This window comes from Streptomyces sp. Y7 (genome assembly GCF_043195415.1).
GTDB lineage: Bacteria > Actinomycetota > Actinomycetes > Streptomycetales > Streptomycetaceae > Streptomyces.
On the sequence record NZ_JBIDDQ010000032.1, the window covers coordinates 56,564 to 100,747 of the forward strand.

A 44,184-nucleotide genomic window follows, 5' to 3' on the forward strand; every position below is an offset into this window, starting at 1 on the left:
CCAGCCCCGCGAGGACCTGCTCCGGGACGCGCTGGACAAGGCCGCGGCGAACGGGAAGTTGGTCGCGGCGGCGCTGCCGCTTGCCGGCACCTGAGAAGCGCCTGTTCAGCGGGGGCTGCACGGAGTTCGGCGGCTGCGGGTCACGGGTGGCCGGTCGCGCAGTTCCCCGCGCCCCTTTGGTGCGCTGCCCAGCCGCATCTCTTCCGGTGCCGGGTCGTTTGGACATACGTGCATGCATACGACGTTCCCCGCCATCAGGGCGGCCCCTCGCCCACGCCTATCTACGACGCGCTCTATGCCGAGTACGTCAAGTCCTTCCGTTCGCTGCCGGGTGATCGCAGTGGCGAGGAGGACCTGGGGTTCATCGCCTTCGGGAACATCGAGCGTGGTACGGGGCCGTACGGCGGGCATCGCCCGGGGTCGTTCAGCAGCTCGTACAGCGCCTACAGCGCGGGGGCGCACAGCGCGCGCCACGGCAGCGGTCAGCAGCCGCAGTGGCAGCGGGTCGGGCACATCGGCCAGCAGGGCACGGGGATGCACCACGTCCCGGCCGCGCTGCCGCCGGCGCGCCGAGGCTGAACACATGTGAAGGGCGGCCCCACTGCGGGCCGCCCTTCAGCCATGTCTGCTACTTCTTCCTGCCGCGCTTCTCGCGGACCCGCACCGAGATGTGGATCGGCGTCCCCTCGAAGCCGAACTCCTCACGCAGCCGGCGCTCGATGAAGCGGCGGTAGCCCGCCTCGATGAAGCCGGAGGCGAAGAGCACGAACCGCGGGGGCTTGGTGCCCGCCTGGGTGCCGAACAGGATGCGGGGCTGCTTGCCGCCGCGGATCGGGTGCGGGTGGGCGGCGACCAGCTCACCGAGGAAGGCGTTCAGCCGTCCGGTCGGGACCCGGGTCTCCCAGCCCGCGAGGGCCGTCTCGATCGCCGGGACCAGCTTCTCCATGTGCCGTCCGGTGCGCGCCGAGACGTTCACCCGGGGCGCCCAGACGACCTGGCCGAGCTCGGTCTCGATCTCCCGCTCCAGGTAGTAGCGGCGCTCCTCGTCGAGGGTGTCCCACTTGTTGTAGGCGATGACGATCGCCCGGCCCGCCTCGACGGCCATGGTGACGATGCGCTGGTCCTGGACCGAGATGGACTCGGAGCCGTCGATCAGGATCACCGCGACCTCGGCCTTCTCGACGGCGGCCGCGGTGCGCAGCGAGGCGTAGTAGTCGGCGCCCTGCTGGAGGTGGACGCGCTTGCGGATGCCCGCCGTGTCGACGAACTTCCAGGTGACACCGCCGAGTTCGATGAGCTCGTCGACCGGGTCGCGGGTGGTGCCGGCCAGCTCGTTGACGACGACGCGCTCCTCGCCGGCCACCTTGTTCAGCAGCGAGGACTTGCCGACGTTCGGGCGGCCGATCAGGGCGATGCGGCGCGGGCCGCCGACCCCGGTGCCGAAGGTCTGCGCGGGCGCCTCCGGCAGCGCCTCCAGGACGGCGTCCAGCATGTCGCCGGTGCCGCGGCCGTGCAGCGCCGAGACCGGGTGCGGCTCGCCGAGGCCGAGGGACCACAGGTATGAGGCGTCCGCCTCGCCGCTGGGGCCGTCGACCTTGTTGGCACACAGCACGACGGGCTTGCCGGCCTTGCGCAGCAGTCGTACGACCGCCTCGTCGGTGTCGGTGGCGCCCACCTTGGCGTCGACGACGAACACGACGGCGTCGGCGGCCTCGATCGCGAACTCGGCCTGCGCGGCCACGGAGGCGTCGATGCCGAAGACGTCCTGCTCCCAGCCGCCGGTGTCGACGACCTTGAAGCGGCGGCCCGCCCACTCGGCCTCGTAGGTCACACGGTCGCGGGTGACGCCCGGCTTGTCCTCGACGACGGCCTCACGGCGCCCGATGATGCGGTTGACGAGCGTCGACTTGCCGACGTTCGGCCGTCCGACGACGGCGAGGACGGGCAGCGGGCCGTGGCCGGCCGCCTCGATGGCGCCCTCGACGTCCTCGAGGTCGAAGCCCTCTTCCGCGGCGAGCTCCATGAACTCCGCGTACTCGGCGTCGCCAAGCTCTCCGTGGTCGTGCTCCTCGCCCGAGCCCTCGGAGTGGATGTGGTCGTTCATGAAAGTCCGTACCTCGTCGTTCATCGTGGTGATCGGTGGAACGTCCGGTTTTCTCCCGGCTGATCCACTACTCAGTGTCGCCTAGCGGCCGGTCAGCCGCCTGGCGTTTTCCAGGTGCTCGGTGAGCTGCTTCTGGATGCGCTCGGTCGCCTCGTCCAGCGCCCTGCGGGTGCGCCGCCCGCTGCCGTCCCCCGCGTCGAACGGCTCACCGAAGACGACGTCGACCCGGTGCCGCAGCGGAGGCAGCCCCTTGACCAACCGTCCGCGCTTCTCGGAACTTCCCAGCACCGCGACCGGGACGATCGGAGCGCCGCCGCGCACGGCGAAATAGGCGAGCCCGGCGCGCAGCGAGGCGAAGTCGCCCTCGCCCCGGGTGCCCTCGGGAAATATGCCGAGGACGCCGCCGTTCGACAGGACGTCGAGGGCCTGCGTGATGGCCGTCCGGTCGGCGGAGTGCCGGTCCACCTTCAGCTGGCCGATGCCGGTCAGGAACGGGTCGAGCGGGCCGACGAACGCTTCCTTCTTGATCAGGAAGTGCACCGGCCGGGGCGCCACGCCCATGACCATCGGGCCGTCGATGTTGTGGCTGTGGTTCACCGCGAAGATCACCGGCCCGGTCGCGGGCACCTTCCAGGCTCCCAGGACGCGTGGCCGCCACAGCCCGAACATCAGGCCGACGCCGATGCGCCGGCCGATGTCGGCACCCCGCTCTGACGGAAGGCTCACTTCGCGGCTCGCTTCTCCTCGACGAGCGTGACGACGCACTCGATGACCTGCTGCAGCGTGAGCGCGGTGGTGTCCACCTCGACCGCGTCGCCCGCCTTGGCGAGCGGCGAGGTCTTGCGGCTGGAGTCGGCCGCGTCACGCTTGATCAGAGCCTCACGGGTGGCGTTGACGTCGGCGCCCTTGAGCTCACCGCTGCGGCGGGCGGCACGGGCCTCCGCGGAGGCGGTGAGGAAGATCTTCAGGTCGGCGTCGGGCAGCACGGTCGTACCGATGTCGCGGCCCTCGACGACGATGCCGTACTCGGCGGAGGTCGCCAGCGAGCGCTGGAGCTCGGTGATCCGGGCCCGGACCTCGGGCACCGCGCTGACCGCGCTGACCTTGGAGGTGACCTCCTGCGTGCGGATCGGGCCGGCCACGTCGGTGCCGTCGACGTTGATCGTCGGGTTGTCCGGGTCGGTGCCGGAGATGATCTCGGGCTTGCCGGCGACGGCCGCGATCGCGGTCGGGTCCTCGATGTCGATGCCGTTGGTCACCATCCACCAGGTGATCGCCCGGTACTGGGCGCCGGTGTCGAGGTAGCTCAGCCCGAGCTGCGCGGCGACGGCCTTCGACGTGCTCGACTTGCCCGTGCCGGAGGGGCCGTCGATGGCGACAATCACGGGCTTGGCGGCACCGTTTTCCACGGGGGGACACCTTCCTGGTGCGGTGTGGCGGGAGTGTGGGGACGCGAAGGCGCCCCGCACAAGGTTACTGGGTTCCCGTCACTCGTCCGGCCGCGCGCTGTTCGGCGGCCTACTGCCGGATCGCCCAGCCCCGCTCCCGCAGGGCGGCACTCAGCACCGGCGCGGCCTTGGGCTCCACCATGAGCTGGACGAGACCGGCCTGCTGCCCGGTCGCGTGCTCGATCCGCACGTCCTCGATGTTGACCCCGGCCCGGCCGGCGTCGGCGAAGATCCGCGCCAGCTGGCCCGGCTGGTCGTCGATGAGCACGGCGACGACCTCGTAGACCCGGGGAGCGGCCCCGTGCTTGCCCGGCACCCGCACCTGTCCGGCGTTCCCGCGGCGCAGCACGTCCTCGATCCCGGCCGTGCCCTCGGTCCGCTTGTCCTCGTCGGACGACTGCAGCGCCCGCAGCGCCCGTACCGTCTCCTCCAGGTCGGCGGCGACGTCGGTGAGCAGGTCGGCGACCGGTCCCGGGTTGGCGGAGAGGATGTCGATCCACATCCGCGGGTCGGAGGCCGCGATCCGGGTCACGTCGCGGATGCCCTGGCCGCACAGCCGTACGGCCGCCTCCTCGGCGCTCTGCAGGCGCGCGGCGACCATGCTGGACATCAGATGGGGCATGTGGGACACCAGGGCGACCGCGCGGTCGTGGGCGTCGGCGTCCATGACCACCGGAACGGCACGGCAGTGCGAGACCAGTTCCAGGGCGAGGTTCAGCACCTCGGTGTCGGTGTCGCGGGTCGGCGTCAGCACCCAGGGACGGCCCTCGAAGAGGTCGCCGGTCGCCGCCAGCGGGCCGGACTTCTCGCGGCCGGACATGGGGTGCGTGCCGATGTACGACGACAGGTCGAGCCCGAGCGCCTCCAGCTCACGGCGCGGTCCGCCCTTGACGCTGGCCACGTCGAGGTAGCCGCGGGCCACGCCCCGGCTCATGGCGTCGGCGAGCACCCCGGCCACGTGCGCGGGCGGGGCGGCGACGATCGCCAGGTCGACGGGCCCGTCGGGGGCCGCGTCGGTGCCGGCGCCGAGTGCGGCGGCGGTGCGGGCCTGCTCGTGGTCGTGGTCGGCGAGGTGCACGACGACACCGCGGGCGGCGAGCGCGAGCGCGGCGGACGTACCGATGAGGCCGGTGCCGATGACGAGTGCGGTTCTCACTGGGCGATGTCCTTGCGCAGGGCGGCCGCGGCACCGAGGTAGACGTGCGCGATGTCGGTGCGGTGCCGGTCGGACTCGATGTGCGCGAGGACGCGTACGACCCGGGGCATGGCGCCCTCGATGTCCAGTTCCTGGGCGCAGATGAGGGGCACGTCGGCGAAGCCGGCGCCGAGCTTGCGGGCGGCGGCCGCCGGGAAGTCGCTGTGCAGGTCGGGCGTGGCGGTGAACCAGATGCTGATCAGGTCGTCCGCGGTGAGGGCGTTCCGCTCCAGGATCGCGGTGAGCAGGGCCCCGACCTGCTCGTCCATGTGGTCGGCGTCGTCCCGCTCCAGTTGGACGGCCCCCCGGACCGCTCGTACCGCCACGGCGCTGCTCCTTGCTGAGTCACGGATCGGCTCTTCGGGAGTCCAGCCTAGTCAGCCCGTGTGCGGCTCACGTTTCCCGCCCGCCCGCTGAGATGCCCACCGGACATACGATTCGCGCATTTTCCGCACTCCGTCCTGAATTGCTTCTTCTTCGGCACCTTGGGTGCAAAGATGCTGTTGATCCGCTCGCAGTGGCTTCCGGGCCGGCTGCCGCCCTCTGGTTCTTCCGCACCTTCGGAGTGACGACATGACCAACCGTCCGACGCGGCGCACGATCCTCATCGCCACGGGCGCGACCGGCGCGACGGCGCTCGTCGCGGGCTGCGGCGATTCCGGCGGCAACGGCAGCGGCGACTCGACGCCGACCTCCACCACCGTCACTCCGGGCCAGGACGGTCAGGACGGCGACGAACTGGCCAGCACGTCCGACATCCCGGTGGGCGGTGGCACGATCTTCAAGGACGAGAAGGTCGTGGTGACCCAGCCCGAGAAGGGCCAGTTCAAGGCCTTCTCGGCGATCTGCACCCACCAGCAGTGCCTGGTCGGCAGCGTCTCGGACGGAACGATCAACTGCCCGTGCCACGGCAGCAAGTTCAAGATCACCGACGGCGCGGTCGCCAACCCGCCGGCCACGCAGCCGCTGCCGGCGAAGAACATCGTCGTGGAGGGAAATTCGATCCGCCTGGTGTGATCCGCCGCGTACCCTCCCGGCCATGCACCCCGAGAGCCTGGTACGCGACCACACGATCTACGCCTGTGTGATGGGCTCGCGCGCCTTCGGGCTGGCCACGGACGCCAGCGACACCGATCGCCGGGGGGTGTTCCTGGCCCCGACGTCCCTGTTCTGGCGCTTCGAGAAGCCGCCGACGCATGTCGACGGCCCGCTGAAGGAGCAGTTCAGCTGGGAGCTGGAGCGCTTCTGCGAGCTGGCCCTGCGCGCCAATCCGAACATCCTGGAGTGCCTGCACTCCCCGCTCGTGGAGCACGTCGACGGCACGGGCCGCGAGCTGCTCGCCCTGCGCGAGGCGTTCCTGTCCCGCCAGGCGCACGAGACGTTCACGCGCTACGCGCTCGGTCAGCGCAAGAAGCTGGAGGCCGACCTCCGCGCGCACGGCGCCCCCCGCTGGAAGCACGCGATGCACCTGCTGCGGCTGCTGACGAGCGCCCGCGACCTGCTGCGCACCGGGCACCTCACAATCGACGTCGGCGACCGGCGCGAGCAGCTGCTGGAGGTCAAGCGCGGCGAGGTGCCCTGGCCGGAGGTGGAGTCCCGGATGACCCGCCTGGCGGGCGAGGCGGAGGAGGCCACCCGCACGAGCCCGCTCCCGGCCGAACCGGACCGCCGCCGGGTGGAGGACTTCCTCTTCCGGGCCCGCCGCGCCTCAGCCCTCCAGCCGGGTCCGTACGACGAAGGCGTGCAGGGCGTCGTGGACGCCGGGGGCGTCGGGCAGGGCTGAGGCCGCCTGCGCCTCGTCCAGTACGCCGTGCAGCCGCTCCACGTCGGCCGACACGCGCGCGTGGTCGACGTCGGCGTCCCCGTGCTCCCGCTCCGCCTTGGCCGCGATCAGCTCCGGAAGATAGCCGGGTGCCTCGACCTCGCCGATCAGCGTGGGCAGATGCGCCTGCACCTCGGCGCTGCGCATCAGATGCACACCCGTGAGGAGCGCCCGGAAGGTGTAGAGCAGCGGCTTGAGCTCGCCGGTCTTCTCGAACAACCGCCACTGGGTGCCGGCGAATCCACGGTAGTGGTGTGCGTGATGGCTGGTCAGCACCCCGGGCGCGAGGGCGACCAGCTCCCGGTGGGCGTCGGTGGTGTGCACGACCAGCGGTGAGAGCAACTGCTCCAGCACGTAGCCGTTGCGGCGCAGCATCAGCCGTACGAACTTGCGCAGGTCGTGCGTGACCAGGTCCATCTCGACGCCGTCCCGCAGCCACATCCGCGACCGGGTCTCGTCCGGCTCCCGCAGCCCGACGAGATCCTCGGTGGGCAGCAGATGGACGCCGCGCAGGTCGACGTCCGAGTCGCGGGACGGGAAGCCGTACAGGTGCGCGCCGGAGACGGTCGCGAACAGCACCGGGTCGGGCTGTTCGGCGACGACGGGCGCGAGGTCGATGTCCAGGGCGTCGATCATCCGTCAAGCGTCCCAGAGCGCCCCGAGGGTCATCAGGTCCCCCCGGTACTCGATCCGGTCCGCCCACTCCCTCGGCCAGACGTCCGCGCCGAGCCAGGCCCCCGCGAACGCCCCGGCCAGGCAGGCGATCGAGTCCGAGTCCCCGGCGGTGCAGGCGGCCCGCCGCAGGGCGGTCAGCGGTTCGTCGACGAACCACAGGAAGCACAGCAGCCCGGTGGCCATGGCCTCCTCGGCGATCCAGCCCTCGCCGGTCGCCAGGCACGGGTCGGTCTCGGGCGAGACACCGCGCACGGCTTCCTGCAGGCGGTCCAGGGCCCCCAGGCAGTCGTCCCAGCCGCGGGCGATGAAGTGCTCGGGAGTGGGGTCCTGGCTGCGCGTCCACAGATCGCCGAGCCAGCGCTCGTGGTATTGGGTGCGGTTCTCGTAGGCGTACGACCGCAGCAGCCCGACCAGCCCGGTCGGCTCCGCCCCCTGCGCGAGGAGCCGTACGGCGTGCGCGGTCAGGTCGGACGCGGCGAGCGCCGTCGGATGCCCGTGGGTGAGCGCCGACTGCAACTGGGCGGCGCCGGCCCGCTGTTCGTCGCTCAGTCCGGGGACGAGCCCGATCGGCGCGACGCGCATGTTGGCGCCGCAGCCTTTGGAGCCGATCTGGCTGGCGTCCTGCCAGGGCTTGTTCTCGTCCTTCAGCAGATTGCAGGCGACCAGACAGGTCCGGCCGGGCGCGCGGTTGTTCTCCGGTGACTGATACCAGTCCACGAACTCCTCGCGCACCGGCCGCTCCAGCCGCTTCGGCCCGAGAACACCCCGGTCCATCGCCGTCCGCAGCCCCTTCCCCAGCGCCAGCGTCATCTGGGTGTCGTCGGTGACGACGGCCGGCGTCGGCAGGTCCATCTCGCGCCACGGCCCGCACTTGGCGAGGATCGACGGCACGTCGTTGAACTCGGTCGGGAAGCCGAGCGCGTCCCCGAGGGCGAGGCCGAGGAGGGAGCCGGTGGCGGCGCGTTTGCGGACGGTGGTCGTGGTCATGCGGGGCGTCCTTCCGAGGTGGGCCGCAGCAGGGGCGGATGAAGGGTGGTGGCGGTGCCGGCGCGGTACAGCGCGGCCGGTTTGCCGCGGCCGCCGGTGAGCCGGGCGGCGCCGGGGACGGGGGCGACGAAGTCCGGCGTGGCGAGCACCTTGCGGCGGAAGTTGGGCCGGTCGAGGGCGGTGCCCCACACCACCTCGTAGACGTGCTGCAGCTCGCCGAGGGTGAACTCGGGCGGGCAGAAGGCGGTGGCCAGGCTGGAGTACTCCAGCTGCGAGCCGACGCGTTCATGGGCGTCAGCCAGGATCCGGTCGTGGTCGAAGGCGAGCGGCCCGGCCTTGTCGTACGGCACCCAGCGGGCCTGCGCGGCGTCGCTGCCGCCGTGCGGTTCGGGAGGGTGGGGCAGCAGCGCGGTGAAGGCGACGGTGACGACCCTCATCCGTGGGTCCCGGTCGGGTTCGCTGTAGGTCCGCAACTGCTCCAGGTGCAGCCCGGAGACGTCCGACAGGCCGGTCTCCTCGGCGAGTTCACGCCGGGCGGCCGTCTCCGCCGACTCGTCCGGCTGCACGAAGCCGCCGGGCAGTGCCCAGTGTCCCCGGTACGGCTGCTGCCCGCGCTCGACGAGCAGGACGTGCAGGACGCCGTCGAGGATCGTGAGGACGGCGAGGTCGGCGGTGACGGCGAAGGGTTCATGGGCGTACTTGTCGTAGTCCACGTCGTCGTGGTCTGCGGCGTCGTGTTCCATGCGAACCCACCCCCTTAATAGTCACTACGACTATAAAGAGGGTGGGGAGGTCAGGGCAACCCCCTGGCCTAGGTCCGGCCGCGGCCGGGCGCGAACGCCGCCACCGCCGCGCCGACGGCCGCCGCGCCCGCGCTCACCCACAGCGCCGCCCCGGCGCCGTCGATGAACGCCTCCGGCGAGCCGTAGCCGCCGTACGTCGTGAACACGGCCGCGGCGACGGCGACCCCGAAGACACCGCCGAGCTCACGGAGCGCGTTGTTGACGCCGGCCGCGACACCCGCGTCACCCAGCGGGACGGACGAGGTCACCGCGTTGGCCACGCTCGGGAAGACCATGGAGATGCCGACGCCCGCGACGATCAGCGGGAGGACGAGGCTGCCGTACCCGACGCCGGGTTCGAGCTGTCCGGCCAGCAGCGCGAGGCCCGTCGCCTGGAGGACCAGGCCGCCCAGCATGAACGGCCGGTTCCCGAACCGGTCGGCGAGCGCCCCGGCGATCGGCGCGACCAGCAGGGGCGTGGCGTTCCAGACGAGGATCCGCACGCCCGCCTCCAGCGGGGAGTAGCCGAGGCCGAGCTGGAAGAGCTGCGTGATCATGAACAGGGCGCCGAGCAGCGAGGCGAAGAGGAGGAAGCCGGAGGCATTGGCGGTCGAGAAGCCGCGCCGCCGGAAGTGCGACAGGGGCAGCATCGGGTAGCGGGCGCCACGGCGCTCCCAGGCGAGGAAGGCCGCAACGAACGCCGCCCCCACCACCAGCGCGGTCAGCACCTCCGCGCTGCCCCACCCGACCTCGGGCGCCCGCACCGGTGCCCAGGCGAGGCCGGTCAGGCCCACGGCCGCCAGCACCAGTCCGACGAGGTCGAGTTGGGGCCGGGTGCCGTAGCTCTCGCGCAGCCTGGTCGCGGCGAGCGGCAGCATGGCGAGCCCGATGGGCACGTTCAGCCAGAAGATCCACTGCCACGACAGGCCCTCGGTGACGGCGCCGCCCAGCACCGGCCCGGCGGCCACGCCGAGTCCGGTCACCCCGCCCCACAGCCCGATCGCCACGCCCCGCTTCTCGGCCGGGAACGCCTCGCTGATGAGGGTCAGGGTGAGCGGCAGCAGGACGGCCGCCCCCGCGCCCTGCACGACGCGGGCACCGATGAGCTGGCCCGGTCCCTGGGCGAGGGCAGCGGCCGCCGAGGCGAGCGTGAAGACGGCGAGGCCCACGAGGTACATCCGACGCCGCCCGAACCGGTCGCCGAGCGCGGCGCCGGTCAAGGTGAGACAGGCGAAGACGAGGTTGTAGGCGTTGATCGTCCATTCCAGCTGGGACAGGCCGGCCCCGAAGTCCGCCCGCAGCGCGGGCAGCGCGGTGGCGACGACCACGACGTCGAGGGAGCACAGCAGCGCGCCGAGGCCGGCGAGGGCGACGGTCCACCCGCGCCGGGCAGGCTCCCGTCCGGCGGGTGGTGTGCGCAGTTGCGGGGCTTTGAGGGTGTCGGTCATGGCCGTGCCTTCCGTGAGTCGCTCCGGTCACTCACGGAAGGCAGACCGGGCTCACCCCGGAAAGGAATCGCGGCGGCCGAGGAAGGCCAGCAGCCGCACGTCGGCACGCGCGCGTGGCGCCACCTCGACCGGCGCGCCGAAGCGCACGCCCCGGTCCTCCTCCGCGACCACCAGGCGGGCGACGCTCAGCAGCTCCGCCGCGAGGGACACCGGTATGGGCCGGGACCGGCCGCACGCCTGGGCCACGTCCCATCCGTGCACGGCGATCTCGACGGCGCCGACCGCGCCCATCACCCGCACGTCCAGCGGCCGTTCACCGACCAGGACGCGTTCCCCGGTGGGCCCGGCGGCCCAGGCGCCGAGCACCGCGCACGCGCGCGTACGCAGGCCGCAGACCCGGTCGGAGCGCGGGAACAGCCCGATCCGCCCACCCGTGAGCCCCTCGTACAGCGCGTCCAGCGAGTCGTCGAGGTGCGCGAGCAGTTCCCCCAGGTCCCACTCGGCGCAGGGTGTCCCCCGCCCCAGGCTCACGGACCGTATCCCGGCGACGCTGCCCAGCGTGTAGGCGAGCGAACGCTCCAGCAGTTCCCCGGAGTTCACGACAGCTCCCTCGGCAGTTCGAACCGGTCGAGCACCCGCGCATCGATGAAGGCGGTGATGCGGGCCAGGGCGTCCTCGCGCACGGTGAGCACCTGCACGGAGTGCCCCCGGAACACGCCGTCCGCGTCGCGTACGTACATCGCCACGGCCGGCTGTCCGTTCGCGCGCGTGCGCAGCATCCGCAGGGTGCCCTTGTCGTGCACCCGTGCCCGGAGGAACCGCAGTACGTCCTTCTTGCCGCTGAACCACTGCAGGTAGGGCGGCATCTCCAGTTCGACGCCGTCCTGGAGGAGGCCGATCAGGGCGTCCAGGTCGGCGTTCTCGAAGGCGGCCACGTACCGGTCGAGCACCTCACGGTCCGCGGCGCCCTCCGGCTCCGCCAGGAGGTCCTCGTCCGGCGCCACCTCGTCGAGCCGGGCACGCGCGCGCTGGAGGCTGCTCTTCACCGCCGCGGTGGACGTGCCCAGCAGTACGGCCACCTCGGCCGCCCGCCACGCCAGCACGTCCCGCAGGATCAGCACGGCCCGCTGCCGCGCCGGCAGGTTCTGCAGGGCCGCGACCAGCGCCAGGCGCAGGCTCCCCCGCGCGGCCACGACGTTCGCCGGGTCGACGAGCGCGTCAGGCAGCGGCTGGAGCCACGGGACGTCCGTCACAGGGGCCGTCAGCGGCTCCTCAGGCGTCTCTGCGGGCCCGCCGAGCCCCGAGGGCAGCGGACGTCGCGCGCGGCTCTCCAGGGCCGTCAGACACGTGTTGGTGGCGATCCGGTGCAGCCAGGTCCGCAACGACGCCCGGCCCTCGTAGCCGTCGTAGGACCGCCAGGCCCGCAGATACGTCTCCTGCACCAGATCCTCGGCCTCGTCGACCGAGCCCAGCATCCGGTAGCAGTGCGCGAGCAGCTCCCGCCGGTACGGGTCGGTCAGCCGGACGAACTCGTCCCGGTCCGTCGTGGTCGCACTCATCCCCGCTCCCTCCGTCACCAGTACAGACCGGCGCGGGGGCGAAAACGCATCGGCCGGCCCCGGAGCTGTTCCGGGACCGGCCGACACATGGGGCTTCGGATCGGGCTTCCTAGAGGTCGACTTCCTTCATCAGCATCCCGACCTCGGTGTTCGAAAGGCGTCGCAGCCAGCCCGACTTCTGGTCGCCCAGCGTGATCGGCCCGAAGGCGACACGCACCAGCTTGTCGACCGGGAAGCCCGCCTCGGCCAGCATGCGGCGCACGATGTGCTTGCGGCCCTCGTGCAGGGTGACCTCGACCAGGTAGTTCTTGCCGGTCTGCTCGACGACCCGGAAGTGGTCGGCGCGCGCGTAGCCGTCCTCCAGCTGGATGCCGTCCTTGAGCTTCTTGCCCAGGTCGCGCGGGATCGGGCCCACGATGTGCGCGAGGTAGACCTTCTTCACGCCGTACCGGGGGTGGGTCAGCCGGTGCGCCAGCTCACCGTGGTTGGTGAGCAGGATGACGCCCTCGGTCTCGGTGTCGAGCCGCCCGACGTGGAAGAGACGCGTCTCCCGGTTGGTGACGTAGTCACCGAGGCACTGCCGGCCCTCGTTGTCCTCCATCGTCGACACGACGCCGGCGGGCTTGTTCAGCGAGAAGAACTGGTACGACTGCGTCGCGACCGTCAGGCCGTCGACCTTGACCTCGTCCTTCTCCGTGTCGACGCGCTTGCCCTGCTCCAGGACGATCTCGCCGTTGACCTCGACCCGGGCCTGCTCGATCAGCTCCTCGCAGGCACGCCGTGAGCCGTAGCCGGCGCGCGCGAGGACCTTCTGCAGGCGCTCGCCCTCCTGCTCGGCGCCCGGGAAGGTCTTGGGCAGCTTGACGTCCTTCTTGCCGGCGTAGCGCTCGCGGTTGCGCTCCTCGGCGCGCGCGTCGTACTCGCGGGAGGTCGCCGGCGCCGAGCGGCCCCGGCCGGTGCCCTGGGACTGCTTGGGGCCGCCCTTGGCGCCGCCGCGCGCCGAGGCGCCACGCCCCGACTTCGGGCCCTCCTGGGTCGCGCCGGGGCCCACGTCGTAGCGGCGCTCCTCCGGGCGCGGCTTCCTCGGCCGGCCGCCCTGCTGGTCGTCGCGGTTGTTACCGGCGCCGCGGTAGTTACCGCGGCCGCCGCTGCTTCCGCCGCGGCCGCCGCTGTTGCCACCACGGCTCCCGCCGTTGTTTCCGCTGCTGTTCCTGCCGCTGCTGCTTCGCATCAAAGTTCCGTCTGGTCGTCTGCGTCGTCGGTGCCCCGTGGTGCCGGGGCGCCCGGACCGTCATCGGGAGCGTCCGGGTCGAACGACGGCACACCTTCCTGGGTCTCGGCCTCGATCGCCTCCGCCTCCGGGAGGAAGGGCGCGAGCTCCGGGAGCTCGTCCAGACCGCGCAGGCCCATCCGCTCCAGAAAGTAGTTCGTCGTCCTGTACAGGATCGCACCTGTTTCAGGTTCCGCGCCCGCCTCCTCGACCAGCCCTCGCTGGAGGAGGGTGCGCATCACACCGTCGCAGTTGACTCCGCGTACGGCCGAGACCCGGCTGCGGCTGACCGGCTGACGGTACGCGACGACCGCGAGCGTCTCCAGGGCGGCCTGGGTCAGGCGGGCGGTCTGGCCGTCCAGGACGAGGCGCTCCACGGCCGCGGCGTACTCGGCCCGCGTGTAGTAGCGCCAGCCGCCCGCGACGAACCGCAGCTCGAAGCCGCGCCCCTGCACGGCGTACTCGTCGGCGAGCTCCCGCAGGGCGTCGGCGACCTGGCGCCTGGGCCGCTCCAGGATCTTCGCGAGGTGCTCCTCGGTCGCGGGTTCGTCCACGACCATGAGCATCGCCTCCAGGGCGGGCTTCAGATCGAGGTCCGCGACGGTGCGCAGCCCGGCCGGCAGTTCGGTGCTCTCCTCACTCACGCCTTCTTCTCCTCCTTCGGCGGCTCGGGCGGCCGGTCGAACTCGTCGGTCACCATCGGCGCCTCGTCGCCCTCCCCGCCGGTCCAGCGCACGAGGAGCTCGCCGAGGGCGGTCTCCTGGTCGAGGGCGACGGCCTTCTCGCGGTACAGCTCCAGCAGGGCGAGGAAGCGTGCCACGACCGTGAGCGTGTCGTCGGTGTCCTCGATCAGGGACTGGAAACTGGCCTCGCCGAGCTCCTTCAGCCGCGCGACGACGATCCCGGCCTGCTCCTGCACGCTGACCAGCGGCGCGTGGATGTGATCGACGTAGACCTGCGGCTTGGGCTTGGGCTGCATCGCCTTGACGGCGAGCCTGGCGAATCCTTCCGCCCCGATGCTGATGACGACCTCGGGCAGCAGCTCGGCATGGTGCGGTTCGAGCCCGACGGTCCGCGGATAGCGCCGTGCCTCCTCGTCGAGCCGCCGGTTGAAGATGTCGGCGATCTGCTTGTACGCCCGGTACTGCAGCAGCCGCGCGAACAGCAGGTCCCGCGCCTCCAGCAGCGCGAGGTCGGCCTCGTCCTCCACCTCGGCGGAGGGCAGCAGCCGGGCCGCCTTGAGGTCGAGCAGGGTCGCCGCGACCACGAGGAACTCGGTCGTCTCGTCGAGGTCCCAGTCCGGACCCATGGCCCGGATGTGCGCCATGAACTCGTCGGTCACCTTGGACAGCGCGACCTCGGTGACGTCCATCTTGTGCTTGGAGATCAGCTGGAGGAGCAGATCGAAGGGGCCTTCGAAGTTGGCGAGCCGGACCTTGAAGACACCGCCGTCGTCACCGCCGTCACCGGCTTCGGGCGCGGATTCCTCGACGGCGGCGGCCTCAACGACCGGCTCCGGCCCCCGCCCGGGTCCGGGCTCGGGCTCGGGTTCCGGCGTGAGGACCAGGGACTCGGAGTCCGGTCCCGACGTAAGGACCAGGGACTCGGTGTCAGGCTCGGGCACGACCGCCGGAGGCTCGGTCTCCGGCTCGGGCACCTCGGTCTCCGGCTCGGCCACGACGGCCGGCGGTTCCGGGCGCGGCTCCGGGACCACGGCCACGGGGGCGTCGAAAGCCTCAGGTACCTCGAGCTGCGGCTCCGGCTCCGCAGATACGGGATCCGGCACGGGCACCGGTGTCGTTCCCGGCCCCCGGCCCAGCGCACGCCGGCGGCCGCCGGAGGCACCGGCACCGCGGGCGGGAACGTCGTTCGAGGTCATGGCCCCCGCAGGCTACCGCTACCGCCCGCGAAGCCGTCGTACGAGGATGCTTGCGTCTCCGCGGCTCTCCAGATCCGCCAGGACCACGGCCACCGCCTCGCGGACGATCCGCCCGCGGTCGACGGCCAGCCCGTGCTCACCGCGGAGCACCAGCCGGGCGTGCTCCAGATCCATGAGCTCCTCGGCGGAGACGTACACGGTGATCTTCTCGTCGTGCCGTTCACGGCCGCTGGGCCGGCGCGAGGCGGAACGCCCCCGCTTGCGCGGCGCGGAGGCGGGGGCACCGGCGGGCGCGGAGCCGGGGGCACTCACGGACGCTCCGGCAGAACCTTCCTGCGCCGTCTGACGACGGGAGGAACGCTCCGCCGTGGCGGACCGGCTGCGCGACTCGCCGGCGTCGGCCGACTCCGCGTCGGCCGCCACGTGTTCCGCGCCGTCGCCGTCACCGCCCTGTGCGGGCACCGACTGCGGCGCGTCCTCCACGGCCGCGGCCGAGTCGCTCTCCCCCGCGGGAGCCGGCACCCGGGCCTCGCCGTTGGCGGGGCGCCGGGGAGTGGACGGCTGGAGCGCCATACCCCCTGTCGTACGGAACAGTTCGTCGGCCCCCGGCAGACTCACTCGGCGTGACACCGGGCGAGCACCTCCCTGGCGAGCTGGCGATAGGCGGCGGCACCGACGGAGTTGGAGGCGTAGGTGGTGATCGGCTCACCGGCGACCGTGGTCTCCGGGAAGCGGACCGTGCGTCCGATGACCGTGTGGTAGACGTGGTCGTCGAAGGCCTCGACCACACGCGCGAGCACCTCACGGCTGTGCACCGTGCGTGAGTCGTACATCGTGGCGAGGATCCCGTCGAGCTCCAGCTCCGGGTTGAGCCGCTCCTGGACCTTCTCGATGGTCTCGGTCAGCAGCGCCACACCACGCAGCGCGAAGAACTCGCACTCCAGGGGCACGATCACCTTGTGGGCGGCCGTCAGCGCGTTGACCGTGAGCAGGCCGAGCGAGGGCTGACAGTCGATCACGATGAAGTCGTAGTCGGGCAGCAACGGCTTGAGGGCACGCTGGAGCGTCGACTCACGCGCGACCTCGCTGACCAGCTGCACCTCGGCGGCCGACAGGTCGATGTTGCTCGGCAGCAGGTCCATGTTGGGGACCGCCGTCTTCAGGAGCACCTCGTCCGCCGACATGCCCCGCTCCATGAGCAGGTTGTAGACGGTGAGGTCGAGCTCCATCGGGTTGACGCCGAGGCCGACCGAGAGCGCGCCCTGAGGGTCGAAGTCGACGAGCAGGACCCGGCGTCCGTATTCCGCGAGCGCCGCACCCAGGTTGATGGTCGACGTCGTCTTGCCCACGCCGCCCTTCTGGTTGCACATCGCGATGATCTTCGCGGGGCCGTGGTCGGTCAGCGGACCCGGGATCGGGAAGTACGGCAGCGGGCGCCCGGTCGGGCCGATGCGCTCACGGCGCTGCCGGGCAGCGTCGGGCGCGAGCGTGGCCGCGTACTCGGGGTCGGGCTCGTACTCCGCGTCGGGGTCGTAGAAGTGCCCGTCGGGCAGTTCGTCGTAGACGGCGAATTGGTTGTGGGGCGCGCCACTTCCGTCGCCGGCCATGGCGTTCACGTGATGGCCATCCATGCTCATGTGTGCTGGCAGAGTCACCCCTGAGGAGACCTGGTGACCCTGGTGGGCTGCGAAGGTGCGCACCGCGACGGAGCCGACAGCCTCGAACCCCTCGGGGCCCTGGCCCCGTACCGGCGCTCCTGGTTGACCACCCCCGGGAGAAAATGTCGACTCATTCACAAGTCGTCTTACCTCCTTGGTGACCAGGAAATTTCTAGACAGGTCAGCGTGGCACCATGCCGACGGTTGGCGACTCTATGGCGTGTCGGGCGTCCGCAGCAACACAATCCGCCGGACCGGGCAGATGTGTCGACAATGAAACATCCCGCTGTCAAGGGCGTACGGCCGTCGCACAGCAGGTTTCACCGGTGTGCGAATCGGTCGAAGGGTTGCGTTCGAGGCGAGTTGACCGAGAGTCGCAAAGTGACCATACACACATCCGGCCGGACCTTTTCGGGCAAGGTCCGGCCGGGTGCGTGCGGTTGACGACTCGTGTTGACGTATCGCCTTTACCAGAAAGTGACTTAGGCGATCGGCTCAGCCGAGCAGCGTTTCGAGCTCCACGTGCTCCAGGCCGTGCGCCTCGGCGACCTCGCGGTAAACCACCTTGCCGTCATGCGTGTTGAGGCCCTTGGCCAGCGCGGCGTCGCGGCGCAGCGCCTCGACCCAGCCGCGGTTGGCCAGCTCGACGATGTACGGCAGCGTCGCGTTGGTGAGCGCGTAGGTGGAGGTGTTGGGCACCGCGCCCGGCATGTTGGCGACGCAGTAGAAGACCGACTCGTGGACCGGGAAGGTCGGCTCGGCGTGCGTGGTGGGACGCGAGTCCTCGAAGCAGCCGCCCTGGTCGATCGCGATGTCGACAAGGACACTTCCCGGCTTCATGCGCGACACGAGCTCGTTGGTGACGAGCTTCGGGGCCTTGGCGCCCGGGATGAGCACGGCGCCGATGACGAGGTCGGCCTCCAGGCAGGCCTTCTCCAGCTCCAGGGTGTTGGAGACGACGGTCTGGATCTTCGTGCCGAAGATCTTGTCCGCCTCCTTCAGCTTGTTGATGTCCTTGTCGAGCAGGGTGACGTGGAAGCCCATGCCGATGGCGATCTGCGCGGCGTTCCAGCCGGAGACGCCGCCGCCGATGACGACGGCACGGCCGGCGAGCACGCCGGGGACGCCGCCGGGCAGCACACCGCGGCCGCCGTTGGCGCGCATCAGGTGGTAGGCGCCGACCTGCGGGGCCAGGCGGCCCGCGACCTCGGACATCGGGGCGAGCAGCGGCAGCGCCCGGGTGGGCAGCTCGACCGTCTCGTAGGCGATGGCCGTGGTGCCGGACTCGATCAGGGCGTCCGTGCACTCCTTGGAGGCGGCCAGGTGCAGGTAGGTGAAGAGCGTCTGGTCCTTGCGGAGGCGGTGGTACTCCTCGGCGATGGGCTCCTTGACCTTCAGCAGCAGGTCGGCGGTGGCCCAGACCTCGTCCGCGGTGGGCAGGATCTGGGCACCGGCGGCGACGTACTCGCTGTCCGGGATCGACGAGCCGACACCGGCGCCCTGCTCGATGACGACCTGGTGGCCATGGCGCACCAGCTCCAGCACGCCGGCGGGGGTGATGGCCACCCGGAACTCGTTGTTCTTGACCTCGCGGGGGATGCCGACCTTCACGTCGATCACGGTCCTTGGCTCAGAGGGTGTGGGGGCATTTCTCTACATACCCAGGCATGCAGGGCACACCGGGAGACACCGCAGGAGAAGGTGCGGCAGAGCCAGTCTAATGAAGGCGTTCCCGCTGTCTAGCCTTTCATTGCATCAATCTTCTTCAGATGCACTACGGATTTCGCAGGCGTTAGGGTCTGGTTCCGGCTCGATTGCCTCTTGCCGGGGCTCGGACTCGGCCGCATCGGAGTCCTCGGGCTCCTCTCCCAGCATCCGCTCGGCGGCTCCCCTGTGCAGCTGAGCGGCCGCGGGATCGCCCAGGCGGTCCAGGGTGTCGGCGAGCCGCAGATACAGCGCGCCCTGGAGCCGTGGGTCCTCGGCGCGCCGCGCCCAGTCCACCGCCTCCTGGCAGGTGCGCAGCGACTCCTCCAGCCGCCCGGCGTACTCCTGGACCCGGGCCAGCTCGCTCAAGGCCCGCGCGTGGCCCCCGACGTCGCCGTCCTTGCGGTGCCCGGCGATCGCGGCGCGCCAGCTGCGCTGCGCCTCGCCGTACCGGCCCGCGTAGGTGTGCGCCTCGGCGATCCGGCCGTACAGCCGGGCGGCGTCCGTCCGCTCGGCCCGGGCCTGCCGCTGGGCCAGGGCGCGGCCGAACCAGTCGGCGGCCCGGTCGTAGTCCCCGAGCTCCAGATGCGCGCCGCCTACGGATTCCATCGCGCGCCCGGCCGCGTACGGGTCATTTCCTTCCCGGCCGGCGTCCAGCGCGGCCCGGAATCGCACCAGCGCCTTCCGGGTACGCCCCGTCCGGACGTCGAGGTCGCCGAGGTTCAGCAGGGCCGCTGCCTGCTCGCGCGGCAGATTGCGGCGCTGCGCCACGTCGAGGACCAGGGTGTGCACGTCGTACAGGTCGGGGGCGGCGGCCTTGGTGCCGAAGTGCGCGACCATCGCCCTGACCAGCTGGGACATCAGCCGTCGGGCGAGGGTGTCCAGCTCCCCGTCGGCGACCGCGGCGCGGGCCGAGGCCAGCAGGGCGGGTTTGCGGATGCTGAGCCAGTCGGCGGCGGCCCGGGGATTGGGGAAGCGCAGGGCGCGCGGCATCCCGATGAGCTTCTGCCGGGTCTCGGGGCTGTCCGTCTCGGTGATCGCCCGGCAGGACTGCAACAGCCGCACGGTCCGCTCCAGCATCCGGGCGCGGGCGAGCTGGAGCTCGGCGGGGCGGTCCTGGGTCTCGGTGAGGGCCGTGAGCAGCGGGTGCAGACAGGCCGGGACCTCGTACTGGGGCAGCGGCGAGTCGACGGCGTGCAGCAGGCCGAGGGCGACGAAGTCGTCCAGGGTGGTGTGGGCGCCCTCCACCGAGGAGCCGGCCAGCGCGGAGGCGGTGTGCGGGTCGATCAGGCCGCCGGGGGCGAGGGAGAGCAGCCGCAGTATGCGGGCGGCGGGGGCCGGCAGGCCGGCGTAGACGAGGCGGAAGACCCGGCTGAGCGGGGTGCCGTCCTCGCCCTCGGCCCGCAGCTGCTTGGCCAGGTCGGCGACGGCCGATTTCGGCCGGGCGGCCAGCCAGCCGCCGGCCAGCCGGAGCGCGGCGGGCTGGCCCTGGCACACCTCGACCAGGCCCTCGGCGGCCCGTGGGTCGACGGTGATGCGCACCGACCCGGCGTGCCGGGACAGCAGCTCGACGGCCGACTTGGTGTCGAGGCCGCCGAGCGTGCAGGGCCGGACGTCCGAGATGCCGGTCAGCGGGCCGCCGGAGACGGCGACGGCCAGGCAGTCCGGGGTGTCCGGCAGCAGGGCGTCGACCTGGTCCGCCTCGGCGGCGTCGTCGAGCAGCAGCAGGACCCGGCGGTCGGCCAGGGCCTCACGCAGGGCCGCCGTGAGGTCGTCCTCGGCCGCGCCGGGCGGAGTGGGCAGGTCCAGGGCGGTGAGCAGCAGGCGGGCGGTGCGCCGGACGGGGACGGGGGTGCCGTCGGGGTCGGTCAGCCGGGCGCGCAGCACACCGTCCGGGTAGCGGTCCGCGACCTGCCGTACGAGTTCCCCGGCGAGGGCGGTGCGGCCCGAGCCGGGGCGGCCCGCGATGAGCAGCACGCGCGCGCGTGGCGCCTTGCGGCCGGAGAGGGTGTCCAGACCGGCGCGCTCGATGTCGGCGCGCAGCTCCTTCAACTCGCGGGTGCGGCCCAGGAATTGGTGTGTGTCGGAGGTCCGTGCCGACACCTGCACGCCGCCTGTGTCCACCACCTGATCCGTCACGGGCCACACTCCCGTCCCACGCGCGCGCAAGCCCGCCGGGACTCCGGTTCGGGCGTGTATCAGAGCCTAGTTCACGCTCTGCTACGTTCCGGGCGGAGCGAGGCGGGCATGGCGGGACGTCGCCCGATCGGATCAGCAGATCGTAGGACTCGGGGGTCGGACAGCGCCGGTGGAGGACACGCGGCGAACCGCGCGACCAGCCGCACCGGCGCCACCCGAACAGGGCCCCTGCCTACGCCTCGAACGGCCTCGCAGGCCAGGGCGCCTCCGCCGGACGCAACCCGTCCAACCCGCCGGAGGCCCGCGCGGCGACCAGCGACAGCACCCCCACGACCAGGCAGTTGTTGTGCAGCTCGCCCGCGAGGACACCCCGCACCAGCTCGTCGACCGGCACCCGCGCGTGCTCCATGTCGGCCTCCTCGTCCTCCACCTCGAAGCGCTCCCCCTCCGCCTCGGACAGGTTCCGGGCGAGGAAGATCCGGATGGCCTCGTCGCAGCCGCCGGGGGTGGTGTAGACGTCCGTCAGCACCCGCCAGTCCTCGGCCTTGACGTGCGCCTCCTCGTACAGCTCGCGCTGGGCGGCGTGCAGCGGGTTCTCGCCGGGGATGTCGAGGAGTCCGGCCGGGATCTCCCACAGCTTCTGCCGGACCGGGTGGCGGTACTGCTTGATGAGCAGGACACGGTCCTGGTCGTCCAGGGCGAGGACGGCCACGGATCCGGGGTGGACCTGGTAGTCACGCCGGACGACCGAACCGCCGGGCATGACCACGTCGTCCGTGCGGACGGAGGTCTTGTTGCCCACGAAGGGGGTCTCCGTCGCCCGGATCTCCCACGCCTCGGGGGTGTCCTTGATCGTCATGCCCTGCCCTTCCGCACGCTTGCAAAAAGAACCCGCCAACGAAAACCGGGGTGCGCACCTTTGAAGGTCTGCACCCCGGCCACCGTACAAGTGGTGTGTTACTTCGAATTCTTGCGCTCGACCGACGCCTTCACCAGACCGGCGAAGAGCGGGTGCGGGCGCGTCGGGCGCGAGCGCAGCTCCGGGTGGGCCTGCGTGGCCACCAGGTAGGGGTGGACCTCGCGCGGGTACTCGACGTACTCGACGAGCTTGCCGTCCGGCGAGGTGCCGGAGAACTGGATGCCGGCCTTCTTCTCCAGCTCCGCCCGGTAGGCGTTGTTGACCTCGTACCGGTGACGGTGCCGCTCCTCGACGTACTCCTTGTCGTCGTACACCTCGCGCACGATGGAGCCCTCGGCCAGCTTGGCCGGGTACATGCCGAGCCGCATGGTGCCGCCCATGTCACCCTCACCGGCGACGATGTCGAGCTGCTCGGCCATGGTGGAGATGACCGGGTGGGAGGTGGCCGGGTCGAACTCGGTGGAGTTGGCGTCGCCGATGTCGGCGAGGTTGCGGGCCGCCTCGATCACGATGCACTGCAGGCCCAGGCACAGGCCGAGGAGCGGGATCTTGTTCTCGCGGGCGTACTTGATCGCGCCGACCTTGCCGAGCACGCCGCGGTCGCCGAAGCCGCCCGGGATGCAGATGCCGTCGACGTCGGCGAGCTGCTGCTTGGCGCCGGCCGGGGTCTTGCAGTCGTCCGAGGTGACCCACTTGATCTTCACGCGGGCCTTGTTGGCGAAGCCGCCCGCGCGCAGCGCCTCGGTGACCGAGAGGTAGGCGTCGGGCAGGTCGATGTACTTGCCGACCAGCGCGAGGGTGATCTCGTGGTCGGGGTTGTGGACGCGGTCGAGCAGGTCGTCCCAGGTCGTCCAGTCCACGTCGCGGAACGGCAGGTCCAGCTTGCGGACGACATAGGCGTCCAGGCCCTCGCCGTGCACGGTCTTCGGGATGTCGTAGATGGAGCGGGCGTCGGGGCAGGCGACCACGGCCGCCTCGTCGACGTCGCACATCAGCGAGATCTTCCGCTTGATCGCGGTGGGCACCTCGCGGTCGCAGCGCAGCACGATCGCGTCTGGCTGAATACCGATGTTGCGCAGAGCCGCAACCGAGTGCTGGGTCGGCTTCGTCTTCAGCTCTCCCGAGGGGCCGATGTACGGCAGGAGCGAGATGTGGACGACGAAGACGTTGTCACGACCGACCTCGTGACGGACCTGGCGGACGGTCTCCAGGAACGGCAGCGACTCGATGTCGCCGACCGTGCCGCCGACCTCCGTGATCACCACGTCGACCTCGTCCGTCGCCATGCGGCGGATGCGGTGCTTGATCTCGTTGGTGATGTGCGGGATGACCTGCACGGTGTCGCCGAGGTACTCGCCGCGCCGCTCCTTGGCGATCACGGTGTTGTACACCTGGCCGGTGGTGACGTTGGCCGAGCCGTCCAGGTCGCGGTCGAGGAACCGCTCGTAGTGACCGATGTCCAGGTCGGTCTCGGCGCCGTCGTTGGTGACGAACACCTCGCCGTGCTGGAAGGGGTTCATCGTGCCAGGGTCGACATTGAGGTACGGGTCGAGCTTCTGCATCACCACGCGCAGACCCCGGGCCTTGAGCAGCATGCCGAGGCTGGAGGCCGTCAGGCCCTTGCCGAGCGAGGAGGCGACACCCCCGGTGACGAAGATGTGCTTGGTCGTCGTGGATTTGGGCGGCATGGCCAAGAGGGGGCTCCCGTGGTCGCGGTCTGGGGTGCGGTGCGGCTGCCTGACCGGAGAGTTCTCCGGGGTCGCCGTCGCTGCGGTTCGGGGGTTTTTCTCCCACCGGTCCACGGGCTACCAGGGTATCAGCGACCGGAACCGATGGCTTCCGGCCACGCTCCGCACACGTCTCGCCACGAACCTGCACGACCGTTTCGGTTTCTCACCCCTTGCTCACCCGTTCGGCGGACCCGGGTTGCCCGGAGCGGCACGCAGATCATCTACGTGCGTCGTATCCTGCTCGGACATTCGCTGCCGAGCCCGGCCGGTAACACGGCACCACCCCTCGCCCGTAGCCTCCGGAACAACGAGAGCTCGTCAGTTCGTTGAGCAGAGATTGTCGAGAAGCGACAGTCGTTTTGCCTCACGGCCGAAGCGGCTGCTTTGCTTCACCGCTCAACGACGATTTACAACACCCCTTGACCGCACTAGCGAGAACCCCCTTGTTCACAGGAGGGGGTGACGTGGCCGTTCGACTGGAGTTGCACGTGGCCGGGCGCATCGAAGACTACGCACTCATCGGAGACATGCAGACCGCGGCACTGGTCTGCCGGGACGGCACAGTGGACTGGCTGTGCCTGCCCCGCTTCGACTCGCATGCCATCTTCGCCGGCCTGCTGGGCACCGAGGAGCACGGTTTCTGGCGGCTCGGCCCCGCGCACGCCTCCGACTCCCCGCCGCCCACCGCGGCCCGGCGCAGCTACCGCGGCGACTCCCTGATCCTGGAATCGGAGTGGGACACGCCGCGCGGCACGGTCCGGGTGATCGACTTCATGCCGCCGCGTGACGGCGCGCCCCAGCTGATCCGGATCGTGGAGGGCGTCTCGGGCCGGGTGCCGATGCGCTCGACGCTCCGGATGCGGTTCTCCTACGGCCGGGTGGTGCCCTGGGTGCACAAGCACGAGGGCCGCACGGTCGCCGTCGCCGGCCCGGACTCCGTGTGGTTCGACACAGAGGCCGAGACCTACGGCAAGTCGCTGACGACCTACTCGGACTTCACGGTCGCCCCGGGCGAGCGGATCGCCTTCACGATCTCCTGGGAGCCCTCGCACAAGCAGCCCCCGGCGCTGCCCGAGCCGGAGCAGTCGCTGGTGGCGACGGAGGACTTCTGGCGCGAGTGGGTCGAGCACTGCACGTACCACGGCCCGTACCGCGAGGCGGTCATCCGCTCGCTGATCACCCTCAAGGCGCTGACCTACGCCCCCACCGGCGGCATCGTCGCCGCGCCGACGACCTCCCTGCCGGAGGACATCGGCGGCGTCCGCAACTGGGACTACCGCTACACCTGGCTGCGTGACGCGGCGATCACCCTGTCCTCGCTGCTGCGCACCGGCTACCGCGAGGAGGCCCGGGCCTGGCGGGAGTGGCTGCTCAGGGCGGTCGCGGGCGACCCGGAGAACCTTCAGATCATGTACGGCATCGCCGGCGAGCGCGAGCTCGGCGAGGCCGAGCTGGACTGGCTGCCCGGGTACGAGAACTCCGCGCCGGTCCGGGTCGGCAACGGCGCCGCGCACCAGCTCCAGCTCGACGTGTACGGCGAGGTCACCGAGGCCCTGCACCTGGCCCACATGACGGGCCTGGCCCGCAACGACTACGCCTCCCTGCTCCAGCTGAAGCTGATCCGCTACCTGGAGGACCACTGGCAGGAGCCGGACGAGGGCATCTGGGAGGTGCGCGGCCCGCGCCGCCACTTCGTGCACTCCAAGGTGATGGCCTGGGTCGCGGTCGACCGCACGATCAAGCTCATCGAGTCCGGTGACGCGGACGGCCCGCTGGAGCGCTGGAAGGAACTGCGCGACGAGATCCACCGGGACGTGTGCGAGAAGGGCTACGACAAGGAGCGCAACACCTTCACGCAGTCGTACGGCTCGAAGGAGCTGGACGCCTCCCTGCTGCTGATCCCGCAGATGGGCTTCCTGCCGCCGGACGACAAGCGCGTGATCGGCACCATCGAGGCGATCCAGCGCGAGCTGTCCACGTCGGACGGCTTCATCCTGCGCTACCCGACGCAGGGCGAGCACGAGGGCGTCGACGGTCTCTCCGGTGACGAGGGCGCCTTCCTCGCCTGCTCGTTCTGGATGGCGGACGACCTGGCGATGATCGGCCGCGTCGACGAGGCCCGCAAGCTGTTCGAGAGGCTGCTGGCGCTGCGCAACGACCTCGGTCTGCTGGCCGAGGAGTGGGACCCGGTCCGCCAGCGTCAGGTCGGCAACTTCCCGCAGGCCTTCAGCCACGTTCCGCTCATCGACACCGCGCTGCGCCTGACGGCCTCGGGGGCCTACGGCGGCTGAACAGGACCGCCGGCCGAAGCCTGCCTACGCTGGGATCCATCAGCCCCTGCACGAAAGGGGGCGCCCCATGGCCTCCCCATCGAAGGCGGGCGCGGCCCTCGCCGCGCTGCGCGAGGAACTGGTCGGCGACGTGTTCGCCCCGTCCGACGTGGGCTACGACGAGGCCCGCACCGTCTTCAACGCGATGATCGACCGCCGGCCCGCGGTCATCGCCCAGTGCGTGGACCAGGACGACGTCGTCCGGGCCGTGCGGTTCGGCCGGGACCTGGATCTGCACATCGCGGTGCGCGGCGGCGGGCACAGCGTGGCGGGCATGGCGGTCAACGACAACGGACTCGTCGTCGACCTGCGGCACATGCGCGCGGTCAGCGTCGATCCCGCGGCCGAGGCGGTACGGGTCGCGGGCGGCGCCACGATGAGTGACCTGGACCGCGCCTGCCAGCCGCACGGCCTCGCCACGACGGGCGGCCGTGCCTCCACGACCGGGGTCGGGGGTTTCGTCCTCGGCGGCGGCTCGGGTTGGCTGGACCGCTGGTGCGGGCTCGCCGTCGACAACCTGGTCGGCGTCGAGCTGGTCACCGCGGACGGCGAGCGGGTGCACGCGAGCGCCGACGAGAATCCGGAGCTGTTCTGGGGCCTGCACGGCGGTGGCGGCAACTTCGGCGTCGCGACCGCGCTCACGCTGAAGCTGCACGAGCTGCCGGAGTTCTCCATCGCGCTGGTGCTGTACCTCCCGGAGTTCGGCCCCGAGGTCGCCCGCACCTACCGCGACCTGATCACCACGGCCCCCGACGAGGCGAGCGGAGGGGTGCTGTATCTCACCGGTCCACCCGAGGAGTTCGTGCCGCCGCACCTGGTCGGCAGCGTCCTGTGCGGTGCGCTGCTGACGTACGCCGGGCCCGAGGCGGACATGCGCAAGCTGGCCGAGCCGCTGCTGGCGCTGCCGCACGAGTCGGAGATCGTCGGGGCGATGCCGTACGCCGACGTCCAGTGCATGCTCGACGATCCGCCGGGGATGCGTAACTACTGGTCGGCGGAGTATCTGACGGGCGCGCCCGACGCGTACCTGGACGCGTTCTGCGCCGGGGGCGAGGCGTTGCCGCCCACCGGCACCCTGCATGTGATGTTCCCGCAGGGCGGGGCGATCTCCGCGGGCCCGCACGAGTACCCCGTGCCCTACCGGGACGCGCCGTGGGCCGTGCACCCCTTCGCGATCTGGGCGGACCCCGCGGACGACGAGCGCTGCGTCCAGTGGGTCCGTGACGTCCGCGCCGCGGCACAGCCCTGGAGCACGGGCGCGGTCTACCTCAACTTCATCGGCGACGAGGGCGCCGAACGGGTCGTGGCGGGCCTCGGCACCGAGAACACCCGCCGCCTGGCCGACCTGAAGCACCGCTACGACCCGGACAACGTGTTCCGCTTCAACCACAACATCAGGCCGGCCTGACCGGCTCGACCACTCAGGTCCGCGCCGACGCCGTGAGCACCGGTCAGGTCCGCTCGTGCGCCGTCAGGTCCGCACCGGCGCCGTCAGCACCGGTCAGGCCCGCGCCAGCGCCGTGAGTGTCCGCTCTCCGCCCGGGTCGCCCGCCGTCGCCGGGACCAGGGCGATCTCGTCCAGCCCGGCCTCGGCGTAGTCCGCGGCACGCGCGCGTACGGCGTCCAGGTCGCCGACCAGCGCGACCGTGCCGGCCGCCGCGGCGGGCAGGGCGCGGACCAGGGTGTCGGCGTCGGCTCCGGTGCGGGCCAGCTCGACCGCCTCCCCGAAGCCGGCCGCCTCGAACATGTCGCTGTAGCCGGGCACCGTGAGATAACCGGCGATGCTCCGCAGGACCTGGGCGAGGGAGGCCGGGTCGGGGTCAACGGCGACCGGCAGCCAGGCGGCCAGGGTGGGCGGTGTACGGCCCGCCCGCCCGGCGGCCGCGTCGAGCTTGGCGCGCAGCGTGCGGACCTGTTCCGGCGAGACGATGTCGAGCAGCATCCGGTCGGCGTGCGCCGCCGCGGTGGCGACGGCGCGGTCGCCGAACGCGGCGACGGTGAGCGGGCCGCCGGGCGGCGGCAGGCGGCGCCGGAAGGTGCTGCCGGGGACCACGGGTTCGCCGGGCTCGCCGTGCAGGAAGCCGCGTACGGCCGCCGCCGAAGCCTCCATCACGGCCGCGGGCCGCACGCGCGGCACCCCGTGCACGCCCTCGACCACCCGCTTGCTGGACGTCCCGAGCGCCACCCCCACCGGCCTGCCCACGACCGCCGCCACCGACGCGGCGCCCCGCGCGATCCCGAACGCGTCGCGCACCGACACCGCCACCGGACCGGCCGTCAGCGCGACCCGCTCGGTGGCCCGTCCGATCGCGGCGGCGAGGACGAAGGAGTCCCAGGTCGGCCCCTCCCCCGCCCACACCTCGCGGTACCCGAGCCGATCGGCGACCGCCGCCACCCGCAACGGCTCCTCGATCGCACTGTCGTCCTCCCGTGCCACGGCAACCACGCTGTAGTCCATGACGGGGCGGCTACCCGGTCCGGCTCCTCGTAGCCCCCTGCCGGTGCACGCCCTCGGAGGTGTCAGGAGGCCATCCGCACAGGTAGCGTCCGCCTATGGACAGCGGGACGAACAGCGGATTCGACACCCAGGGCGCCGGGATCACCGTCCGGCGGGCGCTGGAGCTGCCCGGTCTGCGCAGTGGGCTGCCCGAGATCCTCGCGGGCGCCGACCGGCTGGGGCGGACCGTGCGCTGGGTGCACGCGGGCGAGGTGCCCAACATCGCCTCCCTGCTCAAGGGCGGCGAGCTGCTGCTGACCACGGGGTACGGCCTCGGCACCCGCCCGGCCGACCAACGCGCGTTCGTGCGCACCCTGGCGGAGCGCGGCATCGCGGCCCTGGTCATCGAGCTCGGCGCGCGCTTCACCCGGCTGCCCTCCGCGCTCGTCGACACGGCACGCGCCGCCGGTCTCCCGCTCGTCCAGCTGCATCGCCAGGTCCCCTTCGTGACGGTCACCGAGGAGATCCACACCGAGATCGTCAACGGCCACTACGCGCTGCTGCAACGGGCGGAGGAGGTGCACCGCCGCTGCACCGAGGCCCTGCTCGGGGGCGGAGGCGTGCCTCAAGTGCTCGGTATCCTCGCGGACTTCAGCGGCAACCCGGTCTTCCTGGAGGCGACCGACGGACGTCTGCTGTACGCCGCCGGCGCCGGTCCGGAGGGGGCGGACCCGTTGCAGGTGTGGGAGGGGCTGCGGGGGCAGCACAAGGACACGCCGCCGCCCACGGGCGCGGTGCTCGTGGACGTGCCGGGCGGCGGCCAGGGCGCCGGGTCGGTCCGCGGCCGTATCGTCCTGCTGCCGGTCCTGGGTCCGCTGGCGCCGGTGCACCGGATCGCCGCCGAACGGGCCGCCGGCATCCTCGCCGTGGTGCTGATGCAGGCCCGCCAGGAGGAGGAGCTGGCGGCCCGCGGGCGGGGCGACTTCCTGACCGACCTGGCGGAGGGCCGTATCGCCGCCGAGGACGCCCCGGCGCAGGCACGGGTTCTGGGCTTCAAGCCGGGTGACGGCCCGCTGCTGCCGGTGGTGATGCGGCTCGGGGACGTGCTGTCGCCCGGCGGCGGCTGGGCGGTTCTGGCGCGCGCGGTCGGTGAGGAGCTGGCTTCGGTGGGGGTGCCGGTGCTGCTGGGCGTGCGGCCGGTGGAGGGCCGGGTGCCGCTGCTGGTCGGCCTGCGTGCGGAGACGGAGCGGCCGGCGGTCGCGGACCGGGTCGCGGTGGCGCTGCGGGCGGGCGTGGAGCGGGCCGGGATCCAGCGGCCGGGGTCGAGGCCGCCGGTCGTGGTGGTCGGGGTCGCGGGCGGCTGGGCCGCGGCCTCGGCGGGCCTGCGGCACGCGGCGGAGACGGCGACGGCCGCGCAGGGCCTGGCGGACCGCCCCTGGTACGACGCCCGCCGGCTGGACATCGACCTGCTGCTGTGGCGGCTGCGTGACCACCCGGACCTCGCGGCCTTCGTGGACCGCGCGATCGGCCCGCTGCGCGAGCACGACGACCGCTCGAAGCCACCTCTGCTGCCCACGCTGGAGACGTACTTGGCGCACGCGGGCCGCAAGGCCGAGACCGCCCGTGAACTGCACCTGAACCGGCAGACGCTCTACAACCGCCTCGCCCGCATCGGCGAGTTGCTCGGCACCGACCTCGACGACCCGCAGACGGTGCTGGCGTTGAGCCTGGCGCTGCGGGCCCGCCGGCACGTCGCCTAGGGCCGGTCCGGCGGCAGGTCAGATCATGGGCCGGGGCTGCGTCAACTCGTCGTAGACGCTCAGCACTTGGGCCACCGTCTCGTCCTCGGTCGGCCAGGTCGCCGCCTGCCGCACGCCCCGCTCCCGCAGCAGGTCCTGCCGCTCGGGGTCGCCGAGCAGGCGTACGACGGTGTCGGCGAGGGCGTCCGGGTCGCCGTACGGGACGAGTTCGGCCGCGTCGCCGACGACTTCGGACATGCCGCCGACGTCGGTGGCGACGAGCGTCACGCGCGCGTGCAGGGCTTCCTGCGCGAGGACGGACCGCGACTCCCAACTGCTGGACAGCAGGGCGACATCGGCGGCGGCGAGCAGCTCGGAGACGTCGTCACGCCGCCCGATGAGCCGTACGGGCAGCTCCTCGTCCTCGATCCGGCGCTGGAGTCCGGCCCGCAGGGACCCCTCCCCCGCGATCACGACCAGCGGGGCGGGATCGAGCCGTCGCCACGCGCGCGAGGCGTCCAGCAGTACGTCGTATCCGCGATGCCGCTCCAGAGAGCCGACCGCGATGAGCAACGGCCGTCCGGTGGCGCCGAGTTCGGCGCGTACCTTGGGCCGCAGCCGGTCGGGGTCGTCCGGTGCGGCGACGGGGCGGCGGCCGGGCAGGGCGACGGCGGCGAGGCGGGCGTCCCGGGCGCCGGTCCGGCGGGCCCGGTCGACCAGGGCCGAGGTGGTGCCGAGGACGACGGAGGCGGCCTTGACGACCCGCCGTTCCAACAGCCGCAGGAGGTGGGCGCGGGCGCCCTCGGCATGGGCCCGGTCGTGCCAGGTGACGACGAGCGGAGTGCGCCGGCCGCTCAGCGCCAGCACGGCACGGAAGGAGGCGTGCAGTCCGTGCGCGTGCACCAGGTCGGCGTCCGCGCATGCCGCTCGCAGCGCGGCCACGGAGGCGGGATCGCTGCTGCGCGGCACATGTACGTGCTCGGCTCCGGCCCCGGTGAAGTCGTAGGCGCGATCGGCCTCGACGGGGGCGCACACGGTGACCCGCACGCCCCGCGCGACCAGCCCCGAGGCCAGCGACCGCACATGTGCGCTGCTGCCGGCGTTGCCGCCGCCCAGCACCTGCACGGTGCGCATCGACGACTGGCCGTGCGGTGAGTGGCTGCTCACGGGGGTCACGTGGCCGGGGCTCCTGGTTGTGGGTGGGGCGGTCACGAAGAACGTACAGAAGGATCGGGCGGAGGGGGTGTACCGCGAGGATCCCTTCGCGTACGACATGTTTACGCCAAGGATGCCAGGACGCACGGGTGTTCCGGGACCGTCGGGAGGACGGGAGCGGGCAACGCGGCGGACGGAGTCACCTGCACGAGTGAGCCGGGGTGCCTGTCGTGCACGAACACGCGCGCGTGGCGCATCTCTCAGTGACCGGCGGGGACCGCCACTTGGCGCACGCGCGACGGCCGGCCGACGTTCGCATCACACCATGTCGGGCGCCCGCACCGTCCCTCTCGCCGGCCCTCGTGGCTCACGGCCCGCCCAACGCCCGTACCGTTTCGCTCACTTTGTCCCCGTACACCGTCGCGGCTACGACGGCCGCCGCGTGCGCGACCAGTCCGGCGCGACCGTTCCCGGCGACGACGGCGGCGCCCAGTGCCGCGCCCAGCGCATGCGCCCCGGTGTCGCCGATCATCGCCCGTTCACCGAGGTCGTCGGGGAGCACGGCCGCCGCCGCGCCCGTCGCGGTGGCGGCGATCTCGGCCCCGGCTCCCGTACGGAGCAGCCCCGGCGCGCCGAGAGCGAGCACCGCGGCGGCGGCCCGGCCGGGACGTACGTCCACGAGGTTCACGAAGTGCGCGGCACCCGCGATCACGACCCCGGCGAGCAGTCTGTCCAGCGGCCGCTCCTTCAGGAACGCCCCCGCGACCAGTCCGGCGGCCGAGATCCCGAACAACTTGACCGCCCCGCTGGTGACTTCACCGTCCCGAAGGGCGCGCAGGTGTGCTCGGAAGCCGCGGCGCGCGTCAGCCGCCCCGGCGATGTCGTCGTACGCCCCGCAGATCCCGGCGACGGCCACGGCGGCCCCGGCGGCCGGGGACACCCGCCCGGTCCCGACCGCGCAGGCCAGGGCCGCGGCGGGCCCGGCGTACAACTCCACGTTCCGGCCCGCGTAGTTCTTCCGCTCCCAGCGCTCGCGGCCGCCGGGGGCCCGGGCACGCAAGGCCGTGGTGGCGAGGCGGGTGAGGGTGGCGGAGAGTCCGAGGGAAACGGCTTGCCCGATCATCCGGCCACCCTACGGGCCCCGGGAACCGGGCTAGCCGTCGGCCCGAGCCGTCTCCAGCAGTTCCTCGGCGTGTGCCCGGGCGGTCTCCGAGTCCTCCTGGCCGGCCAGCATCCGGGACAGCTCCCGGACCCGTTCCTCGCCCTCCAGGACCTTCACGCCGGACCGGGTGACCGACCCGTCGTTGGTCTTCTCGACGAGCAACTGCCGGTCGGCGAAGGCGGCGACCTGCGGCAGGTGGGTCACGACGACGACCTGCGCGGTCTTGGCCAGCCGGGCGAGCCGTCGCCCGATCTCCACGGCCGCCTTGCCGCCGACGCCGGCGTCGACCTCGTCGAAGAGGTACGTCGGCACGGGATCGGTCCCCGCGAAGACGACCTCGACGGCCAGCATCACGCGGGAGAGCTCACCGCCGGAGGCGCCCTTGGCGATGGGCCGGGGCGGCGCCCCCGGGTGCGGGGCGAGCAGCAGCTCGACCTCGTCGACGCCCGACGGCCCGTAGGCGACCGCGCGTCCGCCGACCTCGACGCCCTCCGGGTCCTCGGTCTGCCGAAGCGCGAAGGAGACCCGTGCGTGCGGCATGGCGAGGGAGGCCAGCTCGGCCGTCACGGCGGCGGCGAACCGCTCGGCCGCCTCCGTGCGGGCGTCCGACAGCGCCTGCGCCAGCCCGCCCAGCTCGATGCGCAGCGCGTCCCGTTCGGCGGTCAGCTCGCCGATCCGGTCGTCGTCGCCGTCCAGTTCGGTCAGCCGCGTGCTGCCCTCTTCGGCCCAGGCGAGCACGGCGGCGATGTTCTCGCCGTACTTGCGCGTGAGCGCGGTCAGCGCGGCCCGCCGCTCCTCGACCGCCGCGAGCCGCAGCGGATCGGCGTCCAGGTCGTCCGCGTATCCCGCCAGCTCCCCGGCGACGTCGCCGAGCAGGATCCCGATCTCCCCGATCCGGTCGGTCAGCGCGGCCAGCGCGGGATCGTGCGAGCGGACGGCGTCCAGGGCCCGCTGGGCGCCCGCGACGAGCGTGGTCGCGTCGATGCCCTCGGGGTCCTCCGGATTGCCGGCGAGAGCGGCGTGAGCGGCCGTGGCGGCGGCCGACAGCGCCTCCGCGTGCCCGAGCCGCTCGGCCTCCTCCGCGAGCTCCACGTCCTCACCGGCGCGCGGCTCGACACCGGCGATCTCGTCGAGCCCGAACCGCAGCATGTCGGCTTCCTGGGCCCGCTCACGCGCGCGCGTGACGATCTCCTCCAGCTCGACGGAGACCGCCCGCAACCGCCGGTACGCCTCGCCGTACTTGGCGAGCGGCACCGCGACGGCGTCGCCCGCGTACCGGTCGAGCGCCTGCCGCTGCCGGGTGAGCTTCAGCAGCCCCTGCTGGTCGGTCTGCCCGTGCACGGCCACCAGCTCGTCGGCGAGCTCGGCCAGCATCCCCACGGGCACGCTGCGCCCGCCCAGGTGCGCCCGGGACCGCCCTTCGGCGGAAACGGTACGGCTGATGAGCAACGCACCGTCGTCGAGCTCGGCCCCCGCCTCCTCGGCCCGTACGACTGCCGAGGTGCCCGGGGGGACGGTGATCCGCCCCTCCACGACCGCTTTCTCGGCCCCGATCCGCACGAGTGCCGGGTCCGCCCGCCCGCCGAGCAGCAGCCCCAGGCTGGTGACCACCATGGTCTTGCCCGCACCCGTCTCGCCCGTGACGGCGGTGAACCCCGGCGACAACTCGACGACCGCGTCGTCGATGACTCCGAGCGACCGTATCCGCATCTCCTCCAACACGGACACGACCTTACGAGGTCGGCACGGGGAAGTGCGACGGCCCCCGGGTCCGTGATGTGAAGGTGCAGGTGACGAATGTGTATCGGCAGCACATGTCACCCAGGCGAGTGTCACGCCCCAAGGGGCGCGGGGAACTGCGCGACAGGCCACAACGAACCCGCAGCCGCCAACGCATCCCCACGTCCCACGGCGAAACGGCTAATGAGGCGCCCCTCGCCACCCGGAAACCGGCAACGCGAACTTCGCAACCAGCCGGTCGGTGAACGACGCATGATGCAACCGGGCCAGCCGCACCGGCACGGCCCCCCGCCGCACCTCGACCCGCGCCCCCGGAGGCAACTCCACGGTCCGCCGCCCGTCACACCACAACACCCCCGGCGGGATGTGCGGCAGCACCTCCACGGCGAGCACCGAGTCCGGCGAGGTCACCAGCGGCTTCGCGAACAGCGCGTGCGCCGAGATCGGCACCATCAACAGCGCCTCGACCTCGGGCCACACCACGGGCCCACCGGCGGAGAACGCATACGCCGTCGACCCGGTCGGCGTGGACAGCACGATGCCGTCGCACCCGAACCCCGTCACCGGCCGCCCGTCGATCTCCAGCACCACCTCGAGCAGCTTCTCGGCGCCGGCCTTCTGCACGGCCGCCTCGTTCAGCGCCCAGTCCGTGTGCACGATGTCGCCGTTCTGATGGACGACGACATCGACGGTCATCCGCTCCTCGACCTCGTACGCCTTGGTGACGACCCGGTCGACGACCTTGTCCAGATCGTCCCGCTCGGCCTCCGCGAGGAACCCGACCCGCCCGAGGTTGACGCCCAGCATCGGCACCCCGGACGCACGCGCGAACTCGGCGCCGCGCAGCAGCGTCCCGTCGCCGCCGAGCACGATGAGCAGTTCACACCCGTCGAGGCACTGCGGGGTCGCCTCCTTGACGAGTTGCACCTCGCTGGGCAGGGGCAGGTCCTCCGCCTCCGCCGACAGCACCCGCACGCCGATCCCCGACCGCAGCAGTCCCTTGACCACCAGTTCGGCGCTGCGAATGGCCGCCGGCCGCCCTGTGTGGGCGAGGAGAAAAACAGTACGAGCTGAGTTCTGCATCAACGCGGCCCCTCCGCCACTGCTCGGTCAACGTCGGCCGGGTCCGGGGCGGGCGCCCCGGCACGCAGCCACAGAAAGTACTCGACATTCCCGGACGGGCCGGGCAACGGACTCGCCGTGACCCCGTTCACCCCGAGCCCGAGCTCCCACGCCTTCTCGGCGACACCGCGCACGGCCTCCGCCCGCAGCTGCGGACTCCGTACGACTCCCCCGCTGCCCAGCCGTTCCTTCCCCACCTCGAACTGCGGCTTCACCATCATCACCAGATCGGCGTCCGGCTTCACGCACCGCACCAGGGCGGGCAGCACCAGGCCGAGCGGGATGAAGGACAGATCCCCCACGACAAGATCCACTGGTTCCCCATCGATCGCTTCGAGCGTCAACTCGCGTACGTTCGTACGGTCCTTGACGATGACGCGTTCATCGCTTTGGAGAGTCCAGGCGAGTTGTCCGTATCCGACGTCCACGGCGACGACCTGCGCGGCTCCGGCCCTCAGCAGTACGTCGGTGAAGCCTCCGGTGGACGCGCCGGCGTCCAGCGCCCGCCGCCCCCGCACCGCGAGCCCCTGGGGCACGAAGACCTCCAGCGCGCCCGCGAGCTTGTGTCCGCCGCGCGAGACGTACTCGGGGTCGCCGCCGTCGGACTGGACGACGATCGCCGCCGCGGTCTCCACCTGCGTGGCCGGCTTGGTCGCGACGGTCTTGCCGACGGTCACCCGGCCGGCGGCGATCAGCTGGCTGGCGTGCTCACGCGACCGCGCGAGTTTCCGGCGGACCAGCTCCGCGTCGAGACGGCGGCGTGCGACTCCTGCCACGTTCGGTTCAGCTCCTCATCCCAGGCATCGACGGGGGCGCCGGAGGTCCCGGGCGGGCGTCGAGCGCGGTGAGCGCGTCGCGCAGCCCCCGGTGTACATCCTCGTACACCTCCAGGTGCCCGTCGGTGGCGAGGTGGTCGGCGTCACCGAGGCGCTCCAGCTGGGCGTCCACCTCGGCGTCGCCGGTGGGGACGCGGGGGATGTGCAGCGGGGCGGGCGCGGCCGGGTCGTGCTCGGGCTCGCCCGCGGGCCCGGCCGGGTGCTGCTCGGCCGTGGTCTCCGGCTCGGCCTCCGCCACCGGGATCTCCGTCTCCGGAACCGTGTCGCTCATGCCCAGACGCTACCCCGAACCGCTGGGGTACCGTCGATCGCGATGGCCACGACTGAGGAGTGCCGCGCCGCACTCGAAAAGCTCTCGGACAACATGCAGCGCGCCGAAGGGGACGCCCGCTCGGCCGCGGCCCTGGACCGCTCGGTGAGCTGCCACATCACCGACCTGGACGTCACCTTCGCCGGCCGCATGGCGGGCGGCCGGATCCACGTCCACGACACGCTCCAGGGCCCACCCCGCGAGAAGGCCCAGATCAGGCTGAGCATGAGCGGCGACGACCTGGTCGCCCTGGTCGCCGGCGAGCTGAACTTCGCCAAGGCCTGGGGCGCGGGCCGGGTGAAACTCCACGCGGGGGTGCGCGACCTGCTGCTGCTCAGGAAGCTTCTGTAGCGGCCACCTTGTCGCCCTGCGCCCGCTCGGCGCTCTCCTTCTCGGCCCGGTCCTTCGGGCCCTGCTCCTTCTTGTCCTGCTTGTCCTGTTCCCGCGCCCTGCGGGCCGCCGGGACCACGAGCGGCGTCCCGGTCTCCGGGTCGTCGATGACCTGGCAGCGCAGCCCGAAGACGTCCTCGACCAGCTCGGCGGTGACGATGTCGTTGGGCGCGCCCTCGGCGATCACCGCTCCGCCGCGCAGGGCGATGAGGTGGGTGGCGTAGCGGGCCGCGTGGTTGAGGTCGTGCAGCACGGCGACGAGCGTGCGGCCCTGCTCCTCGTGGAGCTGGGCGCACAGGTCGAGGACGTCGATCTGGTGCTGGATGTCCAGGTAGGTCGTCGGCTCGTCGAGCAGCAGCAGCGGCGTCTGCTGGGCGAGCGCCATCGCGATCCACACGCGCTGGCGCTGACCGCCGGAGAGTTCGTCGACATAGCGATCCGCGAGCTCGGCGACGCCGGTCTGCTCCATCGACTCCTGGACGACCCGCTCGTCCTCGGTCGACCACTGGCGCAGGATCCCCTGGTGCGGGTACCGGCCGCGGCCCACCAGGTCGGCGACGGTGATCCCGTCGGGCGCGATCGACGACTGCGGCAGCAGCCCGAGGGTGCGCGCGACCTTCTTCGCCGGCATCGACTGGATCACCTGGCCGTCCAGCAGCACCCGGCCCTGGCTGGGCCTGAGCATCCGCGACAGCGCCCGCAGCAGCGTGGACTTGCCGCACGCGTTCGGGCCGACGATCACGGTGAACGAGTTGTCGGGTATCTCCACCGACAGCTGCTCGGCGATGACCCGCTGGTCGTAGGCGAGGGTGACGTTGTCGGCGGACAGGCGGTTCACGGTGCTCCTTCGGTTGTTCGGCCCGCTGCTGAGGCCCTTGCTGTTCCTGCTGTCGCCGGCGCTCATATCCGGCCCGCCTTGCGTTCGGTGACCAGCAGCCACAGCAGATATACGCCGCCGAGCACGCCGGTGACCACGCCCACGGGCATCTGGTCGGCGCCGAAGACCCGCTGGGAGATCCAGTCGGCGGCGACGAGCAGCGCGGCACCCATGCACAGCGAGGGCAGCAGGTTCGGGCCGGGCGAGCGGGTCAGGCGGCGGGCGAGCTGCGGGGCGGTGAGCGCCACGAAGCTGACGGGGCCGGCGGCGGCCGTGGCGGCGGCGGTCAGCAGTACGGCGGACAGCATCAGCAGCAGCCGTACGCGTTCGACGCGCACCCCGAGGGCGTACGACACGTCGTCGCCCATCTCCATCATCCGCAGCCCGCGCGCGTTGGCGAGGACGAGCGGCACGAGGACGGCGCACAGCGCGAGCAGCGGCCAGACCTGCGCCCAGTCCCGGCCGCTGAGGGAGCCCGTCATCCACACGACCGCACGGGCCGCGTCGACCAGGTCGGCCTTGGTCAGCAGATAGCCGTTGACCGCCGTCATGATCGCGGACATGCCGATACCGACCAGGACCAGTCGATAGCCGTGCACGCCCCGCTTCCAGGCGAGCAGATAGATGGCGAGACCGGTCGCCAGTCCGCCCACGAGCGCGCCCGCGGTGACCTGGCGGGCGTCACCGGAGAACAGCACGATCACCACGAGCGCCCCGGCCGTGGCGCCCTGTCCGAGGCCGAGGATGTCCGGGCTGCCCAGCGGATTGCGGGACAGCGCCTGGAACAGCGCGCCGCCGAGGCCGAGCGAGGCGCCGACCAGGAGCCCGACCAGCACGCGCGGCAGACGGAGGTCGTTGACGATGAACTCCTGACCGGCGTTGCCCTCGCCGAACAGCGTCTTGAGCACGTCGCCCGCCCCGATCGGGAAATCGCCGGTGCCGATCAGCAGCACGCTCGCGCCGAGCCCGGCGAGCAGCAGCAGCACGACGACGATCAGGGCCCGCACGTCCAGGCGGACGGAGAGCCCGCCCGGGGTCCGTACGGCACGGTTGGCGCGGGCGGACTTCACCGCGGCCGCGTTCTTCGGTTCGCTCTTCTCCGCGGTCCTCACAGCTGGGCCGTCCTCCGCCGTCGTACGAGAAAGATGAAGACCGGTCCGCCGAGGATCGCGGTGACGATGCCGACCTGGAGCTCGGAGGGCCGGGCGACGATCCGGCCGATGACATCGGCGCCGAGCAGCAGCACCGGCGACAGGACGGCCGCGTACGGCAGGATCCAGCGCAGGTCGGGCCCGGTGAACGAGCGCACGACGTGCGGCACCATCAGGCCGACGAAGACGATCGGACCGCACGCGGCGGTCGCGGCACCGCACAGCACGGTGGCCGCGAGCATCGCCAGCACCCGGGTGCGGTTCAGGTTGGCGCCGAGCGCCCTGGCGGTGTCGTCGCCCATCTCCATGGCGTTGAGCGGCCGGGCGAGAGCGAGCGCCAGGACCATGCCGCCCACGAGGAACGGCAGCACCTGCTGGATGGTCGCGTCCGTCGCCGAGGTCAGCGAACCGACGGTCCAGAAGCGCATCCTGTTCAGCGCGACGTCGTCCATGATCATCACGGCCTGGAGATAGCCGTAGAGGGCGGCACTGATCGCCGTACCGGCCAGTGCGAGCCGGACCGGTGTGGCGCCCCGGCTCCCGCCGAGGAACCAGACCATCGCGCCGACCGCCGCCGCGCCGAGGAAGGCGAACCAGACGTAGACGTTCAGGCTGGTGACGCCGAAGAAGGTGATGGCGGTGACGACCGCCGCGGACGCGCCCGCGTTGATGCCCAGCAGGCCGGGGTCTGCGAGCGGGTTGCGGGTGAGCGCCTGGAGCACGGCGCCGGCGAGACCGAGCGCGGCGCCCGCGAGCAGACCGAGGACGGTGCGTGAGATCCGGTCGTCGACCACGACGTCGCCGTAGGTGCCCGAACTCTCGAACAGCCCGTGCCAGACCTCCCCCACGGACAGCTGTTTCGCCCCGATCGCGATGCTGGCGGTCGCCACGGCCAGCAGGATCAGGACAGAGACGAGCAACCCAACGGCACGTATCGCCCGTCGGGTTGGTGGCGCGGACACGGACTCCGCGCGCTGTTCGGGAGGACTGTCAACCAACACGCAGTTAGGTTAGCCTACCCTCCCAATCAGCCACGATCCCGCTGCGTGCGCTCCCTCACACCACGACCGAGCGGCGATTCACCACCCCAGCCGCGCCAACGCCTTCCCGGAGTCCAGGGCGCACGAGCCCTCTCCGGCCGCCGTCCAGGCCGCCGCGCACAGCGCCCGCAGGCCGTCCAAGACCTCACCGTCGCCGTCGAGTTCCAGCCGGTCCGCCCGCGCGGTCGCCGTCCAGCCACCGCAGCGGAAGCCCTCCCCCTGCCCGGTGACCTCCGGCTGCCCGGTGAGCAGCCCGCGCAGATCGGCGTCGACATACGTCGGCCGGTGCTGAGGCGGCGCGGCCAGAAGCTGGGCGCCGTCGGTCACGCCGGTCAGGACGAGCAGCGAGTCGACCTCGCCGTTGAACGCGCCCTCGATGTCCGTGTCCAGCCGGTCCCCGACCACCAGCGGCCGCTCGGCGCCGGTGCGCAGGATCGTCTCGCGGTGCATCGGAGGCAGCGGCTTGCCCGCCACCTGCGGCTCGGCCCCGGTGGCGATCCGTACGACCTCCACCGCCGCCCCGTTGCCCGGGCCGATCCCCCGCGCGCCGGGAATCGTCAGGTCGGTGTTGGACGCGAACCACGGCACCCCGCGCGCGATGGCGTAGCACGCCTCCGCGAACCGCCCCCACACCAGCTCCGGCCCGCCGAACCCCTGCACCACCGCCGCCGGATCGTCGTCCGCCGACTCGACCGGTTCGAGGCCGCGCTCGCGCAGCGCCACCCGCAGCCCCTCCCCGCCGATGACCAGCACCCGGGCGCCCTTCGGCACCTGCTCGCTGATCAGCCGCGCGGCAGCCTGCGCGGACGTGATGACGTCGTCCGCACCCGTGGGTATCCCCAGCGCCGTCAGGTGCGCGGCCACGACATCCGGCGTCCGCAGGGCGTTGTTCGTGACGTACGCGAGATGCATCCCGCCCGTCCGCGCCGCCGCGAGCGACTCGACGGCGTACGCGATCGCGTTCCCGCCCGCGTACACCACACCGTCGAGGTCGAGCAGCGCCGTGTCGTACGCCTCGCTCAGGGCCCGGCCACTGCCCGAGGGCCTCGTCCTGACGCTCTGGCTCATTTGGCATCGCTCCTCGTTCGACGGCTTTCCCCCGATCATCCCCCATGCCACCGACACCCGTACGATGCCGGGATGAACACAGCAGGTCACCCGGAAGCAACGACGCGCCGAGGCCTCGAACTGACCCCGTTCCGAGGACTGCGCTACGACCCTGACCGGGTCGGCAGTCTGGCCGCCGTGACATCCCCGCCGTACGACGTCGTGGTCCGCCCCGACGGCCTGCACCATCTCCAGGACTCGGACCCGCACAACATCGTCCGGCTGATCCTGCCCCAGGCGGACACGCCGGCCGCCCGCAACCAACAGGCGGCACGGACCCTGCGCCGCTGGCTGTCCGAAGGCGTCCTGACCACCGACTCCGACCCCGGTCTCTACGTCTACGAACAGTGCGACGGCGAAGGCATGCTGCAACGCGGCGTCATCGGCGCCCTGCGCGTCTCGGAGCCCTCGGAGGGCCTGGTCCTGCCGCACGAGGACGTCATGCCGCACGTGGTCGCCGACAGGGCGGACCTGATGCGCGCCACGTCCGCGAACCTCGAACCCCTGCTCCTCACCTACCGGGGCAACGGCACGGCGGCGGACACGACCGCCGTCATCGAGCGGACCATCGAGGGCCCGCCGCTCCTCGCGACCACCACCGAGGACGGCTTCAGCCATCGCCTGTGGTCGATCACCGACCCCGCCGCCCTGGACCGCGTCCAGTCGGACCTGACCGACCGCCAGGCCCTCATCGCCGACGGCCACCACCGCTGGGCGACCTATCGACGTCTACGCGCGGAGCACGGCTCGCCGAGCCCCTGGGACTACGGCCTGGTCCTCCTGGTCGACACGGCCCGCTACCCCCTGCGCGTCCGCGCCATCCACCGCCTCCTGCACGGCGTGCCGGTGCCGGACGCCCTGGCCGCGCTCGACGGCCTCTTCCGCGTCCGCCGCCTCGAAGTCCCCCTCGCCGCAGCGCTGGAGACCCTCGCCGACGCGGCGTGCGCGGGCAACGCCTACCTCCTCGCCGGCGACGGCGCCTTCCACCTCGTGGACCGGCCGGACCCGGACCTCCTCGCCCGTACGGTCCCCACCGACCGCCCCGCCGCCTGGCGCACCCTCGACGCGACGGTCCTGCACGCCACGCTCCTCGCCCACGTCTGGCACGTCCCCGAGGACGACCCCACCCGCATCGCGTACATCCACGACACCGCCGCCACCGTCGACAAGGCGGAACGCGACGGCGGTACGGCCGTCCTGATGCACCCCGTCCGCGAGGACGTCGTACGCGAGCTGGCCCGCCAGGGCGTCACCATGCCCCGCAAGTCCACGTCGTTCGGGCCCAAGCCGGCGTCGGGCCTGGTACTGCGCGCACTGGACCTGTAGAACGCCGAAGGGGCGGGACCCCGTTGCCGGAATCCCGCCCCTCACGTCATGCGCCGCTGCTACTCGCGCTCGTCGTCGTCCTCACCGACGACGTCACGCGCGCTGCCGCCGTCGCCGTCGGTCTCGTCGGCCTCGTTCTCATCGTCGTCCTCGTCGAAGGCGTCGACGAAATCGACACCGTCCATCTCCGCGAGCCGGTCGGAGGCGTCCGTGCTGCCGTCCTTGTCGGCCTCGACGGCCTTCGCGAACCACTCACGCGCCTCACCCTCCCGCCCGGCGGCGAGCAGCGCGTCCGCGTAGGCGTACCTGAGCCGCGCGGTCCACGGCTGGACGGAGTTGGAAGCGAGCTCGGAGCTCTGGAGCGTCACGATGGCCGCGTCCAGCTGCCCCATGTCACGCCGGGCGCCGGCCGCGACGAGTCGCATCTCCACCTGCCCGGCCTTGTCGAGCTTCTGCACCTCGGGAGCCCCGGCCATGTCCAGCGCCTTCTCCGGCCGCCCGAGCCCACGCTCGCAGTCCGCCATCAGCGGCCACAGCTCCACGCCACCCGTCATCCGCCGGGCCGCCCGGAACTCGGCCAGCGCCTCCGCGTACTTCTGGTTGGCGTACGCCGCGAACCCGGCCGCCTCTCGTACGGCCGCGACACGCGACGCGAGCCGCAGAGCCACCCTGGAGTAGCCGTAGGCACCCTCGGGGTCCTCGTCGATGAGCCGCGCGACCATCACCAGGTTCTTGGCGACATCCTCCGCGAGCGTCTTCGGCAGGCTCTGAAGCTCCTGCCGTACGTCCTTGTCGATCTCCTCGCCCGTGACGTCCTCGGGGATCGGCAGCCGCTTGATCGGCTCCCGGTCACGGTCCCGCTCGTCACGGAACCGCCCGCCGCCACGCCGGTCGTCCCGACGGTCGTCGCGCCTGTCGTCACGCCGGTCATCGCGGCCACGGAACCCTCCGGGACGCCCACCACGGTCGTCTCGACGCGGCCCACGGTCGTCCCGACCCCGGAACCCACCGCGGTCGCCCCGGCTGTCGTCCCGCCCCCGGAACCCACCACGCTCGCCGCGGCTGTCGTCCCGACCCCGGAATCCACCACGGTCACCACGGCTGTCGTCCCGCCCCCGGAATCCACCGCGGTCCCCGCGGCTGTCGTCCCGACGGAACCCGGGGCGGTCACCGCGCTCGCCACGGTCACTGTCGCGACGGTCGTCCCGACGGAAACCGCCACGCTCCCGGTCACCGCGCTCACCACGGTCATCGCGCCGGAAGCCCCGGTCGCGGTCGTCGCGCCGGAAACCACCACGGTCGTCACGGCGGTCATCACGCCGGTCGTCACGCCGGTCGTCGCGGCGGTCGTATCCACCACCGCGGTTGTCGTCACGGCGGAAGCCACGGTCCCGGTCGTCGCTCCGGCGGTCGTCGCGGCGCGGGTAGCCACCACGGCTGTCCTCACGTCGGCCGTACCCTCCGCGGTCATCGTCCCGACGCGGCCCAGCGGGCCGGTCATCGCGACGGTAGGTCGGACGGTCGCCGTCCCGCCGGAACCCGCGGTCACGATCCCGGTCGTCCCGGCGCGGCCCCGCGGGCCGGTCGTCACGACGGAAGGGGGGACGAGGCCCACGGTCACTGTCACGGCGGTCGTCACGGCGGTCGTCACGCCGGTCATCGCGACGGTCGTCACGCCGGCCGTATCCACCACCGCGGTTGTCGTCACGACGGTTGTCGTCACGGCGGTTGTCGTCACGGCGGTTGTCGTCACGGCGGTTGTCGTCACGGCGGAAGCGGCCGCGGTCACCACCACGGTCGTTGTCGCGACGGAAGCCACCACGGTCACCACGGTCCCCCCGGTAACCGCCTCGGTCACCACGGTCACCGCCGTCCCGTCGCCGCTGGTCGCGCTCCGGTCGGTCGTCGGGAGAGTTGGTGGACATCGGTGACTCCTGTCTTCGGTACCTCAAGCATTGTAAAAACAAAAGGACCCCTGGTCCCAGCTGAACGCTGGGACCAGGGGTCCTCCAAAGATTGTTCGGCGGCGTCCTACTCTCCCACAGGGTCCCCCCTGCAGTACCATCGGCGCTGTAAGGCTTAGCTTCCGGGTTCGGAATGTAACCGGGCGTTTCCCTCACGCTATAACCACCGAAACCCTAAT

At 72.1% G+C, this 44,184-nt stretch carries 42 protein-coding genes, 1 rRNA gene and 1 pseudogene (1 of these 44 running past the window's edge); 10 read left to right on the forward strand and 34 right to left on the reverse strand.

Annotated elements, in window-relative coordinates:
* Positions 1 to 94, forward strand: the 3' end of a protein-coding gene (locus ACGFW6_RS40140) for a hypothetical protein (protein WP_393521439.1). The gene continues 689 nt to the left of window position 1, outside the view; the window shows 94 of its 783 coding nt (coding positions 690-783); its start codon lies beyond the left edge, outside the window; the stop codon is at positions 92 to 94.
* Between the two features lie 134 nt (positions 95 to 228).
* Positions 229 to 579 carry a hypothetical protein gene (locus tag ACGFW6_RS40145; RefSeq protein ID WP_030958440.1) on the forward strand — a complete coding sequence of 117 codons (351 nt, stop codon included), beginning with the start codon at positions 229 to 231 and terminating at the stop codon, positions 577 to 579.
* A 49-nt stretch (positions 580 to 628) separates the two neighbouring features.
* Here the strand turns inward: ACGFW6_RS40145 and der are convergent, their stop codons facing one another.
* The 5 genes from der to aroH form a co-directional block, all read right to left on the reverse strand.
* Entirely contained in the window at positions 629 to 2,104 is a 1,476-nt protein-coding gene (gene der, locus ACGFW6_RS40150) for a ribosome biogenesis GTPase Der (RefSeq protein WP_393521441.1), read from the reverse strand.
* Positions 2,105 to 2,185: 81 nt separating this feature from the next.
* Positions 2,186 to 2,773: a lysophospholipid acyltransferase family protein gene (locus ACGFW6_RS40155; protein ID WP_393521518.1), complete on the reverse strand. Its 588-nt coding sequence runs from the start codon at positions 2,771 to 2,773 to the stop codon at positions 2,186 to 2,188.
* 53 nt (positions 2,774 to 2,826) lie between these two features.
* Positions 2,827 to 3,513, reverse strand: a complete 687-nt coding sequence (gene cmk, locus ACGFW6_RS40160; protein WP_393521443.1) for a (d)CMP kinase — start codon at positions 3,511 to 3,513, stop codon at positions 2,827 to 2,829.
* Between the two features lie 109 nt (positions 3,514 to 3,622).
* Positions 3,623 to 4,708 carry a prephenate dehydrogenase gene (locus tag ACGFW6_RS40165; protein WP_393521445.1) on the reverse strand — a complete coding sequence of 362 codons (1,086 nt, stop codon included), beginning with the start codon at positions 4,706 to 4,708 and terminating at the stop codon, positions 3,623 to 3,625.
* A complete protein-coding gene (gene aroH / locus ACGFW6_RS40170; RefSeq protein WP_393521447.1) occupies positions 4,705 to 5,073 on the reverse strand; it encodes a chorismate mutase in 369 nt (122 codons plus the stop codon). The genes ACGFW6_RS40165 and aroH overlap by 4 nt, the downstream gene beginning before the upstream one ends.
* 97 nt (positions 5,074 to 5,170) lie before the next feature.
* Here aroH and ACGFW6_RS40175 point away from each other — a divergent pair.
* From ACGFW6_RS40175 to ACGFW6_RS40185, 3 genes and pseudogenes are all read left to right on the forward strand, one after another.
* A pseudogene (locus tag ACGFW6_RS40175) lies at positions 5,171 to 5,324 on the forward strand (DUF6529 family protein); the annotation flags it as partial.
* Positions 5,321 to 5,764 carry a Rieske (2Fe-2S) protein gene (locus tag ACGFW6_RS40180; protein ID WP_393521449.1) on the forward strand — a complete coding sequence of 148 codons (444 nt, stop codon included), beginning with the start codon at positions 5,321 to 5,323 and terminating at the stop codon, positions 5,762 to 5,764. The pseudogene ACGFW6_RS40175 and the gene ACGFW6_RS40180, both read left to right, overlap by 4 nt.
* A gap of 22 nt (positions 5,765 to 5,786) precedes the next feature.
* Positions 5,787 to 6,530 carry a DNA polymerase beta superfamily protein gene (locus tag ACGFW6_RS40185; RefSeq protein ID WP_393521451.1) on the forward strand — a complete coding sequence of 248 codons (744 nt, stop codon included), beginning with the start codon at positions 5,787 to 5,789 and terminating at the stop codon, positions 6,528 to 6,530.
* Here the strand turns inward: ACGFW6_RS40185 and ACGFW6_RS40190 are convergent.
* The 15 genes from ACGFW6_RS40190 to ACGFW6_RS40260 all read right to left on the reverse strand — a co-directional run bounded on the left by ACGFW6_RS40190 (position 6,456) and on the right by ACGFW6_RS40260 (position 23,277).
* Complete coding sequence (locus ACGFW6_RS40190; RefSeq protein ID WP_393521453.1) at positions 6,456 to 7,205, reverse strand: DNA polymerase beta superfamily protein; 750 nt, start codon at positions 7,203 to 7,205, stop codon at positions 6,456 to 6,458. The two genes, ACGFW6_RS40185 and ACGFW6_RS40190, sit on opposite strands and share 75 nt — an antisense overlap.
* A 3-nt stretch (positions 7,206 to 7,208) precedes the next feature.
* On the reverse strand, positions 7,209 to 8,231 hold the full coding sequence (locus ACGFW6_RS40195; protein ID WP_393521455.1) for an ADP-ribosylglycohydrolase family protein: 1,023 nt from the start codon (positions 8,229 to 8,231) through the stop codon (positions 7,209 to 7,211).
* On the reverse strand, positions 8,228 to 8,974 hold the full coding sequence (locus ACGFW6_RS40200) for an NUDIX domain-containing protein (protein WP_393521457.1): 747 nt from the start codon (positions 8,972 to 8,974) through the stop codon (positions 8,228 to 8,230). Before ACGFW6_RS40200 ends, ACGFW6_RS40195 begins: the two co-directional genes overlap by 4 nt.
* Positions 8,975 to 9,042: 68 nt before the next feature.
* On the reverse strand, positions 9,043 to 10,461 hold the full coding sequence (locus tag ACGFW6_RS40205; RefSeq protein ID WP_393521459.1) for a DHA2 family efflux MFS transporter permease subunit: 1,419 nt from the start codon (positions 10,459 to 10,461) through the stop codon (positions 9,043 to 9,045).
* Positions 10,462 to 10,512: 51 nt separating this feature from the next.
* Entirely contained in the window at positions 10,513 to 11,061 is a 549-nt protein-coding gene (locus tag ACGFW6_RS40210; RefSeq protein WP_393521461.1) for a TIGR03086 family metal-binding protein, read from the reverse strand.
* Positions 11,058 to 12,020 carry a sigma-70 family RNA polymerase sigma factor gene (locus tag ACGFW6_RS40215; RefSeq protein ID WP_393521463.1) on the reverse strand — a complete coding sequence of 321 codons (963 nt, stop codon included), beginning with the start codon at positions 12,018 to 12,020 and terminating at the stop codon, positions 11,058 to 11,060. The genes ACGFW6_RS40210 and ACGFW6_RS40215 overlap by 4 nt, the downstream gene beginning before the upstream one ends.
* 109 nt (positions 12,021 to 12,129) lie before the next feature.
* Positions 12,130 to 13,251, reverse strand: a complete 1,122-nt coding sequence (locus tag ACGFW6_RS40220) for a pseudouridine synthase (RefSeq protein ID WP_393521465.1) — start codon at positions 13,249 to 13,251, stop codon at positions 12,130 to 12,132.
* On the reverse strand, positions 13,251 to 13,934 hold the full coding sequence (gene scpB, locus ACGFW6_RS40225) for an SMC-Scp complex subunit ScpB (protein ID WP_393521467.1): 684 nt from the start codon (positions 13,932 to 13,934) through the stop codon (positions 13,251 to 13,253). Before scpB ends, ACGFW6_RS40220 begins: the two co-directional genes overlap by 1 nt.
* Positions 13,931 to 15,169: a segregation and condensation protein A gene (locus tag ACGFW6_RS40230; protein WP_393521469.1), complete on the reverse strand. Its 1,239-nt coding sequence runs from the start codon at positions 15,167 to 15,169 to the stop codon at positions 13,931 to 13,933. Before ACGFW6_RS40230 ends, scpB begins: the two co-directional genes overlap by 4 nt.
* Positions 15,170 to 15,187: 18 nt before the next feature.
* Positions 15,188 to 15,799 carry a hypothetical protein gene (locus ACGFW6_RS40235; RefSeq protein WP_393521471.1) on the reverse strand — a complete coding sequence of 204 codons (612 nt, stop codon included), beginning with the start codon at positions 15,797 to 15,799 and terminating at the stop codon, positions 15,188 to 15,190.
* The gene (locus ACGFW6_RS40240; protein ID WP_393521473.1) at positions 15,784 to 16,806 is read right to left on the reverse strand and encodes a ParA family protein; all 1,023 of its coding nucleotides are present in this window, start codon (positions 16,804 to 16,806) and stop codon (positions 15,784 to 15,786) included. The genes ACGFW6_RS40235 and ACGFW6_RS40240 overlap by 16 nt, the downstream gene beginning before the upstream one ends.
* Before the next feature lie 516 nt (positions 16,807 to 17,322).
* A complete protein-coding gene (ald, locus tag ACGFW6_RS40245) occupies positions 17,323 to 18,447 on the reverse strand; it encodes an alanine dehydrogenase (protein ID WP_393521475.1) in 1,125 nt (374 codons plus the stop codon).
* Positions 18,448 to 18,582: 135 nt separating this feature from the next.
* The gene (locus tag ACGFW6_RS40250; protein ID WP_393521477.1) at positions 18,583 to 20,670 is read right to left on the reverse strand and encodes a tetratricopeptide repeat protein; all 2,088 of its coding nucleotides are present in this window, start codon (positions 20,668 to 20,670) and stop codon (positions 18,583 to 18,585) included.
* A gap of 232 nt (positions 20,671 to 20,902) precedes the next feature.
* Positions 20,903 to 21,529 (reverse strand): NUDIX domain-containing protein, encoded by a 627-nt coding sequence (locus tag ACGFW6_RS40255; protein ID WP_393521479.1) that lies wholly within the window; start codon positions 21,527 to 21,529, stop codon positions 20,903 to 20,905.
* Between the two features lie 98 nt (positions 21,530 to 21,627).
* On the reverse strand, positions 21,628 to 23,277 hold the full coding sequence (locus tag ACGFW6_RS40260; protein ID WP_393521481.1) for a CTP synthase: 1,650 nt from the start codon (positions 23,275 to 23,277) through the stop codon (positions 21,628 to 21,630).
* Positions 23,278 to 23,783: 506 nt separating this feature from the next.
* Between ACGFW6_RS40260 and ACGFW6_RS40265 the strand changes: the two genes are divergently transcribed.
* Together ACGFW6_RS40265 and ACGFW6_RS40270 are read left to right on the forward strand one after the other, a co-directional pair.
* Positions 23,784 to 25,610 carry a glycoside hydrolase family 15 protein gene (locus ACGFW6_RS40265; RefSeq protein ID WP_393521485.1) on the forward strand — a complete coding sequence of 609 codons (1,827 nt, stop codon included), beginning with the start codon at positions 23,784 to 23,786 and terminating at the stop codon, positions 25,608 to 25,610.
* Between the two features lie 67 nt (positions 25,611 to 25,677).
* The gene (locus ACGFW6_RS40270) at positions 25,678 to 27,057 is read left to right on the forward strand and encodes an FAD-binding oxidoreductase (RefSeq protein ID WP_393521488.1); all 1,380 of its coding nucleotides are present in this window, start codon (positions 25,678 to 25,680) and stop codon (positions 27,055 to 27,057) included.
* Positions 27,058 to 27,150: 93 nt separating this feature from the next.
* Here the strand turns inward: ACGFW6_RS40270 and ACGFW6_RS40275 are convergent, their stop codons facing one another.
* Positions 27,151 to 28,107 carry an LLM class F420-dependent oxidoreductase gene (locus tag ACGFW6_RS40275; protein WP_393521490.1) on the reverse strand — a complete coding sequence of 319 codons (957 nt, stop codon included), beginning with the start codon at positions 28,105 to 28,107 and terminating at the stop codon, positions 27,151 to 27,153.
* Positions 28,108 to 28,202: 95 nt separating this feature from the next.
* Here ACGFW6_RS40275 and ACGFW6_RS40280 point away from each other — a divergent pair, with 95 nt between their 5' ends.
* A complete protein-coding gene (locus ACGFW6_RS40280; RefSeq protein ID WP_393521492.1) occupies positions 28,203 to 29,846 on the forward strand; it encodes a PucR family transcriptional regulator in 1,644 nt (547 codons plus the stop codon).
* An 18-nt stretch (positions 29,847 to 29,864) separates the two neighbouring features.
* On the opposite strand, the gene ACGFW6_RS40285 is transcribed toward ACGFW6_RS40280, so the two are convergent.
* The 6 genes from ACGFW6_RS40285 to ACGFW6_RS40310 all read right to left on the reverse strand — a co-directional run bounded on the left by ACGFW6_RS40285 (position 29,865) and on the right by ACGFW6_RS40310 (position 36,111).
* On the reverse strand, positions 29,865 to 31,001 hold the full coding sequence (locus tag ACGFW6_RS40285) for a glycosyltransferase family 4 protein (RefSeq protein WP_393521494.1): 1,137 nt from the start codon (positions 30,999 to 31,001) through the stop codon (positions 29,865 to 29,867).
* A 346-nt stretch (positions 31,002 to 31,347) separates the two neighbouring features.
* The gene (locus ACGFW6_RS40290) at positions 31,348 to 32,103 is read right to left on the reverse strand and encodes a hypothetical protein (protein ID WP_393521496.1); all 756 of its coding nucleotides are present in this window, start codon (positions 32,101 to 32,103) and stop codon (positions 31,348 to 31,350) included.
* A 30-nt stretch (positions 32,104 to 32,133) separates the two neighbouring features.
* Complete coding sequence (gene recN, locus ACGFW6_RS40295; protein ID WP_393521520.1) at positions 32,134 to 33,852, reverse strand: DNA repair protein RecN; 1,719 nt, start codon at positions 33,850 to 33,852, stop codon at positions 32,134 to 32,136.
* Positions 33,853 to 34,062: 210 nt separating this feature from the next.
* Positions 34,063 to 34,968: an NAD kinase gene (locus ACGFW6_RS40300; RefSeq protein WP_393521498.1), complete on the reverse strand. Its 906-nt coding sequence runs from the start codon at positions 34,966 to 34,968 to the stop codon at positions 34,063 to 34,065.
* Entirely contained in the window at positions 34,965 to 35,780 is an 816-nt protein-coding gene (locus ACGFW6_RS40305; protein ID WP_393521500.1) for a TlyA family RNA methyltransferase, read from the reverse strand. The genes ACGFW6_RS40300 and ACGFW6_RS40305 overlap by 4 nt, the downstream gene beginning before the upstream one ends.
* A 7-nt stretch (positions 35,781 to 35,787) precedes the next feature.
* Positions 35,788 to 36,111 carry a hypothetical protein gene (locus ACGFW6_RS40310; protein WP_393521502.1) on the reverse strand — a complete coding sequence of 108 codons (324 nt, stop codon included), beginning with the start codon at positions 36,109 to 36,111 and terminating at the stop codon, positions 35,788 to 35,790.
* 42 nt (positions 36,112 to 36,153) lie between these two features.
* Here ACGFW6_RS40310 and ACGFW6_RS40315 point away from each other — a divergent pair, with 42 nt between their 5' ends.
* Positions 36,154 to 36,501 carry an SCP2 sterol-binding domain-containing protein gene (locus ACGFW6_RS40315; protein ID WP_393521504.1) on the forward strand — a complete coding sequence of 116 codons (348 nt, stop codon included), beginning with the start codon at positions 36,154 to 36,156 and terminating at the stop codon, positions 36,499 to 36,501.
* Here the strand turns inward: ACGFW6_RS40315 and ACGFW6_RS40320 are convergent.
* The 4 genes from ACGFW6_RS40320 to ACGFW6_RS40335 form a co-directional block, all read right to left on the reverse strand.
* Entirely contained in the window at positions 36,485 to 37,444 is a 960-nt protein-coding gene (locus ACGFW6_RS40320) for an ABC transporter ATP-binding protein (RefSeq protein ID WP_393521506.1), read from the reverse strand. The genes ACGFW6_RS40315 and ACGFW6_RS40320 overlap by 17 nt on opposite strands.
* On the reverse strand, positions 37,441 to 38,529 hold the full coding sequence (locus ACGFW6_RS40325; protein ID WP_393521508.1) for a FecCD family ABC transporter permease: 1,089 nt from the start codon (positions 38,527 to 38,529) through the stop codon (positions 37,441 to 37,443). The genes ACGFW6_RS40320 and ACGFW6_RS40325 overlap by 4 nt, the downstream gene beginning before the upstream one ends.
* A complete protein-coding gene (locus tag ACGFW6_RS40330; RefSeq protein WP_393521510.1) occupies positions 38,526 to 39,569 on the reverse strand; it encodes a FecCD family ABC transporter permease in 1,044 nt (347 codons plus the stop codon). The genes ACGFW6_RS40325 and ACGFW6_RS40330 overlap by 4 nt, the downstream gene beginning before the upstream one ends.
* Positions 39,570 to 39,647: 78 nt before the next feature.
* A complete protein-coding gene (locus ACGFW6_RS40335) occupies positions 39,648 to 40,676 on the reverse strand; it encodes an HAD hydrolase-like protein (protein WP_393521512.1) in 1,029 nt (342 codons plus the stop codon).
* A 72-nt stretch (positions 40,677 to 40,748) separates the two neighbouring features.
* Here ACGFW6_RS40335 and ACGFW6_RS40340 point away from each other — a divergent pair, with 72 nt between their 5' ends.
* Positions 40,749 to 42,041, forward strand: a complete 1,293-nt coding sequence (locus ACGFW6_RS40340) for a DUF1015 domain-containing protein (protein WP_393521514.1) — start codon at positions 40,749 to 40,751, stop codon at positions 42,039 to 42,041.
* Between the two features lie 59 nt (positions 42,042 to 42,100).
* Here ACGFW6_RS40340 and ACGFW6_RS40345 read toward each other — a convergent pair whose 3' ends face one another.
* The 3 genes from ACGFW6_RS40345 to rrf all read right to left on the reverse strand — a co-directional run bounded on the left by ACGFW6_RS40345 (position 42,101) and on the right by rrf (position 44,176).
* On the reverse strand, positions 42,101 to 42,871 hold the full coding sequence (locus tag ACGFW6_RS40345; RefSeq protein WP_393521522.1) for a hypothetical protein: 771 nt from the start codon (positions 42,869 to 42,871) through the stop codon (positions 42,101 to 42,103).
* The gene (locus ACGFW6_RS40350) at positions 42,763 to 43,908 is read right to left on the reverse strand and encodes a hypothetical protein (RefSeq protein ID WP_393521524.1); all 1,146 of its coding nucleotides are present in this window, start codon (positions 43,906 to 43,908) and stop codon (positions 42,763 to 42,765) included. Before ACGFW6_RS40350 ends, ACGFW6_RS40345 begins: the two co-directional genes overlap by 109 nt.
* A 151-nt stretch (positions 43,909 to 44,059) precedes the next feature.
* A 5S ribosomal RNA gene (gene rrf, locus ACGFW6_RS40355) occupies positions 44,060 to 44,176 on the reverse strand.
* Positions 44,177 to 44,184 lie beyond the last annotated feature (8 nt).

Excerpts from the sequence above, each read along its gene's own strand:
- ACGFW6_RS40310 (WP_393521502.1), bottom strand. The coding sequence starts at position 36,111 with ATGAGCGACACGGTTCCGGAGACGGAGATCCCGGTGGCGGAGGCCGAG.
- ACGFW6_RS40240 (WP_393521473.1), bottom strand. The coding sequence starts at position 16,806 with ATGAGCATGGATGGCCATCACGTGAACGCCATGGCCGGCGACGGAAGT.
- ACGFW6_RS40230 (WP_393521469.1), bottom strand. The coding sequence starts at position 15,169 with ATGACCTCGAACGACGTTCCCGCCCGCGGTGCCGGTGCCTCCGGCGGC.
- ACGFW6_RS40155 (WP_393521518.1), bottom strand. The coding sequence starts at position 2,773 with ATGTTCGGGCTGTGGCGGCCACGCGTCCTGGGAGCCTGGAAGGTGCCC.
- ACGFW6_RS40185 (WP_393521451.1), top strand. The coding sequence starts at position 5,787 with ATGCACCCCGAGAGCCTGGTACGCGACCACACGATCTACGCCTGTGTG.
- ACGFW6_RS40180 (WP_393521449.1), top strand. The coding sequence starts at position 5,321 with ATGACCAACCGTCCGACGCGGCGCACGATCCTCATCGCCACGGGCGCG.
- ACGFW6_RS40195 (WP_393521455.1), bottom strand. The coding sequence starts at position 8,231 with ATGACCACGACCACCGTCCGCAAACGCGCCGCCACCGGCTCCCTCCTC.
- ACGFW6_RS40205 (WP_393521459.1), bottom strand. The coding sequence starts at position 10,461 with ATGACCGACACCCTCAAAGCCCCGCAACTGCGCACACCACCCGCCGGA.
- ACGFW6_RS40190 (WP_393521453.1), bottom strand. The coding sequence starts at position 7,205 with ATGATCGACGCCCTGGACATCGACCTCGCGCCCGTCGTCGCCGAACAG.
- ACGFW6_RS40220 (WP_393521465.1), bottom strand. The coding sequence starts at position 13,251 with ATGCGAAGCAGCAGCGGCAGGAACAGCAGCGGAAACAACGGCGGGAGC.
- ACGFW6_RS40320 (WP_393521506.1), bottom strand. The coding sequence starts at position 37,444 with ATGAGCGCCGGCGACAGCAGGAACAGCAAGGGCCTCAGCAGCGGGCCG.
- recN (WP_393521520.1), bottom strand. The coding sequence starts at position 33,852 with ATGCGGATACGGTCGCTCGGAGTCATCGACGACGCGGTCGTCGAGTTG.
- ACGFW6_RS40255 (WP_393521479.1), bottom strand. The coding sequence starts at position 21,529 with ATGACGATCAAGGACACCCCCGAGGCGTGGGAGATCCGGGCGACGGAG.
- ACGFW6_RS40270 (WP_393521488.1), top strand. The coding sequence starts at position 25,678 with ATGGCCTCCCCATCGAAGGCGGGCGCGGCCCTCGCCGCGCTGCGCGAG.
- ACGFW6_RS40315 (WP_393521504.1), top strand. The coding sequence starts at position 36,154 with ATGGCCACGACTGAGGAGTGCCGCGCCGCACTCGAAAAGCTCTCGGAC.
- ACGFW6_RS40275 (WP_393521490.1), bottom strand. The coding sequence starts at position 28,107 with ATGGACTACAGCGTGGTTGCCGTGGCACGGGAGGACGACAGTGCGATC.
- ACGFW6_RS40340 (WP_393521514.1), top strand. The coding sequence starts at position 40,749 with ATGAACACAGCAGGTCACCCGGAAGCAACGACGCGCCGAGGCCTCGAA.
- ACGFW6_RS40200 (WP_393521457.1), bottom strand. The coding sequence starts at position 8,974 with ATGGAACACGACGCCGCAGACCACGACGACGTGGACTACGACAAGTAC.
- der (WP_393521441.1), bottom strand. The coding sequence starts at position 2,104 with ATGAACGACCACATCCACTCCGAGGGCTCGGGCGAGGAGCACGACCAC.
- ACGFW6_RS40290 (WP_393521496.1), bottom strand. The coding sequence starts at position 32,103 with ATGATCGGGCAAGCCGTTTCCCTCGGACTCTCCGCCACCCTCACCCGC.
- ACGFW6_RS40280 (WP_393521492.1), top strand. The coding sequence starts at position 28,203 with ATGGACAGCGGGACGAACAGCGGATTCGACACCCAGGGCGCCGGGATC.
- ACGFW6_RS40215 (WP_393521463.1), bottom strand. The coding sequence starts at position 12,020 with ATGAGTGCGACCACGACGGACCGGGACGAGTTCGTCCGGCTGACCGAC.
- ACGFW6_RS40260 (WP_393521481.1), bottom strand. The coding sequence starts at position 23,277 with ATGCCGCCCAAATCCACGACGACCAAGCACATCTTCGTCACCGGGGGT.
- ACGFW6_RS40335 (WP_393521512.1), bottom strand. The coding sequence starts at position 40,676 with ATGAGCCAGAGCGTCAGGACGAGGCCCTCGGGCAGTGGCCGGGCCCTG.